Raw genomic sequence first — 45,109 nt, 5'->3', positions numbered from 1 at the left:
GGATAGGTGCGCCTGCAATCCGGCCTGAGGCCACACCGCCACCCTCAATTCCACCCCAAAAGCCAAAACGGAGCGAGGCCTCGCGACCAAATCGCTCCGCGAGCCTGTCCTCGCTAACTGCGCAACAGGCCCCTTGTGGGAGAAGGTGGCCGCGAAGCGGCCGGATGAGGGGTGCTCCAGCTTGGTACTAGCATCCGATCGACAGCCGGGTGCATTGCTGCCGCACTGTTCGGCGTCTCATTTCGCTGGAACACCCCTCATCCGTCTCGGCGCTGCGCGCCGATCCACCTTCTCCCACACGGGGAGAAGGCAGGGTGCCTCTTCCTGCGACGCCTTCCCCCGATTGCCCCAGACCCATCTCCGGTCTATTTAAGTCGGCATGAGTGACACCACCTCACGCCTTGCCGGCTGGACCGATCTCGCCAACCCGACGCGCTTCGTCGGGCTGGCCGATAAGGTCATTCCGTGGCTCGCCGCAGTCGCAGCGATCCTGCTTGGCGTTGGCCTCTATATGAGCTTCACCGCGCCGGAGGATTTCCAGCAGGGCATCACGGTGCGCATCATGTATATCCACGTGCCTTTCGCCTGGCTCGCCATGATGTGCTACACGATCATGGCGATCTCGGCGCTGGGCACGCTGGTCTGGCGTCATCCGCTGGCCGACGTCGCCCTGAAAGCGGCGGCCCCGATCGGCGCCACCTTCACCGCGCTGGCGCTGATCACCGGTTCGATCTGGGGCAAGCCGATGTGGGGCACCTGGTGGGTGTGGGACGCGCGGCTGACCTCGGTCTTCGTGCTCTTCCTGATGTATCTCGGCATCATCGCGCTGACGCGTGCGCTGGACGATGCCGGCCGCGCCGCCTGGGCCGCCGCCATCATCACGCTGGTCGGCTTCATCAACATCCCGATCATCAAATTCTCGGTCGACTGGTGGAACACGTTGCACCAGCCGGCCTCGGTCTTCCGCCTCGGCGGCCCGACCATCGACCCTTCGATGCTGTGGCCATTGGCCGTAATGGCGCTCGGCTTCACGGTGCTGTTCTTCGCCCTGCACCTGATGGCCATGCGCACGGAGATTTTCAGGCGGCGCGTGACCGCTATGCGCAGAGTTGCCGCGAGGCAGGCCGAGCGACAGTAGGGCTCACCCCATTCGTCCGCGCGCCGCCACCGGCAGCGTTTCCAGCACCTTGTCACCGTCGACCAGATGCACCTGGTCGAACAAATTCGTCACCACGCAGCAATGATCGGGAACGACGCGCACGCGGTCGCCGATGCGCAGCTTGGCGCCGTCGGAGAGCGTGACGGTGCCGTGCTCTTCGCTCAAGCCGGTGACGCGGGCGCCCGGCACGCCGAGCAGCTCGCCGAATTCCGGCAGGCCGAGCGTATCGGAGGACAGCGCCTTGCTGCCGCTGTCGAGGATGGCGCGGATTGGCGTAGGATGACTGACCACGGTTGCCAGCACGGTCAGCGCGCAGTCATCCAGCGTGCCGACGCCTTTGGCGACCTGGTAGCGGTCGAGATAGATGTAGGTGCCGGGCCGGTATTCGGTGACGACGCTGTCCTCGCCGGAGCGCCACATGTCCGGCGTGCCGCCACTGGAGATGCGTTCGCATTCGAGCCCCGCCGCGGCAAGCGCGCCGCGCACGGTCTTCAGCCAGGCGTCAGCCTCGGCGGCGCGCCCGGCCGCCGGATAGGTCATCAACCCGCCGAAGGCGAGGCCGTTGGCCTGGTCGATCACTTTCCCCAGCGTCAGCGCTTCGTCGGCGCTCTGCACGCCGCAGCGGCCCATGCCGGTGTCGCACTCGACCAACACCTGCAGCGGATGGCCGGCGTCGGTGAAGGTGGCGGCAAGGCCCTCCAAAGTGTCACGGCTGTCCGCTGTCACCGATAGCGTGACGCGCACATGCAGCGCCTTCAGCCGCTCCAGCTTGGCGCGACCAAGGATGTTGTAAGGGAGAAAAATGTCGGTCAACCCGGCATCGGCCATCACCTCGGCCTCGCCGATCTTCTGGCAGGTAATGCCGACGGCGCCCGCCGCCACCTGCTTCTTCGCCCAGTAAGGCAGCTTGTGCGTCTTGATATGCGGGCGGAGCTTCAGACCGTGAGCGTCCGCATGGGTCTGCGCTTTCTTGATGTTCGCCTCGGCGCGGGCTGCATCGATGAGGATCGCCGGTGTGTCGAGGTCGTCTATGCTTGCCATGAGATCACCCGTCCGAGCATGTCTTCCGAGCGGCGATCCGCTGTGGGACAAAGACATTGCGTTAAAATAAATCAGCTGGGTTTATGGCCCCGAACGCGGCCCATGTCACGGGGCCAGACCCGTCGGTTTGCGTCGACAGAGGACCGGCATTGGGCTATTCGGAAGGACAGATTTCAGCAGGCGGCCGGAAGGAAGAGAACCCATGAAGCGCTCCAAGATCAACGACATCATCCGCGAAGCCGACGCCTTCATCCGCTCCTTCGGCTATATCATGCCGCCCTTCGCCTATTGGTCGCCGGAAGAGATGAAGGCGCACAAGGCCGATTCCGCGGCGATCTTCACCTCGCGTCTCGGCTGGGACATCACCGACTACGGCCAAGAGAAGTTCGACGAACTGGGCCTGTTCCTGTTCACCGTGCGCAACGGCCGTTACGAGGACATGAAGCTCGGCATGGGCATGCTCTATGCCGAGAAGATCATGATCTCGCGCAAGGACCAACTCTCGCCGATGCACCGCCACAACATCAAGGCCGAGGACATCATCAACCGCGGCGGCGGCAAGCTGGTGCTGGAACTGTTCATGCACGACCGCGACGGCGGCATCGACCCGAAAGCCGAGGTCTCGGTGCCGGTCGACGGCACCATCACCAGATTGCCGGCGGGCGGGCTGCTGAAGCTCGATCCGGGCCAGAGCGTGACGCTGCTGCCCGGCGTCTGGCACGCCTTCTGGGCCGAGGGCAAGGACGTGCTGATCGGCGAGGTCTCGACCGTCAATGACGACCTCACCGACAACGTCTTCCGCGACCCGATCGGCCGCTTCTCCAACATCGACGAGGATGTGGCGCCGCTGCACCTGCTGGTGTCGGATTACGAGAAGTGGGTGGGGTAGGAATGTCATTTCGTAGGCTGGCGCCGCCCCTCATCCGCCTGTCGGCACCTTCTCCCCGTATAGTGACGGGAGAAGGGGGATGGCCGCGATCTCATCGCCCCTGCAGCGTTTGAGATTGGTGAATCGCCCTCGACAGCGTCTTTCTCCCCGTCACTGTACGGGGAGAAATGCCCGGCAGGGCGATGAGGGGCAGCGCCGACGTTTTCTCAGCTATCGCCACGGGCCTACCGCGCGTACTTATCCGCCTTCCTATTCCCAAGCAGCAGCTTGCGCTCCAGATGCGCCCGGAGCTCGCCGTAATAGGCGGTGAGGAAAGCCTTTGAATCGATCGGCTCGACCCGGGCGCCGATCTTGCGGGCGATGGTCTCCGCCACCGCCTTCAGCGCGGAATGATCGTCGCGGCGCAGCACTTCCTCGAGCTTCTGCAATTCGGCGATGCCATAGGCGTCGAGCTGCGCGGGGCTGAACTGGAAGCGGTCCGCGACCAAGTCCTTGCGCAGCGACAGGTCCTCGAGCAGCGCCACTTTCGGCGCCTCGACCACCCAAGTGCCCGCAAGCAGATCGCCGATCCTGAGCCGGTCGCGGTTGAACAGCGGAAACAGCGAGAACAGCAACGCCCAGACCAGGCCGAAGACGGTCGTCAGCGTGTCGGCGACATCGGCGCTGGCGCGCGCGGCGAGGATCGACAGCGGCAGAAAAACTTCGATCTCGCGCATCAGATTGCGCGCGATGACCTGGTCGAGCGTAAGGCCGGCGCCGCTGCGCGACGCGACCCTGACGCCAACCATGCGCTTGCCCGGTGTGGCTGCCCGCCGTCCTGCTTCGAAAGCGATGAAATAGACGTTGCGCAGGAAGAAGATGAAGATGATCCAGACGATGAACAGCGGCTGCGCATCCTGGATGCCAAGCCCAGCAAGGCCGAACAGCGCGACGAGGCTTACCACGACCGCCGCGACGATGATGATCACCACGTCGAGCAGGAAGCCCGAAGCCCGGGTGCCGGCGTCGGCCAGCTTGACCCTGAGGTCGACGCCTTCCGGCGTGACCAGCGGGCGGATCAGCACTACCGGGTTCTTGACCTTCGCTGTCCTAACGGTCGCCATGCCCCACCATCCGGAACAGGTAGAAATAGCAGATCCACAAGGCCAGCATGCCGCCGCCGATCGAATAGCGGGCGAGGTCGCTGGTGATCGTCTGCCGGCCGATGCCTTCCAACAGTCCGGCGAAAAGCAGCATCACCGTGACGCCAATCATTGCGGTCGCCGCGACGCGTCCGGCTCGTGCTGCGGCAGCCATGCGGGTCAGCTCGCCGGGAAAGGCGATGCTGGTGCCGATGCGCATGCCGGCAGCTCCCGCGATGGCGATGGCGAACAGCTCCGTCGTGCCATGGATCGAAAGCCAGCCGCCGAGCTCGAAGCCTAGGCCCTTGGCGGCATAGATCTGGAAAATGGCGCCGAGCATGCAGCCATTCATCAGGATGATCAGCACGCTCGGCACGGCGAAGGCGAAGCCCAGCGCGAAGGCCAGCATCGAGACTTGTGTGTTGTGCGTGAAGAGATAGGCGGCGAACCCCGACAGGAAATGGTCGCCGCCGCCGTAAAGCACGCTGCGCAGCGCCTCGGCCGACGAATCCGGGTTGCGCCCGCCCGCCAGGCTCGGCGCGATGATGGCGTCGTACCAGCGCTTGTCTGCGGCGACCAGCCAATAGCCGGCGATCGCGCCGATCACCGTCAACCCGACCGATGTCCACACCTCGCGCCAAAGGTCGCGGATCGCCGCCGGCCAGTCCTGCAGGAAGAAGTCGCCGATGCGCGCCCTCAAAGATCGCCGCGCGCCATAGAGATAAAAATAGCCGCGCAGGCACAGCGCCTCGAGATAGGCGATCAACGCGCTGTCCAGCGAGGTCGCGCGCGCCACCGAAAGCGACGACAGCGCCGAGCGGTAGAGCAGCGGCAGCGACAGCAGCTCGTCTTCCGACAGCGCGCGCGGCGCGCGCCTCTCGACGCGCGCGAGCAGCGCCTCGAAGGCTTTCCAGTCGGCTTCCCGCTCCTGGCGGAAGCTTGCCAGTGACTGGCGAACCGCGTCGGTGCCGGCGGACAGCGTCATAGAAGGTTCTCCTCCTTGAGCTGGATATAGCGCTCGACCAGCGCCGGACCGAGCCGCTGGTGGTCGGCCTCGATGACATGCGCGCCAAGCAGCCTGAGCCTGCCGATCACCACTTGCCGCTGCCGCAGGAGGTCGCCGGCGGTGACCGAGCGGGCGACATCCTCGGGCGCAGCCGGCGCCATGTCGGCCAGCGTTTCGAGTTCCACATCCTTCATCAGCATGAACAGCACGAGATGCCGTTCGGTCAGCCGGCCTACGGTGCGCAGCATCAGTTCGGCGCTGATCGGATCGACGAAATCGGTGAAGACGATGACCAGCGATCGCCGGTCGAGCTTCGCCGACAGCGTGGTCAGCGCCAGCGTGAAGTTGGTCTCCTCGGTCGAATAGTCGATCTCGGCGGCGCGCTTCTGGATCATGGTGAAGCTCGGCGAGCCGCGCACCGCGCCGCTGGAGACGCGCGGCCTGGCATCGAAGGAAAACAGGCTGACGAGATCGCCGCCTTTTAGCGCGATGAAGGCCGACAGAAGCGCCGCCGTCACCGCGCGGTCGACCTTCGGCACGCCGTCGACCGGCTCGCACATCAGCCGGCCGCTATCGATGGCCAGAACGATGTTGTTGTTCTCTTCGATCCGGAACTCGCGCGCCAGTAGCTTGCCGTGGCGGGCGCTGCGCTTCCAGTCGATCATGCGCCGGCCCATGCCGGGCTGGTAATCCTTCAGCGACTCGAACTCGCGGCCCTGGCCGGCACGCTTCTGCGCATGGCCGTCGGCAAGGGCCGAGCGCTGCAAGAGCGTGATCGCCTCATCGCGCGCGCTGTTGACGTTGGGCAGCACCGCAACCTTGCGGTCGACCGGCAATATGACCTGGTTCCACACCAGTCCGAACGGTCCCTGCCAGCGCAGCCACAGCCGGTCGAAGCTGGCAATGCCGCGGCGGATCGCCTCGAAGTCGAGATCGAGCGTGCCGCCATTGGCCGGCAGCGCGCCGCCGGTGCCCGCGACCGGCTGCAGCCGCTGGTCGTGCCCGACACGCGCCTGCAGGCGCCTTAGCTTTGCCCCGACACCGGCCGCGATGTGCAACGTGAAGCGTCCGCCGATACCCACCTGCGGCGGCGCCGTCAGTGTGGCATCGAGTGAGGCCCGGCCTCGCCCCGCGGCAGCGTCCACCGCCAGGAAGGCGAGAAGCACGCAGATCCACAACAGGCCGAGATACCAGACATGCGGCAAAGCGAGCGCGATCAGGAAGGCGGGGATTGCCCCCGCCGCCGCTGCCCAGACGGCTCGCCCGCTCGGATAGATCAACGCGGCGCTTCCGTATAATCGACGAGGTCGGAGACGATCTGTTCAACCAGCCGCCCGTCGATCTGCGCGGCCGGCGAAAGCACGACGCGGTGGCGCAGTGCCGGCACGGCCAAAGCCTTGACGTCGTCCGGGATGACGTAGTTGCGGCCGTCGAGCGCCGCCCTGGCGCGCGCGGCTCTCGCCAGCATGGCGCCCGCGCGCGGGCTGGCGCCGACCTCGAGGTCGGGGCTTTCGCGCGTGCCGCGCACAAGGGCCGCGATATAGCCGACGACATCGTCGACCAGCGTGACATCGCCGACCGTGGCGAGAGCAGCTTCCAGCGTCTTGCGGTCCGTCTGCGCCTCGATGCCGTATTGCTCGATATCGTGCGAGGCCGAGCCGCCGCCGTGATGCACGATGATGGCGCGCTCTTCTCTGAGATCCGGATAGCTCACCCGATGCTTGAACAGGAAGCGGTCGAGCTGCGCTTCGGGCAGCGGATAGACGCCCTGATGCTCGATCGGGTTCTGCGTCGCCACCACCATGAAATTCCGACCCAGCGGATGCGTGGTGCCGTCGAAGGTGACGGCGTGTTCCTGCATGGCCTCGAGCAGGGCGGCCTGGGTCTTTGGCGGCGTGCGGTTGATTTCGTCGGCGAGAAGCAAGTCGCAGAAGATCGGGCCGCGCGTTAGCGTGAACTGCCCGGTCTGGAAATTATAGATGTTGGCGCCGACGATATCGCCGGGCATCAGGTCGGGCGTGAACTGGATACGGCCATAGGCGACGCCGAGCGCCTGGGCGAAGCAGCGCGCCGTCATCGTCTTGGCGGTGCCAGGCGGGCCTTCGAGCAGGATATGCCCCCCGGCAAACAGCGCCGCCAGCATCAGGTCGACCGTGTCGCGCTGTCCGGTAATCGCTTTCGCGACTTCTTCCCTGATCGCGCTCGCCAGGGCCTTCACTTCATCGACGTTCACCGAGCCTCCTTGCCGTCCAGTCATGCAGCTTCTCTGCTGCTTCGTGCATTCCGGCCAAACTGTTGGAATCGTTAACTGCCTTGAACCGCGCGGTGAAGCCGTGCGCCTCGCCCTTGTCGCGGGAATCGAGCCAGCGGTCGAGCGCTTCGCCCTGCAGCCCGTGCGGTGCGCCAAACAGCGCGGCGGCGCGCTGGCGCATCAACGTTGCATAGCGGTCGCCGAGCCCCTGCAGCCGCCCGGCGCGCTTCAAAAGCGTCGCCGTGGTGTCGACCAGCGCCCGCTTGCCGAAGGCGATGGCGCGTCCCTCCGCGCGCGGTGGGCCGAAGCGGCCGAGCCCGTGCAGGAAGGCGAGCGCGGCCGCTACAAGCACCGACAGCGTCAGCGCCAGGAAAGGCGGTTCGACCAAGAGCTTGGCGAGATCGTAGTTACCGCCGATGCCGTGCAGCGTCAGGTCGAACCTGACGGCGCCCTTGGCGGGCTCCAGCATGGCGATCAGGTCGAGGGCGGCGATCGCCGTCTGTTCGTCCTTCAGCGCGAAGTTGTTGATGAAATCGGGGTCGGTGAGGATGTAGAAGGGTTCGTTGTCGAGTTCGGTCAGGATAGCCCTGCCGTCGCCCGCCGCGATCAGCGGATGGTCGTCCGCCACCCATTGCAGCTCGTCCGGCGCGGGTACCATGCGGCCGGCGACGTTGATTTGCGAGAGCGTGCTCTTTGCCTCGCCGAGCTTAGCCTTGGCGATGCGGCCGAGCCAATCGTTGACGACGCTATTGGGCAGCCGCTCTGCCTTAGCCTCCCAGCCGTCATGGCCGAACAACGGCAAGGTCTGCCACTTCGGCAGGACGAACAGCGTGTTCTTGCCGGAGCGCAACTTGATGAGGCGATCGAGCGCGGCCGTGTCGCTGCCCGGCGCGATGGTGACGACGAGCAGGAAAGTCGATGCCAGTGGGGAGGCAAGGTCCTTCTCGCCACGTTCCATCGGCGGCGCCTGTCCGTTGGTCAGCTTCAGCCATGCGACAAGCCCGGCATAGCCGGTGCCGCCTTTCGAAAGCGGCGTGGCGCCGCCTTGGGGCTGGCGAAAATCCGGCGCGTAGGTGGACAGAAGGAAAAATCCGGCCGCCGCCAGCAGGCTGGCGAAAATGCCCCAGAACAGGGTTTTGCGGCTGAACGGAGCCTCGGCTGTCTCGGCTGGTTGCGCGCTCATGCCCAGGCGTCCCGAAAGGCGAAACGCTCATAGGCGCCGCGCGCCTGCCGCCAGCCTTCGACCCCGACGGGTCGGCGGGCAAACAAGGCTGCCTCGACGATGCGCGCAATCTCGCTGAAGGCGGCGCGCGGTCGGGTGGGGATGGAGCTGGCGGCGGCGATGTCGCGCGCGGTCAGCGATGGCCGCAGGAAATCGGGCAGCCTGGTGGCAATGTCTGAGACGCTGCGGCGCAACAGAAGATGCACGGCCTCGTCATATTCGCCGCGCGCGGCGAGGGCATCGGCCTCGGAGAGCAGGACCTGGGCAGCCCCCGCGTCCGGGCGCCACTCTTCTTTCGCTTCGGTCTCTTCGCGTTTCCACCATGGCAGACGCCAGGCAAGGCCTTTCGCCTCGAGGAAAAGCAGAAAAGCAATGATCGCGACGCCGATGATTACCGCGCCCCAGAACAGATAGATCATATAGGGACCGAGCTTTGCCAAGCCATCCAGAAACGGCTTCAGCCACTCCGGCGGCTCGGGCCGCACGTAGGTCGGCAAGGCGAACTGGATCGAATCGTCGGCCAGCAGTTGCTTGTGCAACTGCGCCAGCCGTCCGGCCTCTTCCGTTCCTGCGGCTGTCACCCGCTCGTTCCCCCTGCAACCTGCGGTTCGGGCCGAGACTGGCAATACGCCATGACAATTGCAAGCGGGCCCAACCGCAAGTATCAATGTTGGTGGTTTATACTTTCCAATTTTTCGATTTGAATTAGCGGGGGATACAAAATGGCTTCCATAGCGAGCGGCCGCTCGGAGACATTCAGCATCGGCCGGGCTTTCAGCAATACTTTTTCGGTTATCGGTCGCAGCTTCGCTACGCTAGCGGCTATCCTCGGCCTTTTTTCAATGCTGCCTTCGCTGTTATATAATATCTGGAACCTGACGCAGGTTGCCAGGATGACAAGTAGTGGCGATATCGCCACCTTCGAAAGGTCCACCATAGGACATTACGGTGTTGTTTCACTAGTCGCTGGTCTGGTCCTTCTGGCGCTGGCTTTTCTCGCGCAAGCTGCGCTGGTGCGAGCCACAATCGAGGATCTGAACGGCAAGCGCCCGGCAATTGGCGACTGCATACACATCGCGCTGCGCAGTTTCTTTCCCACGCTTGGAACTGGCCTCGTAATCATTCTTGCATTGGTTTTGGCGGCGTTAGTGCTCGGTGTCGTCGCAATGATCATACCGATCGTTGGCGGAATTATCGCGCTTCTGGCCATGATTCCCATAGCAATGTGGTTGATCAGCATATCGGTCGCTGTGCCCGTCGTGGTCCAGGAAAGACCCGGTGTGTTCGCCGCGATTTCACGAAGCAGAACTCTGACGAAGGGGAGCCGCTGGCGGATATTCTTCCTGTTTCTGGTCATCGGCATAGCGGCAATGGCGCTTCAGGTGATTTTCACCTTGCTGTTCCAAGCCGCCGTGCTGAGTGGCGGAATTACCACCAGGGGGATCATCGTCGGCGCGGTCGGCAGCAGTCTACTGTCGACCATCTTCTCCGCGGTGATGTCGGTGGCTATCGCGGTCACCTATGTCGAGCTGCGCCGGGTCAAGGAAGGCACTAGTGTCGACGAACTGGCGGAGATCTTCTCGTAGAGCATCAGGACCGGCTTCAAGGCTTGGGCAATCCTGGCGCGGCCGGAAGATTCCGGCCGGGCTCTCGCTTCTTAGCAATTCAGTGCTGGCCTTGATTTTGAACCTGCGCCACGCCAAATCTAAGGTGTTCTTGTTGCGTTCTCTAGCTGGTCAGCGTCACAATAAACCGGACCTCGCGCGGGGCATTCATGGCAAGTCATTGGTGGGATATCGCGGCCATCATAATCGGCCCAATAGTCGCTGTAGCAATCACGCTTTGGTACCAGAACAAAGATCGACGGCATCAAAGTCGTTTTGACGTTTTCCGTTCATTGGCACTCTCGCGACGGCATGGCCTGTCAACGGAGTTCGTGAACGCCCTGAACTTAGTCCCAGTCCATTTTAATCGCGATGCAGAGGTGATGAAGAGGCGACGTGGTCTGATGGATCTCTTCAATGATCCACAATGGACAACTGATGACATCGCGACCCGGTCACGCATGCTGGATCGGAGGGACACCATGGTCGCCGAACTCATCCGGGAAGTCGGGAGAGCGGTAAACGTCACCATTGACGATATCGAGATTCTCAAGGGAGCATACGCTCCACAAAGCTGGGCCGATCAGGAAGAGGTGACTCAACGTGCTCGCCGCGCAGCTCTGGAGATATTGGAGGGGAGGCGATCTGTCCCCGTCCAGGTGATGGTGCCGCCCCAGCAACCATCACCGGCAATCGAAGGCAGTTAGTTCCGCTACCGATCGGTCGGCGTGCTCAACTGAGCACGCCGGCCCGGCCCATCCCCCAGCGGACTAGCTCTCCAGCCAGACTTTCTCAAAGTGCTGCTCAAGCGCCTGGTGCTGTTCGCAGCCCTGCACGCCCTTGCGATAGGTGCGGTAGACCGAGCGCCAATAGGGCTGGATGATGATGCCGGCATCGCGCAAATTGGTCTCGATCTTGGCCATGATCTCCTTGCGCTGGGCGGCGTCCGGCGTGGCCAGCGCCTTGTCGAGAAGCTCGTCGAATTCCTTGTTTGAATAGCCGCTTTCGTTCCAGGCGCCGCCCGATTTGTAGGCCAATGCCAGCACCTGCACGCCGAGCGGGCGGCCGAGCCATTCGGTGCAGGAATAGGGGAACTTGGCCCAGTCATTCCAGAACGTCGCGGCCGGCAGCACGGTGCGCTTGATCTTCAGGCCGGCCTCGCGGATTTGCGCCGCGATCGCGTCGGCGGTGCTCTTTTGCCATTCGACGTCGACCGAGATCAGCTCATATTCGTGGTCGGCCTTGCCGGATTCCGAAATCAGCTTCTTGGCCCGTTCGACATCGCGCTTGGCCGGGCCGATATCGGCGAATTCCGGATGCATGGGGCCGACATGGTGGTTGTCGGCGGACTTGCCGCGGCCGTCGAGCCCGAGCTTCAGCACGGCCGCATTGTCGACGGCAAACTGGGCGGCGCGGCGCACCTTGACGTCGTCATAGGGCGCGTTGGAGACATTGAAGCGCGCGACGATGGTCGAGCCGGTGGCGATCTCGGAATTCTGCAGGCCCATCTGCTCGGTCTGCGACACGGCATCCGACGCGGTTTCGTGGTCGGTGTCGATCTCGCCGGATTCGAAGGCCGACAGCATGGCGTTGGGATCGGAACCGTAGTCGACCCATTTGATGCCGTCGAGATAGAACTCGCCCTTCCACCAGAGCTTGTCCTTGCGCTTCACCTCGGCGCCCGTCTCGGCATCCCAACTGACCAGCTCGCAAGGGCCGGTGGTGATGGCCAAAGCCTTCTTCGGATCGGCATCGCCCTCATAGGAGCGGTGCATGATCAGCGCCGGATAGTCGGCCATGCCGGCGATCAGCGAGATGTCGGGCTTTGGCAGGTTGAGCTTGACGGTGTAGTCGTCGATCTTCTGGATGCCGCCGTCGACGGGTTTCTTGGTGTCGGCATTGACCAGCGCGCCCATGCGCGCCGCGACAGAATTGCCCGCGACCGAGGCATCGCACCAGCGGTTGAGGTTGTGGATCACGTCGTCGGCGTTGAAAGTGTCGCCGTTCGACCATGTGATGCCCTTGCGCACGTGAAGCGTGATCGTCTTGGCGTCGTCGCTGGTCTCCCAGCTTTCCAACAGCCAGGGCTCGAAAGAAAAGTCGGTTTTCCAGCGCACCAGATATTCGTTGCACTGGCGCGCGACATTCGACATCTCGACGCCGTCGAAGGTGCGCGGATCCTTGAAGCCCTTGACGTTCATCGCGACGCGCAGCACGCCGCCCTTTTTCGGCTCGGCGCCGCGGGCAGGCGAGGGAGCGATACCGCCCAGCGCCATGGCGCCGGCGGCGCTGACGCCGAAGCCGGCCATCAAAGCCAGATATTCGCGCCGGCTGATCGCGCCCTTCTTGAAATCGTCGGCGATCGGCTTGGCACGCGGGTGCAGTTTTCTGTCGGTCAGCATGAATTTCATCGTCGTTCCCTCTGTTGTTGGGCGCTCCGGGCCGCCGTGCGGGGGCGGATGCGTCCGCTGGAGCGCCGTTGTCTGCGAGGGAATGATAGGTCCGCTTTCCGCCGCGAAATGGTTGAGTTTCCGCAGTTCTTGTGCGCTGTTCCGCAGGGTAACCAAGCTTGGGTTCCTCGCCCCCGCCGAAGGCGGGGGGAGAGGTGGCCGCGAAGCGGACGGAGAGGGGCAGCCTTCGTAGGGCGCTCCCCTCTCCGTCTCGGCTTCGCCGAGCCAGCTCTCCCCACTTACGTGGGGCGAGGAACCTTGATCTTCCGGCGCCGCGATCCTTCACAGGCCATCTGCCCTGCAGGATCTCTCCCAACGCTCCTAAGGGAAAGATCAGCGCTTCGTCGCTGCGCCGAGCGCGTCAATATCGGCGACAATCCTCCGAAACGCCTCCGCCGCGCGCGGCACGGTCGTTCGAGCGCGCAGAAAGCTGTGCACCAGCCGCGGCTCCTCGCGCCACCACGACTGCCCGCCGGCGGCGAGGATGCGGTCACGGTAGACCTCACCGTCCGACGTCAGCGGATCGCATTCGGCGGTGACGATGATCGTCGGCGGCAGGTCGGAGAAATCGTGGTCTCGAAGCGGCGACAACGTTGGATCGTCCTGCGACTGTCCAGGCGCAGACCGAATGCGCCGACAGAACTCGATGTCGGCGAGCGTCAGCAGCGGCGCTTGGGCATGCTCGACATAAGAGCGCCCGGTCTCGTCGCCGCCCAGCTCCGGATAGATCAACATCTGGCCAACAGCGTGCCTTTCACGGCGCCGCGTCGCTTGCGCCACCGCGGCGGCGAGGTTGCCGCCGGCGCTTTCGCCGCAAAGCACGATCGGCAGCGTGCTGGTCGCCGCGACCCATTCGAACACGGCCAGCGCATCGTCGAAGGAGGCTGGATGCAGGTGCTCCGGGGCCAGCCGGTAGTCGGCCGAGACCACCTCGAAACCGGTGCTGGCGCAGATCTCGGCGCAGATGTCGTCGTGGCTGTCGAGGTCGCCAAGAACAAAACCGCCGCCGTGGTAATAGACGACGATCGCCGCCGCCGTCTTGTCCGCCATGCGGTAGTATCGGAACGGGATCGAATGCGCGGTCGTCGTTACGAGACCGTCGCTGGTCGTCACGCCTTCCGGATGACCTTGGTGAAACGCGACGCACATCCGATCATAGACCGCGCGCTGCTCTGTAATGGGCGCGGCGACGATCTCAGGCGGATACCAGCTGTTGATCTCGTCGATATAGTTCCACAAGTCCGGAACGAGCCGATCGGCATATTTGCCGCGGCTCGCCGGATCGGTCGGGGCGCTGGCCACTGCCGTCAGAGCTCGGCGTAGAGCTGCGCCGCGTTCTCGAAGGTGAAACGCAGCGGCACCGAACCCTCGACCTGCCACACCTCCACGGTGTCTCCCGCCATCAGCCGGCAGGCGTCGAGCGTGTTGGTGACGGCACCGCCATAGAGACGGTTGGCGAGGTTGAGGATGCCGGTCTGGTGCATGGCGGCACTGGCGCTGCCGCAGGCATCCTTGATCAAAAGCACGCGAAAACCGCGCGCCACCGCGTCCTTCACGGTGGCGTCGATGCAGGCCTCGGTCCAGACCCCGGCGATGACCAGCCATTCGATGCCGGAAGCCTTGAGCTTGTCGCCAAAATCGTTCTTGCCGAAGGCGCTGGCTTCCTGCTTGACCAGCATGGCTTCGCTATCTTGCGGCGCCACTTCATGGCAGATCGCGGTCAGCGGATCGTCCTTGTCGGAAAAGGCCGACTTGCCGCTTTCGTCGACCGGATGGAAAGGCCGCGCCTCGGCGAGATCGACGATATAGGCCCAGTGGTAGAGCGGCACGAAATTGCGCCGCGCCGCCTCCTGCAGGCGCCGCACATTGGCGAGGACGTCGGCAAAGCCCTCTACCAGATAGCGTTTGTCCTTGCGATGCTCCTCCTGGAGATCGATGAACACAGCGGCCACCGTGCCGCGCCGGATGGAAATGGTCGTTTTCATGCGGAATGTGCTGTCGGTGCGTCGGCGTTAATTGTCAAGAAACTCGTCTTCATACGGGAAGCGCGAAAGCAATTCCGTGCCGGTCTCGGTGATCAGGATCTCATCCTCCAGCTTGACGCCCTCTCGGCCGCCCTTCTCGCCGATATAGCTTTCCACACTCACCACCATGCCGGGCACGATGATGCCGTCGCGGCCATAGGTCTCGTAGTCCATCGCATGCGCGATGAAAGGCGTTTCGCCATGCATGCCGACGCCGTGCATGACCGAGGTGTAGCGCTGGTCGACGAAGTGGTCCGGGATCTTCCACGCCTTCTCGGCGATCTCGCGGAACGCCATGCCGGGCTTCACGATGCTGATATTGTGCTGCACCTGGTCGTGCGCCATGCGGTAGAGCGACTTCTGGTAGGGTGTCGGCTTGCCCGGACCGCAGCGAAAGGTGCGCGAGAAGTCGGAATAATAGCCGTAGCAGCCGATCGTATCGGTATCGAGCGCCAGCAACTCGCCCGGCCTGATCTTGCGCCCGCTCGCCTCGTTGAACCATGGATTGGTGCGCTGTCCCGAAGTGAGCAGCCGGGTCTCGATGAACTCGCCGCCTTGCCGGATCACCTCACCATACATTATGGCGAACAGCTCGTTCTCGGAAACGCCGGGCTTGATCGCCTCGCGCACGGCCGCCACTGCGGCCTCGGCGCCCGCCATCGAAGCCAGCAGGCATTTCACTTCCTCCGGCGTCTTCACCGCACGCACGGCGAGGATTTCGCCCTGGCAGTCCTTCACCTCGCAGCCGCGCTTTTCCAGCGCCAGCGCCTGCAGATGGCTGCAGCGGTCGAGCCCAAGCTTCATCGAGCCGCCGCCATGCTTCTTGAGCAACTCGGCGATCTCGTCGGCGAACGGCCCGGCGGTCTCGTCGTCACGGCCCGAGACGGAGGACCACACCAGCTTCGATGGCCGCGCCTCGTCGATCGTGTCGAGCACCATCGAGACATGATAGCTCTGCGGATATTCGAACAGCACGATGGGCCCCTCGGTGGGCACGAAGAAGTAGCGCGTCGAGTTGCGCAGGAAATAGCCGAACATGTTGCGCGAGCCGGTGGCGTAGCGCTGGTTGTAGGGATCGAACAAAACGACGCCGCCATAACCCGCCTCGCGCATCCAGGCGCACAGTTTCGCCAGTCGCCCCTTGCGCAGCGCGTCAGCGTCGATGAAGGACGGCTCGGTGTCGGACAGCCACATGCCGCCGGCGGGATCGGCCGCGGCTGGGTGGCGCATGCGGTCCTTGAAGTCCACATCCTCGGTGCTGTCGGGGTCGAATACGACGATGCTCATGCGCGGCCTCCTGTTGTGGAGAACATGATCTATACGCCACACAAAGTGTGTGCGGATTCCCGCAAATGTCGTGCCGGACGCCGCAAGTTTCGAATCGTCGTCAAGGTACAGCGTCGGCGGGACAGCACCCCCCTCTGGCCTGCCGGCCATCTCCCCCGCAAGGGGGGAGATCAGCAGTTCCGCCGACGGCGCTCCCCTGCAACGTCGGCGGTTAGCGAAAGCCGAAGCGACATCCAATCTCCCCCCTTGCGGGGGAGATGGCCGGCAGGACAGAGGGGGGTGTGAAGGAACTCGACGTGGGCCAATAAGCCCTAGTGCCTTCGCATCGCTTTCGGCGCGTGCCCATGCTCCTCACGAAACGCCCTTGCAAAGCTCGACATCGACGCAAAGCCGCAGGCCAGCGCCACATCGCGCACCATCAGCGTCGAATGCGCCAGCAGGTCGGCAGCCCGCTTAAGTCGCAGCCGCCGGTAATATCCATTGGGCGAGATATCCAGCTCGGCGCGAAAACTGCGCTCGAGCTTGTCGGGCGAGACGCCGAGCCGTTGCGCCAGCTCCGCCATGCCGAGCCTTTCCTCAACCGCATCTTCCATGATCGCGATGGCCGACAGCACCAGCTCGTTCTTAATGCCGGTGCGCAGCCTGAGCGGCATCAGCTTGCGGTCGACGCTCGACCGCAACGGCGAGTGCACGAACCATTCGGCGACACCCGCCGCGATCTCGGCGCCATAGTCTTGCGTGATAATTTCCAGCATCATGTCGAGGCTGCCGACGCCGCCGGCCGAGGTGAAGCGCTTGCGGTCGATCACGAAGAGATCGCGCCGAAGATCGATATCCGGAAAAGCCTCGGCGAAGGCGGCCTGGCTGGTCCAGTGCAAGGTGCAGGCATGGCCGTCGAGCAGGCCGGCGCGGGCGAGGAAGAATGCGGCGTCAGCGACAGCGCCGATATGCGCGCCGCCGCGCAGGCTTTTGCGGATCCAACTCATCGCTTCATCGGCCACGACATGATCGGCATCGCCACCGGAACACACGACGATGCGGTCGACCTTCGGCGCGTCGGCGGCCGAGAAGCCGGGCTGGATGACGACGCCGTTGGAGGCCTCGACCGTGCCTCGATCGGCGCCGACGATCACCCAACGGTAGCAGTCGCGCTTCGCAAGAATGTTGACGGCGCGTAAGGGTTCGATGACGGAAGAAAACGCCATCATCGGAAAGCCGGGAAAGACCAGCACCGCAAAGGTGAGGGGCGCTCCGCCCGTCGGTTTTTCCTGGCCGCGTGAACTCACGGCCGGCGGCCGTAGCGCGGCATCACGATATCGGCGGTAAGCGGAGCGAGTTCCATGCCGCTTGCCAGCTCCGGCTTAAGCCACATCATCTCCTCGATCTCGGCCGCCGGCACCGGCTCGCCGGTGATGGAGAGTTCGAACAGCTCGGCCTCGACGCAGGCGTCCGGCTCATTGGCGGCGGGCGCAGAAAACGAGCCGAGATGGCAGGCCGCGGCCGGATCGACGGCAACGCCCAACTCCTCCCGCAATTCGCGCGCAAGGGCGGCGGCAGGCAATTCACCCGGCTCGATCTTGCCGCCGGCCTGCATGAAGACGCTGGTGCCCCGCTTGCGTACCAGAAGCAGCCTGCCGCCGTCGTCGCGGATGACGGCGGCGGCGATGCGGATCGTCCTCGCCGTCGCTGTTCTGGAATGGCTGGAGGTCACGATAGACTGTTTCCCGGCGGCGGTTTTGGTGGCAAAGAGAGGTGAACTGTAGCTGGCCGTGCGGCCGGCTTGCAACGGAGACGACACGAATGTTCGCGGCAACGGCCATCGACACCAAGGACAAGCCGGCCTTCTACAAGGAGTTGGCGGTGCAATTGAAGGCTCTGCTGGAAGGCGAGGGCGATTCCGTCGCCAATGCCGCCAACACCGCGGCGCTGATCTACCAGATGGTGCCCGACCTCAACTGGGCCGGATTCTATTTCCTCGCCTCCGACGACGAGCTGGTGCTCGGGCCGTTCCAGGGCAAGCCCGCCTGCGTTCGTATCGCCGTCGGCAAGGGTGTCTGCGGCAAGGCCATCGAGCTCGACATGTCGATGCTGGTCAAGGACGTCAACGAATTTCCCGGCCATATCGCCTGCGATGCCGATTCGCGCTCGGAGCTGGTCGTGCTTCTGCGCGATGCCGAAGGCGCGTTCGGCGTGCTCGATCTCGACAGTCCGCTGCCCGGCCGCTTCGACAAGGAAGACCAGGCGGGCATCGAGAAACTCGCCGCGATCTATGTCGCGGCCTGTGAGTTCGAGGACGATGACGAGGACTGAGGTGAGGCCGGTCTCGGGCTACCTCAGACGAGCTTCACCAGTGTCAGGCTGAAGCCCGCGATGAAGATGAACGCCGAGAAGGCCAGCACCAGAGGCTGAAGACCGCGCGAGCGCAGCTGGGAAATATCGGCCTGAAGGCCCATGGCGGTGAGCCCCATGGTCAGCATGACCTGCGCGGCCGAAGCGATTGCGGTATGGATCTGGGCCGGGACCGCAATCAGGCTGTTCAGCGCCACGACCGCGACGAAGGCGACGACGAACCAGGGCATGGGCGGCTTGGCGCCGGAACCATCGCCGCTGCCGCGGCGTGCCATGACGCCGAGCGCGATCACCATCGGCGCCAGCAGGGCGACGCGCGTCAGCTTGGCGACGGTCGCCGTCTCGCCGGCAAGCGTTCCATTCTGGAAGCCTGCGCCGATCACCTGCGCCACCTCATGGATCGAGGCTCCCGCCCACAGGCCGAAGGCGTGCTGGTCCAGGCCGAAGACCGGCGCCAGCAGCGGAAAGCCGAGCATGGCGACGGTGCCGAACAGCGTGATCGCGGCAACCGCATAGGTGACGTCCTCGTCGCGCGCATCGGTGACGATGTTGGTGGCGACGATCGCCGAGGCGCCGCAGATCGAGGTGCCGGCGGCGATAAGCTGCGCGAGCTTGGCATCGACGCCGATCAGCTTGCCGAGCGTGACGGTGAAGAGGAAGGTGGCGCCAAGCGTGGCCGCGACGATGCCGACGCCGCCGAGGCCGATCCCCACCACCTGGCCGAGCGTGAGTTGGAAGCCGAGCAGCACGATGGCGAAGCGCAGCAGACGCTTTTGCGAAAAGGCGATGCCCGCCTTGGCATGGGCGGGCACGCCGAGCACGTTGGAATAGATCATGCCGGCGACGACAGCCAAGATCATCGGGCTGAACAAAGTGAGGCCGGAGAAACCGCGCGCCGAATAGGCGACGCTGGTGATCATCGCCACCAGCACCAGTCCCGGCACAACGCCGGTCGAGGCCCAAGCGATGGCGGGGCGCTCGCGTCCGGCATTGGCCGGGTTCAGGCTGTTTGGAAGATCGTTCGCGGTGACAGGCAGGAAAGACAATTCAATTCTCCAGACACGTTCGTCCCCGAAATGCCATTCCCGAACCAATCTTTCCAACGAATTATTATAGTTATAATGATTGATTTTTCCGAACGATTGGCGAGCCGGCAATGGGTTGGCCTGCCAGCGGGTTGGCCTAATGACCGACACCGGCCGAGCCTTGACGCTCGTCGGTTCCTCCTGCAGCTTGCCGCAATGTCAACCCTCGCGCCCGCCAATGCCAAGCGACGTCGCCTTCGCCGAGTGCCGAGCGGCAGGCTAGTTGCGCGACGATAAAGCCCGATAGGATAGATCCGGTTCGTTCGTTCCTGCCCGGCCCGCGACTTCAGCCGGCGGGGTTTTTCATATCTGGAGCCTTGCAATGACCATCGATTCTTCCATCCGGTTTCGGGCGGCCGAGGCGGCGGATGCCGCCGCCATCCGCGACTTCGTGCGCGCCGCCTATGCCAAATGGGTGCCGGTTATCGGCCGCGAGGCGCTGCCGATGCGCGCCGACTACGACAAGGCCGTCGCCGAGCATCCATTCGACCTCGCCATCGAGGACAAACGCATCGTCGGGCTGATCGAAACCATCGCGCATGACGATCACCTCTGGATCGAAAATGTCTGCGTCGCGCCGGAGGCGCAAGGCAAAGGGATCGGCCGGCTGTTGCTGGAGCGGGCAGAGGGCAAGGCGCGCGAGGCCGGGCGCCATGAGCTTCGCCTGCTGACCAACGGCGCCTTCGAAGCGAATGTGTCGCTCTACAAAAGACAGGGCTACTCGGTCGACCGGGAAGAGCCGTTCATGAACGGCACGACCGTTTATATGAGCAAGAGGATTGCCGGATGACCGGGAATCGGAGCGTGGCAATGGCTACCAGGATCAGGGCTCAATGGCCTGCGCAGTCGGTCGAGCAGGCCAACGACACGGTCTTCGGTCGCGCCAGGCGGCCGCCCGCATGCGCTCCGGCAATGTCTACATCAACTACCCGACCTGGGACGCGGGCCTGCCCTCCGGTGGCTACAAGCAGTCCGGCAACGGCCGTGAATATGCCGAATATGGTCTGGAGGATTTCCTCGAGATCAAGGGCATCGCTGGGTACGAGGCGGCGGAGCGGTTCACCGCGTTCTTTTTCTGAAAAACTAATCGACCAGGGACGGCCACTATACTCGAAGACTAATACAAGCGGAGGCATCGCCTGGTCGGGATGAGATGACGCGAACTTATTAGGCTTGGCTGATGCGATCAGGGCTGGCCGACTCCCTGTGTTTCTCGAACAATCGGAGCTTTGCCGGATATCCAAGCCGTATCGACGTTTGGCAGCCCCCGCATTTGAATGTAGCCACGGACTTGAACCAGGAGCCTTTCCGGATAATTGGATGCCGGCATCTTGGACATTCGAATCTGAGATCTGTCTCATTCAGGTTTTGAGGAATCGACATTTTGCCACACGCTCCCATTGCACCCACCGATAGCACGTTAAAGTAGCAATGTTTCAGTCCTGCGACCGCCAGACTACCGCGTTGTAACGAGAGTGACTCCTGGCGACGGAACTGCGATCACGGCCAAGCGTCGTGCTCGACCGACCGAGCATTTGGTTGCAAGGCGACCTTTCTGCGAAACACACCAGAAAGGATATTTGGTAAGGATTAATTCAACCCGGCCGAGTATGGTGAGGGTGGCGGCTCCAGCTGGGTGCGGGGGTGCGTTGGGCCAGAGCCGCCTGCACGGTCATTGTGTGGCATTAGACCGCGCTGTGTCAGAATAGGACAGCGCGGTCTACAATTAGTTAACGCTAATGAGATGCGGCGACTGCGATGCCCTAATGCACGCCGACTTGCCACTGATTCCGTTGAGGGGATGGCCTGCCTGCGCGCAAGCTGGGCGTGATCACCAGCGAGTTTCATTCTTTCCGAACTTCGAGCAATTGACCTAGCAACCCGAGGGTATAAGTCTTCCGGTAGAGTGCGGTGAAGCGCGAAAAAGCCCCGCCGGCGTGATGCCTGCGGGGCTTTTTCTGCGGATGGTCGATTAACGACGATCGCTTCCGCGGCCATCATGGTGGCCGCCGTTGTTGGCGCCCAGGCACATGGCATAGTAATCGTCATGGTTGCTGCACGAATTGAGGGCCGCCTGCTGAGCATAAGCCGAACCAGCAAAGCCGGCGACAGCAACAAGAGCGAGAATTGCATTGCAAACAATCTTGGACATTTCGATTTTTCCTCTGTTTAAATTCCGGTCGAGCCGGTCGATGGCGGTTTTCCTGCAGTTTGGTTTCGGTTTGATGGCGCTTGAGCGCAAATTTGTTTCGAAACGGCAACCGCAGTAGCCGAGCGGCCGGACGCCTCGCAAGCCATGGCGGCTCGTTTGCATGCAAATGTTTCAAAGGCTGTCCTTCTCGTTACGAGCCTTGCGCTTGCGTGCAATGCGGCGGAAACGATCGTCGGTCATCTAAGGCGCCATCATGAAGGCGGCGGGGATTGTCTCCGTCGCGACTTCGGCGAACCAGGGATGAAGTCTATGTCGATATTGAAGACATTGAACCGCATGGGCGCGGCCTTGAAATATGCGCAGGATGCCCGCAAGCCAACGCGGATGCGGAACGGCATGCCGTCCGACAATCAGCGGGATATTTGCTGGCCGGTGATGCCGACAACCAAGCATCTGTCCTCGAACATCTGGGGCGGGATCTGAGATAGCGATCGCCCCGGAAGCCCGATCGTCGAGCTGCGCATGGCAATTATCACCTCGCGAGTCGCAGGCAACGCGTCGTAGCCGCGCTTCTCGGCACCTCCCGAGCTCGCTGCGAGTGTGTCGAGGAGCGATTTACCCGCGCCCTGCCTCGATGATGCCGACCATCGCCCGGGTAAATTCGACCATGCTGTTTGCGGTGATCGCGGCATTGTCGGGGGATTGACCGATGTGCTCGGCTGCTCCGCAACAAGACCGGCGGATGCTGTCGTAATATGGATCTCTCTCATCGTCCGGCAGTGCCGCCAAACTCAGGGCGCGACGGTGGATCATGCGCAGTAGCTGCGCCAATGCTGTTTCGACACTCATGCGTTTTGCTCCGCATCGGTCGAGCGTCTCGGCACACCGAGTGCCGGATCGTCGATCGGGAGATGTCCCGATTCGAACAGGCTGCACTGTAGCTATTAACACATCGTTGATTGCTAATATATGAAGCGCATCGATCCGGCATCGGCCAAGCAGGAATGTTGGCGGTGGCTGCAACTATCGTGTGACTTCTCTCACGGTTCTGTGCTGCAGCGTTTGGTATGGGCTTGTGGACGAGGGGCATGTCGGCACAGCCTGCTCGGCCAGGAGGGATGATGCCCCTGTCAAACGACCTGCACGACAAGAACCTGATGTTTCAATGTCAGCGCTGCTCCAGGACGATCGTCAGGAAAGGCTCCTGGATCAAGAGCATCAAAATCTTCAGATGCGAAGGGTGCCGATCCGAGGTGCGGATGACATATGGGCACAAGCTGGCGATCTTCGAACGGCACCGGCACTTGGCCGTGAAGGGCTCAAAGTAGGCGGGTGAGAGCCGTTATGGGCTGGTAAATAGCGGATAGCACAGCGTCTCGCATTCCAATAACTGCCAGCGAATACGTAGAAAACTGGTGGGGGAACCTGGATTCGAACCAGGACTAACGGAGTCAGAGTCCGTGGGTTCTGCCGCCGTGAATTGATATTCATCAAACGAAATAAACGATCTACTGAAAGGGCAGGATGGCTTTCATGTCGTGCTGCCCCACTGGCCATTTCCGTTGAAGGGTTACAAGCACATATCCAGCGCCTCAAAGAGAGCCGCCCACATTCGGAGCGCGCATGACAGTGAAGACCATCGAGTCCTCTCTCTTAAGTTCGGCAAGCGCCGGAGAGCCCGATGGATCGGCGCTAGCACCGTTCCGCCCTTAACGACCGCACCATGCCAATTACAACCGGATCGTAGGGCACCTTTTCATCACGGCTGTAGTTGATCGTAAACAGCGCGGCACGGTCGGCGCATACTTTGATGGCCCGGACATACCTGATCTGGCCGTCTTTGATACCCGAATAGCTGGCCCATCTCGGCGTAAGGCGTCTATACGTCAATCTCCAACCCTCTTTTTCGTCCTGCATCATGCGGTGCTCGATCTCGGCTTCAAAACTGGCCGTGCCCAGCCGAGCGCCCCACACGGCCAAGAACGCCCGTCTTTCGCCTTCGAAAGCCGCGCCCTGATCCGAACGCTGCGACAGTGCGAAGCCGGGTGGAACATCGAATATGAAGCCAAATTCCTTGATCCCGAAATGCTGCCATGGCTTTGGCTGAACCAACGCGGTGGAGCACAGAATACAGGCAAAAGCCAAAACCATACGGGGCATAGCGCTACTCGTCCAAAGTGGTCGAGACTCTTGGCTAGAGTTCTCCAACGCCTCTCACGGCGCGGGCGAGGCCGGAGACCTCCCAACAAAGCGGCGCGGCCGATTCCACGCCCGGCATTCACCCAACTTGGTGGCTGATCGAACGTTCCATTAGCGATTGCTTGACTAAACCGCTGCCCGCTCCAGACTCCCTTTATGGCGAAGGGCGGCATGAACGTCGGCGACGAGGTCGCCATCACCGCGAAGGTGCGGGATCGCGTGACGGAGATTAGCGTCAGCGTGACGATCCCCTCCTACGACTTTCCCCACCCGATTATCGACCGGACGACAGAGATCACGCATGGCCAGGAGATCGAACTGGCCGGCGACGTCACCCATGTCGACGAAGGGAAGGTCGCGGTCAACCTGGGCATTCCCGTCACGGTCAACGCCGACACGGTAAGGCTGGCCACGCGCTACGTTCCGCCGAAGCGGAAGACGCCTCTGATGGACAAGGCGATATGACGAAGCTTTCGGAACTCGGCCCATTCGAACCTCACCTCAACGGAAAGATTTGCGAGCACGAAAGCGAGTATTTCTACCGCTGCCCCCGGTGCGGTCAGATGGTGGATGAGCGGGACGCGCGGCAGGTGGTCTGGCACTCTTTCTCGGAGCATCAGCGGCTGATCATCGATGGTGAGGCGCCTCACTTGCCATAAGCGACGAATTGTAGCTGGGCAGCCGAAGCGTGCAGGCCAAAAACTGGCAACCGACGGCTCGGGCTGGGGGGCGGGTGCGAGCTGTCGGTTACCGAGTGCGGGAGGCCATCGAATCAGAAAAATGCACCGATTGTGCCGGCACCGATGCTGGCGGGAACTCATGCTGTCTCGTTTCGAACGGGAAAAGCTGGCACTAGAGCAATTCCAGGAAAAGTGTGAGCGGTTTTCCGTCCGGAATTGCGTAAGAACAAGGAGATAGTGCGGTTCGCCGTTTCCGTGAAACGGTGAACCGCACTAGCCCTCCCACTGAAGATGTTGCCAGTTACCTTCCCGGCCGGTGGCTCGTCGGGTTTGAGGCTGTAGTTGGGGGCATAGCGGGCAAGGCGATTACGCTTGAGCGCAATGAACCTGCTCGCTGATTTCGTCGGAGATCACATGCGTATTTCTTCAGCGCGGACGCCGCTCCCGCGCTCGGCTGTGGAGCTGGTGGGATCGGGTGGTCAAAATTGTTGAACCGCCGAGGATGACCAACTTTTTCGCGGCGCAAAAACGCCACATGGACGATCCATCTATCTGTAACACTTAGAGAGTTCCAATGTTACTTAAGCCCTTGAAAATCCTCATAAAGAGGACTGGCTGGGGAACCTGGATTCGAACCAGGACTAACGGAGTCAGAGTCCGTGGGTCTACCGTTAACCTATTCCCCAGCAGGCGCGGGCTGGTGCCACGCGATGCAGGCGGGCTCATTTGCCGCGAGCGCTGCCTTGTAGCCGCCATCGGAAAATAGTCAAGCCCGCAGCTGAGATCAACCGCAGCCTTTTTTGAGCTTTTGTCCGATGCCGTCTTCCAGAACCGCTCCGCACTTTGGACGGCATGCATTGGCTCTGCGCCGGGCGTGGGGAAGGCTTCAGCTTTCGCCTTTGCTGTACTGCGAATGCTCGAAATAGAGCACCACGCCAAGGCCGATCAGCAGCGGAATGATGAGATAGAACAAGCGGAACACCAGAAGCGCGGCTAGCACGCCCACCGGATCCATGTCGGAAAGGCCGGTGAGGAAGACGACCTCGAACACGCCGAGCGCGCCTGGCGCATGCGACAGAAGCCCGATCGAGAACGACACCATGAACACGCCGAGCACGACGAAATAGCCGGGATTGCCGACTTCCGGCAGGGCAAAATAGATGATTGCAGCGGCTCCCAGCAGTTCGACCGGTCCGATCAGCAACTGTCGCGCCACGATCGGCAGCGCCGGGTAGTGGAGCTGGAAGCTGCCGATCGTCAATGGTCTTAGCTGCAGCCAGCTGCCGAAGGCGTAGGCGCCGATGAGGATAAGCATGGCGAGCCCCGCGGCGAATGCAGCGCCATGATGCGGCGCGCCGGTGAAGCGATCGATGATCTGCGGCTCGAACAGCAGAATGAGGCCGCCGAGGAAAACACTGGACAGGATGAAGGTGAACCAGCAGATCGCCACCAGCACGCCGACCTCCTGGCCGGTCAGCCCTCGCGTGGCATAGGCGCGATAGCGGATCACCGCGCCGGAAAACACAGAGCCACCGATATTGTGCGACACCGCGTAAGTGGTGAAGGAACACAGCGTGACGAACAGCCACGATACTTTTTTGCCGATATGCAGCAGCGCTATGTGGTCGTAGCCGGCGAGCGAGGCATAGGCGACGATCGCGCTCAGTGCTGCGAGCACCCAATCGCGCGGCGGGATGGCGTTAATGCCGGCCCAGACATCGTCGAGCGAAATGCCGCGCAGTTCGTGGATGAGCAGCCACAGCGAGAACGCCACGGCCGCGATGCCTATGAACGGCCAGAAATAGCGCCTCCAATTCATGGCGTCGTCATCATGCGCTGCAGCTCATTGACTTGATGTTGCCCAATCCTTCGAACCCGCATTTGAGACATGCCTGATTGAAGCCGGCTATTCAACCGGCAAGACATTGCCGCTACGCGATCCTGGCAAATGCGACGTTAGCGAAATTCGGCCTCGCGCTCTTGGTGATTGCGAACGGCGCTGCTACTCTGTTGCCAACTTGAAACAAATCGAGGTGCCTGCTGCGTCCGTTCCCGGTTCGCGCGGCGCCGGAAGGAACTGAAGTGGAAGACCACGATACCGGCGCGGGCGCGTCGGCAGTGGGCATGTCCGGGGCATCGCCGACGCAATCGGCGGGCCCGCACACGGCGCGATTCAGCCGCCACGCGGGCGCGCACCAAAGACATGCCAGCCAGCGACAGATTGGCCTAAGTCAGGCCGACCAGCATGGCGATCAACCGAAAGGCAAGACACGCAAGCGCCGCAAGCGCAAGCGCGGCCGCAAGGTGTTCGCGCGCGACGAGAACGGCGCTGTGCCGCCTGCCGCCACGGCGGCTAGCCAGCCTCGCAGCGGGCCTTCGCCGGTTGAGCCAAGGCTGGCGGCCCAGCAGCGTCCGCCGCAACAGGAATTGCCTGTCTTTGCCGCGCTCGACCTCGGCACCAACAATTGCCGGTTGCTGGTCGCTGTGCCCGGCCGCCACGGTCAATTCCGCGTCATCGACGCTTTCTCGCGCATTGTCAGGCTGGGCGAGGGGCTGACCGCTAGCGGCCGGCTGGGCCAGGCCGCGATGGACCGCGCGGTAGAGGCACTGAAGATCTGCGGCGAGAAGCTGCGCAACCGCAAGATCAGGAAAGCCAGGCTGATCGCCACCGAGGCCTGCCGTTCGGCCGCCAACGGTGTCGAGTTTTTAGATCGCGTCGAGCGCGAGGCCGGGCTGAAGCTGGAGATCATCGATCGCCAGACGGAGGCCCGCCTTGCCGTTTCCGGCTGCGGTTCGCTGGTCGAGCGCGACACCCAAGGCGTGGTGCTGTTCGACATTGGCGGCGGCTCGTCGGAAATCGCGCTGATCGACCTGACCGGACGGCGTTCGCCACGACTGGCCAACCACATTGTCTCCTGGACATCGCTGCCCGTCGGCGTCGTCTCGCTCGCCGAACGCTTCGGCGGCCGCACCGTGACGCGCGAGACCTTTGCCGCCATGGTCGACGATGTGGCCGCCCGGCTGAAGGCCTTCGACGGCCGCGACCGGCTCGCGCATGTGCTGGCCAGCCCCAACTTCCATCTGCTCGGCACTTCCGGCACGGTGACCACGCTCGCCGGCGTGCATCTCGATCTCGATCGCTACGACCGCCGCCGCGTCGACGGGCTGTGGATGGACCGCGACAGCGTCGATCGCATGATCGAGCGGCTGATCGGCTGGGATTTCCAGCAGCGCTGCGCCAACCCATGCATCGGCGCCGACCGCGCCGATCTCGTGCTCGCCGGCTGCGCCATCCTGGAAGCGATCCGCGGTGTCTGGCCGTCCGAGCGGTTGCGCGTCGCCGACCGCGGCCTGCGCGAGGGAATTTTGAGCGAGCTGATGGCCGATGACGGCGTCTGGCGCAACAATGGCGGGCGCCGCGCATGATCCCAAAAGGTGGGAGCCGGTTTTTGGAAAAGCTCATGCGCAGAAGAGAACGCCGATGAGCAAGAAACCCGAAAAGCCGGGCTCGGGAAGCATTCGCGTCCTCAAGACCAGGATCAAGAAGAAGAGCGGCTTGAAGGAATCCTCGCGCCGCTGGCTCGAGCGCCATATGAACGATCCCTATGTGCAGCGCTCCAAGGCCGACGGCTACCGCTCGCGCGCCGCCTACAAGCTGATCGAGATCGACGACAAGCATCGTCTGCTGAAGCCCGGCATGAAGGTCATCGACCTTGGCGCCGCGCCCGGCGGATGGTGCCAGGTGGCAGCCGCGCGGACGAAGTCGACGGCGGAAAATCCGCATGTCGTCGGCATCGACTATCTCGAAATGGATGCGGTTCCGGGCGCCATCATCCTGCAGATGGATTTCCTCGATCCCGACGCGCCGCAAAAACTTGCCGAGGCGCTCGGCGGCCAGCCGGATGTGGTGCTGTCCGATATGGCCGCGCCCACGACCGGGCATCGCCGCACCGATCATCTGCGCACCATGCATCTGTGCGAAGTCGCGGCCGATTTCGCGCTGCACGTGCTCAAGCCCGGCGGGCATTTCCTTGCCAAGACGTTCCAGGGCGGTGCGGAGAACGAGCTCTTGTCGTTGCTGAAGCAGAACTTCCGCTCGGTCCATCATGTGAAGCCGCCGGCCTCGCGCGATGAATCAGTGGAACTGTATTTGCTGGCGAAGGAGTTTAAAGGTTCCGGACCTTCGTCATTCTAGGGCGGAGCAAGGAGCGAAGCGACGCGCGCAGACCCTAGAATCCATGCCGTTACCTCGGCCAAGAAACACAGCGGTCCAGAATTCGTGGCCGACATTCGCCGGAGCTGCTCCAAGTCCTGCACTGCAGCGGCACTGAGACATCACGGCATGGATTCTAGGGTCTGCGCTCCGCTTCGCGTCGCTCCGCCCTCGAATGACGATGTCACGGCAGGGCACACCACCACTACTTCCCCGCCGTGCCCACCGTTTCCAGCGTCTTCGGCGTGGTCAGCCGACCGTGCCCAGAGACCGCATTGCCGGCCTCCGGCGCAAGCCGCATGAAGGTTATCGAGGCTGCCGCCGAGACGGCTGCCACGATGAAGAAGGCGATGTGGAAATCGCGCAGGGTCAGCGGCCCGCCATGGATCGAGGTCGACACTTCGAGGATGCCGCCGGCCAGCGCCACGCCCATCGCGATCGACAATTGCTGGAAAACCGCCGTGATCGGCGTCGCCTTGCTGGTGTCGGCGGGCGTGATCTCCCCATAGGAGAGCGCATTGACGCCGGTGAAGAACATGGAGCGGATGAAGCCTCCGACCAAAAGGATCGCCAGCATCAGCGCGTAGGGCGTCTGCGGCGTGAACAGGCCGTAGATGGCGATCGAGGCGGCCGCGACCAGCGAGCCCCAGATCAGCACGCGCCGGAAGCCGGCGAGCCGGAAGATCAGCGCGGTGACGAATTTCATGCCGATGGCGCCGATCGCCGAGACGAAGGTGATCATGCCCGACTGGAAGGGCGTCAGCCCGAAGCCGATCTGGAACATCAGCGGCAGAAGGAACGGCACCGCGCCGATGCCGATGCGAAACAGCGAGCCGCCGAGCACGGAGGATCGGAAGACCTGGTTGCGGAACAGCTCCAGCGCCAGCAGCGGGTTCCTGGCGCGCCGCGCATGGATGAGATAAAGCGCGCCGGAGATCACCCCGACCGCCACCGTGATGAAACCGGCCATTGGCGGCAGCGCCGGCAGGCTGACGACGGAAAGGCCGAAGACGACGCCGGACGCTGCGAGACCGCTGAGCACAAATCCCCGGACATCGAGCGGCGGTGTCTCCGCAGGCTGGGTTTCGGGCAAGAACCGCGTGGCTAGCCAGATGCCCAGCAACCCGATCGGCACATTGATCAGAAAAATCCAGTGCCAGGTGAAATAGGTGGTGATGAAGCCGCCGATCGGTGGGCCGACCAGAGGGCCCACAAGCGCCGGCACGGTCAGCCAGGACATCGCCGCGACCAGCTCGCTCTTCGGCGTGGCGCGCACCAGCACCAGTCGGCCCACCGGCGTCATCATAGCGCCGCCTATGCCTTGCAGGAAGCGCGACACCACGAAGGCCGGCAGTGAATTGGAAAACGCGCAGGCGACCGAGCCCGCAATGAAGACGCCGATCGCGGCGCGAAAGACGTTCTTGGCGCCGAACCGGTCGGCCATCCAGCCGCTGATCGGAATGAAGATCGCCAACGACACCAGATAAGCCGTCAGCGCCAGCTTCAGCGCGATCGGGCTGGTGTGGATGTCGACAGCGATCGCCGGCAGCGACGTCGCGATCACGGTCGAATCCATGTTCTCCATGAACAATGCGACCGCCAGGATAAGCGGGATGATGCGGTTCAAGGGAAACGCCCTGATTTGTCTTCGCGATTCTAGGCCCGGCTTGGGGCGAACCGGTGTGACCGGGCGGTTATCACGCCTCGGCCCGGATGTCGCATTAAATTGCTGTCACTTTTGCGGGAGCGCAACCAGTGGTGGCTGGAAAACAGTTGAGCATGGCCGCGTGCCTACTGCCTTCTTAAAGTTCGAAGTGCGATCAATAACAGAATGGGGGAGCCCGTATGAAGGGATCGACACGCTCACCCTGTCCTCAGTGACGCGCCTGCGCACGGTCGTTGTAATCGCTACCTCGCCGCCGATGTTGAAGCCCTTCGCCATGGTTAACGAGTCTGGTGTGGCGAACGGCTTCGTCAAGCAGCGGCTAATATGCGATACGTTTGGAGGCAGAGGCGGTCCTTACACCGCCGCTAGTTGGGGAAACTCGTTCCACGTGCGGCCATCAAGGGTTCGCCCGGTTCGCTTCTTGTTGACTCCGCCCCATTGCTTGAAATGGAACGCGACATCCGCTTCCACGCACTGATCCCTGATCGAACGTACCCACGCGGGATCCATCGGCCGAGCACCAGGGCCACTTTCCCCGCCAGCAATAGCCCAACTAATTCCCCGCAGATCGAGCAAACCCACATGGCCCAAAAGAGGCTCCAGGCTCAGAAACTTCACGGCGGCGGGCGTGTCCCGCAAGTCATCGATCCGATGGACATACTCCAGGTTCTCGACACTCACGCCCATCCAAACATTCGCAGGCCATTCAAGAGCGTCGGCAACGTCGCGCAGCCGCCCCGAGCGTTTGGTGAGCACTTGGAATGTGTGCTGCGGGCAATCTTTCATGACCCTGAAGACTTTTTTTATGAAGTCGATGGGGATGCCTTCGTGGAACAAATCTGACATCGAATTGACGAATATCATCCGTCCCGCTTTCCAAGAATGCGGTATCGTTAACGCATGCTCATCGACTCGCACCTGTCCGTTCCACTTGGGACGGCCCCCACTACGTCGCGTGAGGCCCTGATACTTTTCTTGCCCCATTAAATCCAAGCGCTCCGCCATTCTCATAGCGTAGCAGTTCGTGCAGCCCGGCGAGACGATGGTGCATCCCGCTACCGGGTTCCAGGTAGCCTCGGTCCACTCGATCTTCGAGTTGTTGCCCATCTACTTCTTCACCTTGGGAAAGGTGACCTCTAAACGGTCAGGAAACGAGTCCCCGCGGCGTGGCTTACCCTCCGGATCAACAACCTTGATAGCCCCATCTTTCTCCATCTTTTTCAGGACATCCTTATAGTTCTTGCTCAGATACGGACGGCCAACGCTGTGTGACTCGTAGATTTTGAGCATGGACATCGTTTTGCCCGCGTATTCCTTTTTCAAGAGGCCTTCCAGATCATCGAGAGGACGCGAAAGCTCAAACAGCAGCGGCATGGACTTGTCGGCCGGCGAATACGCGAACGACGGAACTCCCTGATCCGCCTTCGAGCTCGCGGACGCCATGATACCCTTCATCGTAGAGTATCCTTTGAAGCTCTTTGATACGAAGACCAAATGATGCGTCAGCCTGCCCGCCTCGTTTCTGAAACGGAACGGTAGAACAAATTTGCCTCCCATCTCGATTAGGGCCTGTGTCAGCTCTTCGAGAATCATCTGTTCCCTAATGGAAGGTGCTGCACCCTCGACATTCTTTTTAAGCTGCGCTGCGCGCTCCTTGCCGAACAGCGCCTCCATGTGAGTTTGAACAAGCGGGTTAGAAATGCCTAAGCTAATTCGATTGTAGTTGAAGAAGAAAACGCAGTCGCAGCCCCAGTCCTTAATGACCGCATTCACCAAGCGAAGTGACAATCCTTTGTAGCCAAAGGGATCGAGGAACGTAAACGACGGGATGAGCTTGGTTGCTGAGAAAAATTCCTCAGCATCCTGATTGACCGGATTGCAATTGACCTCCGGTTTATATTTCAATTTCTCAATACCCGGCAACGCATCGATCTCAGCCTGCAAGGTTTGCGTGTTATTTTCGTCCATGTCATTGAATAGACAGACCAAAGCAGCGCTAAGGCTGGGGCTTTCTATTGCCTTCTCGAGCACCAGCAGGGGCGTCGAAGCAGCTCCGTCCTTGTAGCGGCCAGGGCCGGCATAAAGATCGATATACGCGATCGTACCCCCGGCGTATCGCTGAGCGGACGGGAGGACGATGTTTGCCCAGGTTGCAAAATATTTTTGGATGATTTCAGCCTTAATTGCTGATTGATCGCTGCGTTCCTCAAAGAACTTTTTTGGCATGCCCGCCGCCACCATGTGATCCGATACGCTACCGTAGAGACCACTTGGCGTCGGGCGCAATAGGCATGCCGGAAAGAGCGTCGGCCCGCCAGGTAACTTGTCGTGGTTGGTCATACGAAAAGATTCCACAGAAGAGTCTTGACGGTCAAGAAATTTGTTCCTCTTTTGTTCCGATGGCGATGAAGTTGCCAGTCTTGGAAGGCACGCCGGGCGACAAGCTCGCCGCCGGTATAGGCCTGTCCGTCGATTGCCTTACATGCCAGCGCCGCGCCGAACTCAGCGACGATCGGCTTTTCTTCCGCCCCAGGACGTGGTACCAGCCAGCGCCAATCCTGAAAGGGAAGAAGAGAGTCGGCGCTGGCCAATCGGCCCGGCGCCTTTTCCGCATTCAAAAGGACTGGCCATGGCAAAAATCATCGAAACGTCCACCGGCGCGCTGGCGCTGACTTTCGACGACGTGCTCTTGCAGCCCGGCCATTCCGAGGTGATGCCGGGCGAAACCGACATCCGCACCCGTATTGCCGGCGAAATCGATCTCAACGTGCCGATCCTGTCGGCGGCCATGGACACCGTCACCGAGGCGCGGCTGGCGATCGCCATGGCGCAGGCCGGCGGCATCGGCGTCATCCACCGCAATTTCTCGCCGTCCGAACAGGCCGAGCAGGTCAGGCAGGTGAAGAAATTCGAATCCGGCATGGTGGTGAACCCAGTCACCATCGGCCCCGACGCCACGCTGGCCGATGCGCTGGCGCTGATGCGCACCTATTCGATTTCCGGCATTCCGGTGGTCGAAAATGGCGGCACCGGCGGCCACACGGTCGGCCGCCTCGTCGGCATCCTCACCAACCGCGACGTGCGCTTCGCCTCCGATCCGGCGCAGAAGGTCTACGAGCTGATGACGCGTGAGAACCTGATCACGGTCAAGGAGAATGTCGACCAGGACGAAGCCAAGCGTCTCCTTCACAAGCATCGCATCGAGAAGCTGGTAGTGGTCGACAGGAACGGCAATTGCGTCGGCCTGATCACCGTCAAGGACATCGAGAAGTCGCAGCTCAACCCGCACGCCACCAAGGACGCGCAGGGGCGCCTGCGCGCGGCAGCCGCCACGAGCGTCGGCGATGACGGGTTCGAGCGCGCCGAGCGCCTGATTGATGCCGGCGTCGACTTGCTCGTCATCGACACCGCGCACGGCCACTCGCAGCGCGTGCTGGATGCGGTGACGCGGGCGAAGAAACTGTCGAACTCCGTGCGCATTCTGGCCGGCAATGTCGCCACGGCCGACGGCACGCAGGCGCTGATCGATGCCGGCGCCGACGCCGTCAAGGTCGGCATCGGCCCGGGTTCGATCTGCACAACCAGAATCGTCGCCGGTGTCGGTGTCCCGCAGCTGTCGGCAATCATGTCGGCGGTCGAGACGGCCAGCAGGGCCGGCGTCAGCGTCATCGCCGATGGCGGCATCAAATATTCGGGCGATCTCGCCAAGGCGCTTGCCGCCGGAGCAAGCGCCGCCATGATCGGTTCGCTGCTTGCCGGCACCGACGAGAGCCCTGGCGAGGTCTATCTGCACCAAGGTCGTTCCTTCAAGGCGTATCGGGGCATGGGTTCGGTCGGCGCCATGGCGCGCGGCTCGGCCGACCGCTACTTCCAGGCTGAAGTTCGCGACACGCTGAAGCTGGTTCCGGAGGGCATTGAAGGGCAGGTCCCCTACAAAGGACCTGTGGCTGGCGTGCTGCACCAGCTTGCAGGCGGCCTGAAAGCCGCTATGGGTTATGTGGGTGGACGTGATCTTGCAGATTTCCGCGAGCGCGCCACTTTTGTGCGCATATCCAACGCCGGACTTCGTGAAAGCCATGCCCATGACGTCACGATCACCCGCGAAAGCCCCAATTACCCGGGCGGAATTTGATCGGCAGGCCGATCGGCCTGACCGCCAGCGGGGACTGTGGCGTGACTTAAGCGTGACGGTGCTGCGGCTGTCGCGTCACGCGGCAGCGCTCTCCATCGCCTCGATTGCGCTGTTCCTCGTCATGACGGCGCTGGAGTTTCTCTATTTCCAGCGCTTGAGCGGCGGCCTGGCCTCGCTCGACATGCGCGTCGCCGGCTTCACGCCCGACGAAGGCATGGCGTGGCTAACCGCGCTCGGCCGGCGCGGCGGCGAGATCATCATCGTCTGGCACTATTTGACCTTCGATCTTTTGTTCCCGGCGCTGCTGTCGCTGACGCTGGTGAGCCTTATCCTCGCCTTCGGGCGGCGACTCAGCACCTTCCGCGCCTTGCCGACGCAGCTGCAGGCCTTGTTCTCGCTGGTGCTGGTGGCTCCCTATGCGGTCGCCGACTACACCCAGAATTTTGCCATGGCGCGGCTGCTCTCCGATTTCCAGCTGGCCAATCCCGATTCGCTGGCCTTCGCCTCTTTGCTGACCGTCAGCAAATTCGCCCTGCTGGCGATCCCGGTCTTCGTCATCGCGGTCTTCGCGCTGGCCGGGCGGCGACGCTGAGGACAAGCAGATGCGCCAGACAGCCATCTTCTGGCCGATGCTGGCGCATGTTTCTTCTGGTCTATGTCGTCTATCTGGTGATGTTCAAGCGGCGCTATCTCGCCGTGAAGTCCGGCGAAGCCAGGATCGGCCAGTACAAGGTCCGCTCAACCGAGCCGGCCTCGAGCGTCACCGTCGCCAACAACCTGATCAACCAGTTCGAACTGCCGGTTCTCTTTCACGTGCTGTGCCTGGCGCTGTTCGTCACCAACAGCGTGAACTATCTGACGCTGGCACTGATGTGGCTCTTTATAGTCACGCGCTATGTTCACGCCTGGGTGCATCTCGACAGAAACTATGTGCTGCACCGCAGCCGCGCCTTCTTCCTTGGCGCGGGCATACTTCTCATCGCATGGATCTGGTTCGCGCTGCACCTGCTGGGACTGGTTTAACGCTACAGGTCGAACACCGCGATCCGCCGCTTGTCGAACTTGATGCCGATCTCGCCGCGCACCAGCTTTAGCGCCTGCTCGCCGAAAACGGCGCGCCGCCAGCCCTGCAACGCCGCCACGTCGGCTTCGTCGCCCTCGGCGGCTATGCGGTCGATATCGTCGCTGGAGGCAAGCACCTTGGTGGCGACGCCTTCCTTCTCCGCGATGATCCTGAGCAGCACCTTGAGCAGTTCCGCCGCCGCGCTCGATCCCTCCGGCGGCTGCAAGCTTTTCGGCAGTTTCGGCATCGCGTCCTTGGGCAGCGCGAGGGCGGCGTTGACCGCGCCAAGCAGCGCGGTTGCCGTGGCGGAGCGCTCCCAGCCTTTCGGCGTGGTGCGCAGCTTGCCGAGCGCGGCCGCGTCACGCGGCGCCTGTTGGGCGATCTCGTAGATGGCATCGTCCTTGAGCACGCGGCCGCGCGGCACGTCGCGCTCGCGCGCCTCGCGCTCGCGCCAGGCGGCAACGGCCTGCACGATCGCCAGCTCCTGCGGCTTGCGCAGCCGCATCTTCAGCCGCTTCCAGGCATCCTCCGGATGCGGATCGTAGGTCTCGCGCGAGGTGAGGACATCCATCTCCTCGTTTAGCCAATGGGCGCGATCCTCGCGCTTCAGCTCGGCGCTGAGATGCTGGTAGACCTTGATCAGATGAGTGACGTCGGCAAGCGCGTATTCGAGCTGCTTGTCGGAGAGCGGCCGGTGCCGCCAGTCGGTGAAGCGCGAGGACTTGTCCAGCCGAGCTCCGGTGACCTTCTGCACGAGCTGGTCGTAGGAAACGCTGTCGCCGAAGCCGCAGACCATCGCCGCCACCTGCGTGTCGAACACCGGATGCGGCACCAGATCGCCGAGATGGACGATGATTTCGATGTCCTGGCGCGCCGCGTGGAAGACCTTCAGCACCGCTTCATTGGCCATGAGCCGGAAAAACGGCTTGAGGTCGATGCCGGGCGCCAACGGATCGACAAGCGCCTCGATCCCAGGCGCGGCGATCTGGATCAGGCAGAGGATCGGCCAGAAGGTCGTCTCGCGGATGAATTCGGTATCGACGGTAACGAATTCCGACTTTTCGAACGCCGCGACAACGCTCTCGAGTTCTTCTTGTGTGGTGATGACGTGCATCAAATCGCTTTTGGCACAGTATTAGGCCTCTTTCAATTTCAGCCGCGCGCGCTTTCGTCAAGCGCCGCGACGTAAGCGGCGGCTCGATCGTCGGGGTTCTCCCGTGCGAAATAGCACCGCGTGCCCGCGCGCCATCCCGCGATGCCCCCTCAAGCGGCTGCGGCCAGCTCCCCTAAGTGGCGCTGCCGCGCGAGCCCTTCACGCTTCATAGGCTCGCGCCGGGACCCTTTCTCCTGTCGAGCCGGATCCTGTCCCCTCCGGCATTGCGCTCGACGACGGTCGCCGGCCGAGCGCGCCCGCTGCCGCCAGGCTAAGCACGATGAACGGTACGCCGATGCCATAGGCCGAGCGGATGCCCCAATGGTCGGACACGAAGCCGAGCAGCGGCGGCCCAAGCAGGAAGGCGACGAAGGAAATCTGCGACAGAGCCGCGACATTGATCGCCGCGGGGCGGTCGGTGCGCTGAGCCGCCGCCGAGATCGCCAGCGGGAAGATGGCGCTGCTGCCGATGCCCAGAAGCGCAAAGCCCAGCATCGAGATGAAGGGCAGGGGCGAGAAGAAGACGATGAAGACGCCGACGATCATCGTCGCCAACAGCACGCGCGCCACGCCGCTTGGCGAGTAACGATCGACGAAGCTGTCGGCGAAGAAGCGTGTCGTCGCCTGCGAGAAAGCGAACAGTGCGACCGTGATCCCGGCGACGAACGGGCCAGTGTCGAACACGGTGCGCATATAGATCGCCGACCAATCCATGCTGGCGCCTTCCATCAGCATGGCCGACAGCGTCATCGCGACGAGGATGAGGATCGGCAGCGTCGGCCGGGCGAACATCGGCGCCTTGTCGCCGGACGTGGCGAAGCGGGCGGGCGCCGGTTCGAAGCCGCCGAGGAACAGCGCCATCGCAACCGCCACCATCGGCACCACCAGCGCCAGATGCAGTTGCGGCGACAGGCCGAGATGCGCCAGCGCGCCGCCGAACAGGCCGGCGCCGAAGAAACCGATGCTCCAGAACGAATGCGCTCGGTTCATGATGCGGCGTTTGAGCAGGAACTCGGTCCTGTCGGCCTCGACATTCAAGATGATTTCGATGCTGCCGATCATCAGTCCGACCGGGAGCAGCATCAGGAACAGAGCGGCGGGGCCGGGCGCGTGCACCGCGATGGCATAGGTGAAGCCAAGCAGCGGCACCAGCCACAGCAGCGCGCGGCGAAAGCCGACGCGCTCCAGCATCGGTGTCGCCAGCGTCAGCGCGACCAGTGTGCCGATCGGCGTGCCGATCAGGGCGAGCCCCAGCGTACCGTCCTCGATCCCCATGGCTCGCTTGATGTCGGGCAGGCGCGGGAAGATGTTGCCCATGGCAAAGGAATAGATCGCAAAGCCCGCATAGACGCGGTGCTGAGGGGCGAGTTTCAGGCCAAGGGTCATCGCGGGAAATCCAATAAGGAGTAATGACGGGCGAACTCTCGGGTCCGCTCACGACTCCGTTTCTTGCATGAACCGGCAAAACATGCAATAACGTGCACAAATAAATAGGATCATGCATGCTCACCGAAGAACGGCATCAACTCATTCGGAATCAGTTGGCAGCGGACGGAAAGGTGCTGGCGGGCGAGCTCGCCAGCCGTTTCGGCGTTTCGGAAGACACGGTGCGCCGCGATCTGCGCGAGCTGGCGAAAGCCGGGCAGTTGCGCCGCGTCTATGGTGGCGCCGTCGCCTCCGCGCCTTTTGCCGCCGCGACGCTCAGCCAGCGCAGCCGTTATGCGGTCGAGGAAAAAACGCGGCTCGCCAGGGCGGCGGTTGGACTGCTGAGCGCCGGGCAATCGTTGTTTATCGACGGCGGCACGACCAACGAGGCGATCGCCAGGGCGATCCCGCGCGACATCCAACTGACCGTCGCCACCAATTCGCTGGGCGTCGCCTCGGCTCTGGTCGATCATCCTTTGGTCGAGCTGATCGTGCTCGGCGGCCGCTATGTGCCCGATCTCGGCACCTGCGTCGGTGCCGACACGCTCGCCGCCGTGGGGCAACTCGGCGCCGATCTGTTCTTTCTCGGATCCTGCGGGCTGGATTTCGCGCGCGGCGTCACCGCCTTCGATTCAGCCGAAGCCGAAGTGAAACGCGCCATGGCGAAAAACAGCGCCGGCATCGTCATTGCCGTCACCAATGACAAGCTCGCTACCGCCGCGCCCTATCGCGTGGCGGGGGCGGATGCGATCCGCCATCTCGTGGTGGAAAAGAGCGCGCCTCCGGCCACACTCGCCGATTTCCAAAGCCAGGGCGCGCAAATCCACTTTGCCTGACGGCCGAAGCGCGCCTGCGTGACCGCTTGCCTTGACAAAGCCGGCCTCTCATGCGCTTTTCGCGCCAATTTTCGAGCCGGGCCGTCGCCCGCAATTTCCGGACTTTACCAATGACCACGCATCGTTACCGCAGCCACACCTGTGCCCAGTTGAGAAAGAGCGACGTCGGCAATTCCGTCCGCGTGTCGGGCTGGGTGCATCGCGTGCGCGACCATGGCGGGCTGCTCTTCATCGATCTTCGCGACCATTACGGCCTGACCCAGATCGTCGCCGATCCGGATTCGCCGGCCTTCAAGGTCGCTGAGACCGTGCGTGGCGAATGGGTGATCCGCGTCGACGGCGAGGTCAAGGCGCGGCTGCCGGAAACCGTCAATCCGAACCTGCCGACCGGCGAGATCGAGATTTTCGCGCGCGAGATCGAAGTGCTGTCGGCGGCCAAGGAACTGCCGCTGCCGGTGTTCGGCGAACCGGAGTATCCCGAAGACATTCGCCTGAAATACCGCTTCCTCGACCTGCGTCGCGAGACGTTGCACAAGAACATCGTCGCGCGGACAAAAATCATCGCAGAGATGCGCAAGCGCATGGGCGAGGTGGGCTTCACCGAATTCTCGACGCCGATCCTGACCGCGTCCTCGCCGGAAGGCGCGCGCGACTTCCTGGTGCCTTCGCGCATTCATCCCGGCACCTTCTACGCGCTGCCGCAGGCGCCGCAGCAGTACAAGCAGCTGATCATGGTCTCGGGCTTCGACCGCTATTTCCAGATCGCGCCCTGCTTCCGCGACGAGGATCCGCGCGCCGACCGCCTGCCTGGCGAATTCTACCAGCTCGACCTTGAGATGAGCTTCGTCGAGCAGGACGACGTGCTCTCCACCATGGAACCCGTGCTGCGTGGCGTCTTTGAGACCTTCGCCGCCGGCAAGCCGGTGACCCAGGAATTCCGCCGCATTCCCTATGACGAGGCGATGCGCATCTACGGCACCGATAAGCCTGACCTGCGCAACCCGATCGAGATGCAGGCTGTCTCGGATCATTTCCGCGATTCCGGTTTCAAGGTTTTCGCCAACATTCTCGCGAACGACGCGAAGGCCGAGGTCTGGGCGATCCCGGCCAAGACTGGCGGCAGCCGCGCCTTCTGCGACCGCATGAACTCCTGGGCGCAAGGCGAGGGGCAGCCTGGACTGGGCTACATCTTCTGGCGCAAGGAAGGTGAAAAACTCGAAGGCGCCGGTCCGATCGCCAAGAACATCGGCGAGGAGCGCACCGAGGCGATCCGCCAACAGCTCGGCCTTGCCGATGGCGATGCCGCCTTCTTCGTCGCCGGCGACCCGAAGAAGTTCGTCACCTTCGCGGGAGCAGCGCGCACGCGCGCCGGTGAAGAGCTGAACCTCGTCGACCGCGATCGTTTCGAGCTCTGCTGGATCGTCGATTTCCCGTTCTTCGAATGGAACGAGGACGAGAAGAAGATCGACTTCGCCCACAACCCGTTCTCCATGCCGCAGGGCGGCATTGATGCGCTCAACGGCCAGGAGCCGCTCGGCATCAAGGCGTTCCAGTACGACATGGTCTGCAATGGCTTCGAGATCGCGTCGGGCGGCATCCGCAACCATCTGCCGGAAACCATGGTCAAGGCTTTCGAGATGGTCGGCCTGGACCGCGCGACGGTGGAAGAGCGCTTCGGCGGCCTCTACCGCGCGTTCCAGTATGGCGCGCCGCCGCATGGCGGCATGGCGGCCGGCGTCGACCGCATCGTCATGCTGCTCGTGGGCGCCAAGAACCTGCGCGAGATCACCATGTTCCCGATGAACCAGCAGGCTTACGACCTGCTGATGAACGCGCCGTCCGAAGCGACCCCGCAGCAGCTGCGCGAGCTGTCGCTGCGCGTCGCGGTGGCGAAGAAGGACTGACGGCAGCGCTGCAACTGCCCTTTCTCCCCGTCACTATACGGGGGAGAAATGTCCGGCAGGACAATGAGGGGCAGCGCGGTGCTGGCGATTTACGGGCCGCCGTAGCAGGCAGGGCCTTCTAACAGGCAATCGGTCCTGCATCGAATTCATTTCATTTGCGAGCGTCGGCGGTGCCCCTCATCCGCCTGCCGGCACCTTCTCCCCGTATAGTGACGGGGAGAAGGCAGCTAGCTAGTCCGATCAGTCCTGGTTCGCCTTGACCTTGACGCCCAGCGTCTTCGGCAGGTCGAGCGGGTTGGACATGGCGCCGGCCATGATCAGCGCGAACGGCACCGATGACGGCGGCTCGGCCGAGATTTCCAGGCTCTTCGGATTGTCGAGGAAGGTGTTGACCGCCGCCGAGACTTCCGCAGTCAGCTCGGGATTGTTGAGCTGCGCCATGCCGAACGGCACGATCGCCTTGGCCTGGTTGGCGACGTCCTTGGCCGACATGCCCTGCTGCTTGCCGACATAGTCGAGCACCTTGCCGGTCAGCGAATCGTCCTCGAAGCGCACCGATGCGCCGTTGAAGGAAAGCTGCTGCATCAGGCCGAGCATGGCCATGCCTTGTGCGGAATTGTCGGCGCCTTCCGGCTGGGCGGCGAGCTTCTTCTGCATCTCCTGCATCGACTTGATGAAGTCGAGCGTGTAGCCGCCGAGGTTGAAGGTCATGCCGAGCGTGCCGGCGTTCTCGACCGAGATGTCATATTTCGACAGCTCCATCTTGCCGTCGCTCGGCTGCCAGGTGCCGGCCATTGCAATGTTGCCTGAGATGTTCTGGTAGCCGAGCGCCTCGATCGCTTCCTTCGACTTCGCGTCGTCGACCAGCGAGAGATCCGCGGTGAATTTTTCGGTGTTGGCGGTGAAGTCCATCGCCTTGCCGTCGGCCGGCGGGGTGATTTGAACGGCAAGCCCGTCCATCGCGAACGCCGTCTTGTCGCCGACCTTGACCGTCATGTTGGAGAGTTCCGCCGACTTGTACATCATCAGCGAGCCGAGCGGATCGGTGCCGCCTTCGGCCGGGACCTTCATGTCGTGGATGACCACCGGGCTGAGATTGAGCGTCACACCGTCCTTGCTGTGCTCGAAGGGCGAGGTCGAGACGGTGGCGATCTCATAGCCGCCATTGGCTTCGCTGACCCCTTCGAGCTTCACGTCGCCGATCGGCAGTGCTTCCTTCTCGGCCGCCGGCTTGATGGAAACACCCTGCAGCACCGCGTTCGAATCGTCGCCCGAGACACCGGTCCAGGAAATATCGACGCCCTGGGCGGCAAGGGCTGCCTTGATGCGCTCGGCCACCGCCGGATCGGCGGCAAAGGCCGCATTGAGCTGCAGGGTCAGCAGAAAGGTCGAAAAAGCCAATTTCTTGAGCGTCGAGCGTTGGATTGTCATGGCGAGTTCCCTGTCCTGATTTGGCTATGATGAAATTTGTTTTGAAACCTGCTCCATCACCATTCCGTGAGGAACGGGACGGGAAGAAGGCATGTCCCGGCACATTTGTCGAAAACGGCGATGAAAAGCAAACTGCGGCCGGCAGCCTTTGCGCGATGCGGTGAATTTGTCATGAAGACCGCGGCTTTCCTCCGCCAGCGCGTTGCATTGCCAGATAGCGGCCGCATGTAACGGATTGATGTTGGCCGGCGTCATGTTGCCGACTAAGCCTGTTGCAGATTGGCGGCAAATTGCAGCCGCCGCGACGCTGCTTCCGTGAAATCCTTCACACCGCCGGCTGCATGTCTGCGGCCGCGGCGAATGCGCCGATCTTCACGCGGCGCTTGCCGCGAATCACCCGCTCGGCTAGTCCAAATCCATGGGAAAAAGGCTTTTGCCGCCCGATGACAATGGCGGCGGCGATAAAATCGAACCGGTCGATCTGAAGGAAGCGCTCGAGCGGCGCTATCTGGCTTATGCGCTGTCGACCATCATGCACCGGGCACTGCCGGATGTGCGCGACGGACTGAAGCCGGTCCATCGCCGCATCATGCATGCCATGCGGCTGCTCAGGCTCAACCCCGATCAGGGCTTCGCCAAATGCGCCCGCATCGTGGGCGACGTGATGGGTAAGTTCCATCCGCATGGCGACCAGTCGATCTACGACGCGCTGGTGCGGCTGGCGCAGGATTTCTCGATGCGCTACCCCCTGGTCGACGGGCAGGGCAATTTCGGCAACATCGACGGCGATAATGCCGCCGCCATGCGCTATACCGAAGCGCGCATGACCGAGGTGGCGAGCGAGCTGCTTGCCGGCATCACCGAGGACGCGGTGGACTTCCGGCCGACCTACAATGAAGAGGACGAGGAGCCGTCCGTTCTGCCGGGCGCCTTCCCGAACCTGCTCGCCAACGGCTCGTCGGGCATTGCCGTCGGCATGGCGACCTCGATCCCGCCGCACAACGCGGCCGAGCTTTGCGACGCAGCACTCCACCTGATCGAGCATCCGGAAGCGCCGGTGGCGAAGCTGATGGATTTCGTCCAGGGACCGGATTTCCCGACCGGCGGCATCATCGTCGACAGCCGCGCCTCGATCCTCGAAGCTTATGAGACGGGCCGCGGCGGTTTCCGCGTGCGCTCCAAATGGGGCCAGGAGGACCAGGGCAGGGGAACCTGGAGCATCGTCGTCACCGAGATCCCCTACGGCGTGCAGAAGGCCAGGCTGATCGAGAAGATCGCCGAGGTTTTGATGGCGCGCAAGCTGCCGCTGCTCGAGGACATCCGCGATGAGAGTGCGGAAGACATCCGCATCGTGCTGGTGCCGAAGAGCCGCACCGTCGATCCCGGCATCCTTATGGAATCGCTGTTCAAGCTCACCGAGCTCGAAAGCCGTTTCCCGCTCAACATGAATGTGCTGTCGCGCGGTAAGGTGCCGAACGTTCTTTCGTTGAAAGGCGTGCTGAAGGAGTGGCTCGACCACCGCCGCGAGGTTCTGATCCGCCGCTCGAAATACCGGCTCGGCGAGATCGAGAAGCGGCTGGAAATCCTCGCCGGCTACCTGATCGCCTATCTCAACATCGACGAGGTCATCAGGATCATCCGCGAGGAGGATGAGCCCAAGCAGGTGATGATGGCCCGCTGGTCGCTCACCGACAACCAGGCCGAAGCCATCCTCAACATGCGCCTGCGCGCCCTGCGCAAGCTCGAAGAGATCGAGATCCGCAAGGAATTCGACGGCCTCACCGCCGAAAAGAAGCAGATCGAGGCGCTGCTGGCGTCGGACGCCAAGCAGTGGGCGACGATCAAGTGGGAGGTCACAAAGGTCCGCGATCAGTTCGGTCCCGAGACCGAGCTCGGCAGGCGGCGCACTCAGTTTGCCGACGCTCCGGAACATGACCTGACCGACATCGCGCATGCAATGATCGAGCGCGAGCCGGTTACGGTGGTGGTGTCGGAAAAGGGCTGGCTGCGTGCCATGAAAGGCCACCTGACCGACCATTCGCAGCTTGCCTTCAAGGAAGGCGACAGCCTGAAGCTCGCCTTCCATGCCCAGACCACGGACAAGATCCTGGTCTTCACAACCGGCGGCAAGTTCTACACCATCGGCGCCGACCGGCTGCCGGGCGGGCGCGGCCATGGCGAGCCGATCCGCATCACCGTTGACATGGAGAACGACCAGGACATCGTCACCGCCTTTGTCCACGATCCGAAGCGCAAGCTGCTGCTCGTCTCCTACGACGCCAACGGTTTCGTCGTCCCGGAGGAAGAGGTCGTCGCCAACACCCGCAAGGGCAAGCAGGTGATGAACGTCAAGGCGCCGGACGAGGCCAAGCGCTGCATTCCGGTTTCGGGCGACCATCTCGCCATCGTCGGCGAGAACCGCAAGATGCTGATCTTCCCGCTCGCCGAAATTCCGGAAATGGCGCGCGGCAAGGGCGTGCGCCTGCAGAAATACAAGGACGGCGGCGTGCTGGACCTGAAGACCTTCACCCTGGAGACGGGGCTCTCCTGGCAGGATTCGGCCGATCGCACCTTCACCAAGTCGCGCGAGGAGCTGGCCGAGTGGATCGGAGCACGTGCCGCCGCCGGCCGTATGGTGCCGAAGGGTTTCCCCAGGACGGGGAAATTTGGCACCTAATCTCCCCCCTTGCGGCATATGCGCTAAGATAGCTTTGGCATGGCTTGAAATTTGCGCTTTCGAGGTGGCTCGCGCCAACGATGTCGCAAG

General features: G+C 62.8%; 42 protein-coding genes, 1 tRNA gene and 2 pseudogenes. 18 read left to right on the top strand and 27 right to left on the bottom strand.

Features of this window, described 5'->3' with window-relative positions:
* Positions 1–379: 379 nt before the first annotated feature.
* Positions 380–1,138, top strand: coding sequence for a heme ABC transporter permease (locus LB553_RS29110; protein WP_224518409.1), 759 nt, complete (start codon positions 380–382; stop codon positions 1,136–1,138).
* A gap of 3 nt (positions 1,139–1,141) precedes the next feature.
* Here LB553_RS29110 and LB553_RS29105 read toward each other — a convergent pair whose 3' ends face one another.
* Positions 1,142–2,200 (bottom strand): D-TA family PLP-dependent enzyme, encoded by a 1,059-nt coding sequence (locus LB553_RS29105; protein ID WP_224518408.1) that lies wholly within the window; start codon positions 2,198–2,200, stop codon positions 1,142–1,144.
* Between the two features lie 202 nt (positions 2,201–2,402).
* Between LB553_RS29105 and LB553_RS29100 the strand changes: the two genes are divergently transcribed.
* Entirely contained in the window at positions 2,403–3,089 is a 687-nt protein-coding gene (locus LB553_RS29100; protein WP_140684126.1) for a D-lyxose/D-mannose family sugar isomerase, read from the top strand.
* Between the two features lie 224 nt (positions 3,090–3,313).
* Here LB553_RS29100 and LB553_RS29095 read toward each other — a convergent pair whose 3' ends face one another.
* The 6 genes from LB553_RS29095 to LB553_RS29070 are packed head-to-tail and all read right to left on the bottom strand — an operon-like array spanning position 3,314 to position 9,270.
* Entirely contained in the window at positions 3,314–4,192 is an 879-nt protein-coding gene (locus tag LB553_RS29095; protein ID WP_224518407.1) for an RDD family protein, read from the bottom strand.
* Positions 4,179–5,195 carry a stage II sporulation protein M gene (locus LB553_RS29090; protein ID WP_224518406.1) on the bottom strand — a complete coding sequence of 339 codons (1,017 nt, stop codon included), beginning with the start codon at positions 5,193–5,195 and terminating at the stop codon, positions 4,179–4,181. The genes LB553_RS29095 and LB553_RS29090 overlap by 14 nt, the downstream gene beginning before the upstream one ends.
* Positions 5,192–6,496, bottom strand: coding sequence for a DUF58 domain-containing protein (locus LB553_RS29085; protein ID WP_224518405.1), 1,305 nt, complete (start codon positions 6,494–6,496; stop codon positions 5,192–5,194). Before LB553_RS29085 ends, LB553_RS29090 begins: the two co-directional genes overlap by 4 nt.
* On the bottom strand, positions 6,493–7,449 hold the full coding sequence (locus tag LB553_RS29080) for an AAA family ATPase (protein WP_224518404.1): 957 nt from the start codon (positions 7,447–7,449) through the stop codon (positions 6,493–6,495). The genes LB553_RS29085 and LB553_RS29080 overlap by 4 nt, the downstream gene beginning before the upstream one ends.
* Entirely contained in the window at positions 7,436–8,650 is a 1,215-nt protein-coding gene (locus LB553_RS29075; RefSeq protein ID WP_224518403.1) for a DUF4350 domain-containing protein, read from the bottom strand. The genes LB553_RS29080 and LB553_RS29075 overlap by 14 nt, the downstream gene beginning before the upstream one ends.
* On the bottom strand, positions 8,647–9,270 hold the full coding sequence (locus tag LB553_RS29070) for a DUF4129 domain-containing protein (protein WP_224518402.1): 624 nt from the start codon (positions 9,268–9,270) through the stop codon (positions 8,647–8,649). Before LB553_RS29070 ends, LB553_RS29075 begins: the two co-directional genes overlap by 4 nt.
* A 141-nt stretch (positions 9,271–9,411) precedes the next feature.
* On the opposite strand from LB553_RS29070, the gene LB553_RS29065 reads away from it, so the two are divergent.
* Both LB553_RS29065 and LB553_RS29060 read left to right on the top strand, forming a co-directional pair.
* Positions 9,412–10,275, top strand: coding sequence for a hypothetical protein (locus tag LB553_RS29065; RefSeq protein ID WP_224518401.1), 864 nt, complete (start codon positions 9,412–9,414; stop codon positions 10,273–10,275).
* A 188-nt stretch (positions 10,276–10,463) separates the two neighbouring features.
* Complete coding sequence (locus LB553_RS29060) at positions 10,464–11,000, top strand: DUF6680 family protein (protein WP_224518400.1); 537 nt, start codon at positions 10,464–10,466, stop codon at positions 10,998–11,000.
* A gap of 63 nt (positions 11,001–11,063) precedes the next feature.
* On the opposite strand, the gene LB553_RS29055 is transcribed toward LB553_RS29060, so the two are convergent.
* The 6 genes from LB553_RS29055 to LB553_RS29030 form a co-directional block, all read right to left on the bottom strand.
* Positions 11,064–12,704 (bottom strand): ABC transporter substrate-binding protein, encoded by a 1,641-nt coding sequence (locus LB553_RS29055; RefSeq protein WP_224518399.1) that lies wholly within the window; start codon positions 12,702–12,704, stop codon positions 11,064–11,066.
* Positions 12,705–13,076: 372 nt separating this feature from the next.
* A complete protein-coding gene (locus LB553_RS29050; RefSeq protein WP_412033389.1) occupies positions 13,077–14,054 on the bottom strand; it encodes an alpha/beta hydrolase in 978 nt (325 codons plus the stop codon).
* Positions 14,051–14,728: an isochorismatase family protein gene (locus LB553_RS29045; RefSeq protein WP_224518397.1), complete on the bottom strand. Its 678-nt coding sequence runs from the start codon at positions 14,726–14,728 to the stop codon at positions 14,051–14,053. Before LB553_RS29045 ends, LB553_RS29050 begins: the two co-directional genes overlap by 4 nt.
* Before the next feature lie 27 nt (positions 14,729–14,755).
* Positions 14,756–16,054 (bottom strand): M24 family metallopeptidase, encoded by a 1,299-nt coding sequence (locus LB553_RS29040; protein ID WP_224518396.1) that lies wholly within the window; start codon positions 16,052–16,054, stop codon positions 14,756–14,758.
* Positions 16,055–16,365: 311 nt separating this feature from the next.
* A complete protein-coding gene (locus tag LB553_RS29035) occupies positions 16,366–17,262 on the bottom strand; it encodes a GlxA family transcriptional regulator (protein WP_263484295.1) in 897 nt (298 codons plus the stop codon).
* A gap of 74 nt (positions 17,263–17,336) precedes the next feature.
* Entirely contained in the window at positions 17,337–17,765 is a 429-nt protein-coding gene (locus tag LB553_RS29030) for an NUDIX hydrolase (protein WP_224518394.1), read from the bottom strand.
* Between the two features lie 89 nt (positions 17,766–17,854).
* On the opposite strand from LB553_RS29030, the gene LB553_RS29025 reads away from it, so the two are divergent.
* Positions 17,855–18,364: a GAF domain-containing protein gene (locus tag LB553_RS29025; protein WP_224518393.1), complete on the top strand. Its 510-nt coding sequence runs from the start codon at positions 17,855–17,857 to the stop codon at positions 18,362–18,364.
* 23 nt (positions 18,365–18,387) lie between these two features.
* Here LB553_RS29025 and LB553_RS29020 read toward each other — a convergent pair whose 3' ends face one another.
* On the bottom strand, positions 18,388–19,449 hold the full coding sequence (locus tag LB553_RS29020) for a YeiH family protein (RefSeq protein ID WP_224518392.1): 1,062 nt from the start codon (positions 19,447–19,449) through the stop codon (positions 18,388–18,390).
* Positions 19,450–19,810: 361 nt separating this feature from the next.
* On the opposite strand from LB553_RS29020, the gene LB553_RS29015 reads away from it, so the two are divergent.
* Positions 19,811–20,278 (top strand): GNAT family N-acetyltransferase, encoded by a 468-nt coding sequence (locus LB553_RS29015; RefSeq protein WP_224518391.1) that lies wholly within the window; start codon positions 19,811–19,813, stop codon positions 20,276–20,278.
* Between the two features lie 97 nt (positions 20,279–20,375).
* Positions 20,376–20,567 (top strand): annotated as a pseudogene (locus LB553_RS29010) (aldehyde dehydrogenase family protein); the annotation flags it as partial.
* 893 nt (positions 20,568–21,460) lie between these two features.
* On the opposite strand, the gene LB553_RS29005 reads toward LB553_RS29010, so the two are convergent.
* Positions 21,461–21,640, bottom strand: a complete 180-nt coding sequence (locus LB553_RS29005) for a hypothetical protein (protein ID WP_224518390.1) — start codon at positions 21,638–21,640, stop codon at positions 21,461–21,463.
* 144 nt (positions 21,641–21,784) lie between these two features.
* Here LB553_RS29005 and LB553_RS29000 point away from each other — a divergent pair, with 144 nt between their 5' ends.
* Positions 21,785–22,123, top strand: a complete 339-nt coding sequence (locus tag LB553_RS29000; RefSeq protein ID WP_224518389.1) for a hypothetical protein — start codon at positions 21,785–21,787, stop codon at positions 22,121–22,123.
* A gap of 132 nt (positions 22,124–22,255) precedes the next feature.
* On the opposite strand, the gene LB553_RS28995 is transcribed toward LB553_RS29000, so the two are convergent.
* Positions 22,256–22,489: a hypothetical protein gene (locus LB553_RS28995; protein WP_224518388.1), complete on the bottom strand. Its 234-nt coding sequence runs from the start codon at positions 22,487–22,489 to the stop codon at positions 22,256–22,258.
* 843 nt (positions 22,490–23,332) lie between these two features.
* Positions 23,333–23,800: a hypothetical protein gene (locus LB553_RS28990; protein WP_224518387.1), complete on the bottom strand. Its 468-nt coding sequence runs from the start codon at positions 23,798–23,800 to the stop codon at positions 23,333–23,335.
* Between the two features lie 210 nt (positions 23,801–24,010).
* On the opposite strand from LB553_RS28990, the gene LB553_RS28985 reads away from it, so the two are divergent.
* On the top strand, positions 24,011–24,304 hold the full coding sequence (locus tag LB553_RS28985) for a hypothetical protein (RefSeq protein WP_224518386.1): 294 nt from the start codon (positions 24,011–24,013) through the stop codon (positions 24,302–24,304).
* Positions 24,301–24,498: a hypothetical protein gene (locus LB553_RS28980; protein ID WP_224518385.1), complete on the top strand. Its 198-nt coding sequence runs from the start codon at positions 24,301–24,303 to the stop codon at positions 24,496–24,498. The genes LB553_RS28985 and LB553_RS28980 overlap by 4 nt, the downstream gene beginning before the upstream one ends.
* Positions 24,499–25,131: 633 nt before the next feature.
* Here the strand turns inward: LB553_RS28980 and LB553_RS28975 are convergent.
* Positions 25,132–25,205, bottom strand: a tRNA-Gln gene (locus LB553_RS28975).
* Between the two features lie 200 nt (positions 25,206–25,405).
* On the bottom strand, positions 25,406–26,338 hold the full coding sequence (locus LB553_RS28970) for a lysylphosphatidylglycerol synthase transmembrane domain-containing protein (RefSeq protein WP_224518384.1): 933 nt from the start codon (positions 26,336–26,338) through the stop codon (positions 25,406–25,408).
* Positions 26,339–26,601: 263 nt separating this feature from the next.
* Between LB553_RS28970 and LB553_RS28965 the strand changes: the two genes are divergently transcribed.
* Both LB553_RS28965 and LB553_RS28960 read left to right on the top strand, forming a co-directional pair.
* A complete protein-coding gene (locus tag LB553_RS28965; protein ID WP_224518383.1) occupies positions 26,602–27,945 on the top strand; it encodes a Ppx/GppA phosphatase family protein in 1,344 nt (447 codons plus the stop codon).
* Between the two features lie 55 nt (positions 27,946–28,000).
* The gene (locus LB553_RS28960; protein WP_224518382.1) at positions 28,001–28,714 is read left to right on the top strand and encodes an RlmE family RNA methyltransferase; all 714 of its coding nucleotides are present in this window, start codon (positions 28,001–28,003) and stop codon (positions 28,712–28,714) included.
* 223 nt (positions 28,715–28,937) lie between these two features.
* Here the strand turns inward: LB553_RS28960 and LB553_RS28955 are convergent, their stop codons facing one another.
* The 4 genes from LB553_RS28955 to LB553_RS28940 form a co-directional block, all read right to left on the bottom strand.
* Positions 28,938–30,359 carry an MFS transporter gene (locus LB553_RS28955; protein ID WP_224518381.1) on the bottom strand — a complete coding sequence of 474 codons (1,422 nt, stop codon included), beginning with the start codon at positions 30,357–30,359 and terminating at the stop codon, positions 28,938–28,940.
* A gap of 393 nt (positions 30,360–30,752) precedes the next feature.
* Complete coding sequence (locus tag LB553_RS28950) at positions 30,753–31,505, bottom strand: DUF5131 family protein (RefSeq protein ID WP_224518380.1); 753 nt, start codon at positions 31,503–31,505, stop codon at positions 30,753–30,755.
* Positions 31,506–32,738: a three-Cys-motif partner protein TcmP gene (locus tag LB553_RS28945; protein WP_224518379.1), complete on the bottom strand. Its 1,233-nt coding sequence runs from the start codon at positions 32,736–32,738 to the stop codon at positions 31,506–31,508.
* Entirely contained in the window at positions 32,735–32,989 is a 255-nt protein-coding gene (locus LB553_RS28940) for a hypothetical protein (RefSeq protein WP_224518378.1), read from the bottom strand. Before LB553_RS28940 ends, LB553_RS28945 begins: the two co-directional genes overlap by 4 nt.
* Positions 32,990–33,027: 38 nt before the next feature.
* Here LB553_RS28940 and guaB point away from each other — a divergent pair, with 38 nt between their 5' ends.
* The 3 genes and pseudogenes from guaB to LB553_RS28925 all read left to right on the top strand — a co-directional run bounded on the left by guaB (position 33,028) and on the right by LB553_RS28925 (position 35,553).
* Entirely contained in the window at positions 33,028–34,530 is a 1,503-nt protein-coding gene (gene guaB, locus LB553_RS28935; RefSeq protein WP_224518377.1) for an IMP dehydrogenase, read from the top strand.
* 52 nt (positions 34,531–34,582) lie between these two features.
* Positions 34,583–35,122 (top strand): hypothetical protein, encoded by a 540-nt coding sequence (locus LB553_RS28930; protein ID WP_224518376.1) that lies wholly within the window; start codon positions 34,583–34,585, stop codon positions 35,120–35,122.
* 10 nt (positions 35,123–35,132) lie between these two features.
* Positions 35,133–35,553 (top strand): annotated as a pseudogene (locus tag LB553_RS28925) (MAPEG family protein).
* A 2-nt stretch (positions 35,554–35,555) separates the two neighbouring features.
* Here the strand turns inward: LB553_RS28925 and rnd are convergent.
* Positions 35,556–36,707: a ribonuclease D gene (gene rnd / locus LB553_RS28920; protein ID WP_224518375.1), complete on the bottom strand. Its 1,152-nt coding sequence runs from the start codon at positions 36,705–36,707 to the stop codon at positions 35,556–35,558.
* Positions 36,708–36,905: 198 nt separating this feature from the next.
* Positions 36,906–38,132: an MFS transporter gene (locus LB553_RS28915; protein WP_224518374.1), complete on the bottom strand. Its 1,227-nt coding sequence runs from the start codon at positions 38,130–38,132 to the stop codon at positions 36,906–36,908.
* A gap of 116 nt (positions 38,133–38,248) precedes the next feature.
* On the opposite strand from LB553_RS28915, the gene LB553_RS28910 reads away from it, so the two are divergent.
* Complete coding sequence (locus tag LB553_RS28910; protein ID WP_224518373.1) at positions 38,249–39,007, top strand: DeoR/GlpR family DNA-binding transcription regulator; 759 nt, start codon at positions 38,249–38,251, stop codon at positions 39,005–39,007.
* A gap of 110 nt (positions 39,008–39,117) precedes the next feature.
* Complete coding sequence (aspS, locus tag LB553_RS28905; RefSeq protein ID WP_224518372.1) at positions 39,118–40,911, top strand: aspartate--tRNA ligase; 1,794 nt, start codon at positions 39,118–39,120, stop codon at positions 40,909–40,911.
* A gap of 240 nt (positions 40,912–41,151) precedes the next feature.
* Here the strand turns inward: aspS and LB553_RS28900 are convergent, their stop codons facing one another.
* Positions 41,152–42,342 (bottom strand): hypothetical protein, encoded by a 1,191-nt coding sequence (locus tag LB553_RS28900; RefSeq protein WP_224518371.1) that lies wholly within the window; start codon positions 42,340–42,342, stop codon positions 41,152–41,154.
* Positions 42,343–42,366: 24 nt separating this feature from the next.
* Positions 42,367–42,597 (bottom strand): hypothetical protein, encoded by a 231-nt coding sequence (locus LB553_RS28895; RefSeq protein WP_224518370.1) that lies wholly within the window; start codon positions 42,595–42,597, stop codon positions 42,367–42,369.
* Positions 42,598–42,760: 163 nt separating this feature from the next.
* Between LB553_RS28895 and parC the strand changes: the two genes are divergently transcribed.
* Positions 42,761–45,019, top strand: a complete 2,259-nt coding sequence (parC, locus tag LB553_RS28890) for a DNA topoisomerase IV subunit A (RefSeq protein WP_224518369.1) — start codon at positions 42,761–42,763, stop codon at positions 45,017–45,019.
* The last annotated feature ends 90 nt before the right edge of the window (positions 45,020–45,109 follow it).

It is taken from the genome of Mesorhizobium sp. CA8, assembly GCF_020164955.1.
In the GTDB taxonomy this organism is placed as follows: Bacteria; Pseudomonadota; Alphaproteobacteria; order Rhizobiales; family Rhizobiaceae; genus Mesorhizobium.
This window is presented reverse-complemented; position numbering and strand designations above follow the sequence as displayed.

What these genes read in the sequence shown, in the direction of transcription:
- LB553_RS29110 (WP_224518409.1), top strand. Translation starts at nt 380, where the DNA reads ATGAGTGACACCACCTCACGCCTTGCCGGCTGGACCGATCTCGCCAAC.
- LB553_RS29105 (WP_224518408.1), bottom strand. Translation starts at nt 2,200, where the DNA reads ATGGCAAGCATAGACGACCTCGACACACCGGCGATCCTCATCGATGCA.
- LB553_RS29100 (WP_140684126.1), top strand. Translation starts at nt 2,403, where the DNA reads ATGAAGCGCTCCAAGATCAACGACATCATCCGCGAAGCCGACGCCTTC.
- LB553_RS29095 (WP_224518407.1), bottom strand. Translation starts at nt 4,192, where the DNA reads ATGGCGACCGTTAGGACAGCGAAGGTCAAGAACCCGGTAGTGCTGATC.
- LB553_RS29090 (WP_224518406.1), bottom strand. Translation starts at nt 5,195, where the DNA reads ATGACGCTGTCCGCCGGCACCGACGCGGTTCGCCAGTCACTGGCAAGC.
- LB553_RS29075 (WP_224518403.1), bottom strand. Translation starts at nt 8,650, where the DNA reads ATGAGCGCGCAACCAGCCGAGACAGCCGAGGCTCCGTTCAGCCGCAAA.
- LB553_RS29065 (WP_224518401.1), top strand. Translation starts at nt 9,412, where the DNA reads ATGGCTTCCATAGCGAGCGGCCGCTCGGAGACATTCAGCATCGGCCGG.
- LB553_RS29060 (WP_224518400.1), top strand. Translation starts at nt 10,464, where the DNA reads ATGGCAAGTCATTGGTGGGATATCGCGGCCATCATAATCGGCCCAATA.
- LB553_RS29055 (WP_224518399.1), bottom strand. Translation starts at nt 12,704, where the DNA reads ATGAAATTCATGCTGACCGACAGAAAACTGCACCCGCGTGCCAAGCCG.
- LB553_RS29045 (WP_224518397.1), bottom strand. Translation starts at nt 14,728, where the DNA reads ATGAAAACGACCATTTCCATCCGGCGCGGCACGGTGGCCGCTGTGTTC.
- LB553_RS29040 (WP_224518396.1), bottom strand. Translation starts at nt 16,054, where the DNA reads ATGAGCATCGTCGTATTCGACCCCGACAGCACCGAGGATGTGGACTTC.
- LB553_RS29035 (WP_263484295.1), bottom strand. Translation starts at nt 17,262, where the DNA reads ATGATGGCGTTTTCTTCCGTCATCGAACCCTTACGCGCCGTCAACATT.
- LB553_RS29025 (WP_224518393.1), top strand. Translation starts at nt 17,855, where the DNA reads ATGTTCGCGGCAACGGCCATCGACACCAAGGACAAGCCGGCCTTCTAC.
- LB553_RS29015 (WP_224518391.1), top strand. Translation starts at nt 19,811, where the DNA reads ATGACCATCGATTCTTCCATCCGGTTTCGGGCGGCCGAGGCGGCGGAT.
- LB553_RS29005 (WP_224518390.1), bottom strand. Translation starts at nt 21,640, where the DNA reads ATGTCCAAGATTGTTTGCAATGCAATTCTCGCTCTTGTTGCTGTCGCC.
- LB553_RS29000 (WP_224518389.1), top strand. Translation starts at nt 21,785, where the DNA reads ATGGCGGCTCGTTTGCATGCAAATGTTTCAAAGGCTGTCCTTCTCGTT.
- LB553_RS28995 (WP_224518388.1), bottom strand. Translation starts at nt 22,489, where the DNA reads ATGAGTGTCGAAACAGCATTGGCGCAGCTACTGCGCATGATCCACCGT.
- LB553_RS28990 (WP_224518387.1), bottom strand. Translation starts at nt 23,800, where the DNA reads ATGCCCCGTATGGTTTTGGCTTTTGCCTGTATTCTGTGCTCCACCGCG.
- LB553_RS28985 (WP_224518386.1), top strand. Translation starts at nt 24,011, where the DNA reads ATGAACGTCGGCGACGAGGTCGCCATCACCGCGAAGGTGCGGGATCGC.
- LB553_RS28980 (WP_224518385.1), top strand. Translation starts at nt 24,301, where the DNA reads ATGACGAAGCTTTCGGAACTCGGCCCATTCGAACCTCACCTCAACGGA.
- LB553_RS28970 (WP_224518384.1), bottom strand. Translation starts at nt 26,338, where the DNA reads ATGAATTGGAGGCGCTATTTCTGGCCGTTCATAGGCATCGCGGCCGTG.
- LB553_RS28960 (WP_224518382.1), top strand. Translation starts at nt 28,001, where the DNA reads ATGAGCAAGAAACCCGAAAAGCCGGGCTCGGGAAGCATTCGCGTCCTC.
- LB553_RS28950 (WP_224518380.1), bottom strand. Translation starts at nt 31,505, where the DNA reads ATGGGCAACAACTCGAAGATCGAGTGGACCGAGGCTACCTGGAACCCG.
- LB553_RS28945 (WP_224518379.1), bottom strand. Translation starts at nt 32,738, where the DNA reads ATGACCAACCACGACAAGTTACCTGGCGGGCCGACGCTCTTTCCGGCA.
- guaB (WP_224518377.1), top strand. Translation starts at nt 33,028, where the DNA reads ATGGCAAAAATCATCGAAACGTCCACCGGCGCGCTGGCGCTGACTTTC.
- rnd (WP_224518375.1), bottom strand. Translation starts at nt 36,707, where the DNA reads ATGCACGTCATCACCACACAAGAAGAACTCGAGAGCGTTGTCGCGGCG.
- LB553_RS28915 (WP_224518374.1), bottom strand. Translation starts at nt 38,132, where the DNA reads ATGACCCTTGGCCTGAAACTCGCCCCTCAGCACCGCGTCTATGCGGGC.
- LB553_RS28910 (WP_224518373.1), top strand. Translation starts at nt 38,249, where the DNA reads ATGCTCACCGAAGAACGGCATCAACTCATTCGGAATCAGTTGGCAGCG.
- aspS (WP_224518372.1), top strand. Translation starts at nt 39,118, where the DNA reads ATGACCACGCATCGTTACCGCAGCCACACCTGTGCCCAGTTGAGAAAG.
- LB553_RS28900 (WP_224518371.1), bottom strand. Translation starts at nt 42,342, where the DNA reads ATGACAATCCAACGCTCGACGCTCAAGAAATTGGCTTTTTCGACCTTT.
- LB553_RS28895 (WP_224518370.1), bottom strand. Translation starts at nt 42,597, where the DNA reads ATGACGCCGGCCAACATCAATCCGTTACATGCGGCCGCTATCTGGCAA.
- parC (WP_224518369.1), top strand. Translation starts at nt 42,761, where the DNA reads ATGGGAAAAAGGCTTTTGCCGCCCGATGACAATGGCGGCGGCGATAAA.